The following is a 42497-nucleotide window of genomic DNA, read 5'->3' as shown; positions in this document are numbered from 1 at the left end:
GACCACGGTTCCCCCTACGGTTCCACGGGGTCCTCACTGGCGGGCGACACCCCCGTCCCCGACACCGGCGGCCAGGTCGCCACGGCGACCCGCACCCTGCCCCGACGCGATGTCCGGGCGCCCCGTCAGCGCCTGTCAGTCCACCACCCCGCCTTCGCGGCCCTGCCGACCGCTCTGGCGGTGACCTTCCTCAACCCGGCGGCCTACGTCGACGGCATCGTCGTCTTCGGGACGATGGCCAACCAGTACGACGACACCGGACGGTGGGTCTTCACCACCGGTGCGCTGGTCGCCTCCACACTGTTCTTCCTGGCCGTCGGCTACGGCGCCCGCCTGCTCAGCCGTCCCCTCTCCAGCCCACGGGTGTGGCGCTGGATCAACCTGGGGATCGGCCTGCTGATGATCGGCATGGCCGCACGCCTCGCCCTGGGCTGACCGGACCGGAACGGGTCAGAACGGGTTTCCGCCACCGACGGCCAGCCACAGCCCGGCGGCACCGACCAACCCGACGACCGAGAACACCCAGGCCGAGGCCAGCGGGCGGGTGGCCCACCCGCGCGAGACGTCCGCGGAGTAGCGGCCCGGGCCCGTGAACGTCAGCACCAGGCCGGCCAGGCCCGTCAGACCCCAGAACTGCACCTGGGGGCTGAGGGTGTAGGGCCAGTAGCCTGAATCCCAGATCGACATGTTGTGCAGCGCGAGGAAACCCGCCACCGCGACCGTCAGTGCGCTCCCCACCGGGGTGAGCAGCCCGAAGACCAGCAGTCCACCGGCCACGATCTGCGCGACCGGCACGGCGACCGCGAGGATGTCGGCGAAGTTGTAGGCCGACAGCATCTGCTCGAAGGCGCTGATTCCCGGGTCCCCACCGAAGGCGAACAACGTCTGCAGACCACGGACCACGAGCATCGCACCGATCACGACGCGCAGGATGAACAGGCCGAAGTCCAGGGTCCCCCTCCGCGGGTCCTCCACCACAGCACCACCTGCGGCATCGGCGGCAGGGCCCTCCGGGGAGACCGGCGACACCGGGGAGTACGCCGCGCTGTCGTCCTGCAGCGTACGCGGCTCCGCTCCTTCACCGGCTACACCTGCCGCGAAGACGGAGGTCTCCGGCGAGTCCGCGGTCTCACCGGACGCCGCCGGCGACACCTGCGCGTAGTCCGCGTCATCCGCGCCGCGGACGGTGCGACCCGCCCCAGCGGCGGCCGCCGACCCGCCGAAGGCGAGGGTCTGGTTCTGGTCCTCGTCACCGGTCGCGCCGTAGGCGGGGTCGGCGGCAGCGGCACCGAAGACCTCCGTGCGGGCGTCGTCGGACGGCTCCGGGGACTTCACCGGCTCCGCCGCGCGGGGCTCGATGCGCTGCGGGCGCGCCCGGCCGGACATCGCGTAGATGTCCCGCTTCGGTTTCGCGGCCCCCGCCTCGTCGGCCTCGGCGTCGGCGGAGCCGGCAGCGTCAGCCGTCTCCGTGTCGTCCGACGGAGCAGCGGAGCCGGTCTGCCCCGCGGAACCGCGGTCCGGCGGGACGACAGAAGTGTTCCCGGACGACGCCTCCCCCGCGACCTCCCCGGGTTCGTCCCGCCGCCCGTCCTGCTGCGGCACGGACAGAGGCCGGGTCACATCCGGGACATCGATACCGTCCACCGAGTCGATGGCGTCGAACAGGTCGTCGTCACCGTGGTCCACCCGGCCGGCCGCCGCCGTCGAACCGACGTCGCCCGACGTGACCGACTCGTCAACCTTGTCGTCCTTGCCGGCCTTGTCCGCCTTGTCCGCCTTGTCCGCCTTCCGGTCAAACAATCCCATGGTCTCCCACCTTCTGCGCCGCCGGCGTGGTGACCTCTGGCGCCAGATCTCGTGCTGGTCTGTGTGCTCGTTTCCGCATGGATACGTGGGTCAAGCCTAGGCTAGAACCCGGGCGCGACCGCGTAGGAACACGGTATGTCGCACCCCACCTGAACCAGGGACCACGACAGGCACGGCAGCCGTGACAGTCATGGCAGAGACAACAGACACAGACTCCAGACAGAGACACCAGGAGGTCACCATGGGCTACGTCGCCAGCGGCGCCGAAGGCTTCAACAGGGACATGAACTACATCGACGACCGTGTGGTCGCCGACCCGTCCGGATTCGACCCGAGGACGACCGCGTCAGGCCAGGGGTCCCCCTGGCCCGTCGAGGCCGGACGCTACCGTCTGGTCGCAGCGCGCGCCTGCCCCTGGGCGCACCGCGCGGTGATCGTCCGTCGGCTCACGGGGCTCGACGGCGCGGACGACCCGGGCCGGCCCGCGCCGCTGTCCCTGGGACTCGCCGGCCCCACCCACGACTGGAAGTCGTGGACCTTCGACCTGGATCCCGACTCCGTCGACCCGGTGCTGGGCGTCGGTCGACTACGGGACTGCTACCTGCACCGCTACGCCGACTACCCCAAGGGGATCACGGTCCCCGCCCTGGTCGACGTCGAGTCCAGGGCGGTCGTCACCAACGACTTCCGGACGATGGTCCGCGACTTCGTCACCGAGTGGACGCCGTTGCACCGCGACGGAGCGCCGGACCTCTACCCCGTCGGACTCCGGGAAGAGATCGACAGTATCGCCGACCGGGTGTTCCGCACCGTGAACAACGGCGTCTACAAGTGCGGTTTCGCCGGTTCACAGTCAGCCTATGAGAAGGCCTTCAGCGAACTCTTCGACACCCTCGACATGCTCGAGGAACGTCTCGGCGGACAGCGCTATCTGGTGGGAGAGCACATCACGCTGGCCGACATCTACCTCTTCGTCACCCTCGTGCGTTTCGACATGGTCTACCACGGGCACTTCAAGTGCAACCGGTACACGATCTCCAGCAGGCCGAACCTCTGGGGCTACCTGCGGGATCTCTTCCAGACCCCCGGTTTCGGGGACACCACCAACTTCGGTCAGATCAAGGACCACTACTACATCGTCCACACAGACGTGAACCCCACCGGGGTCGTGGCTGTGGGGCCTGACCCGGCGGGGTTCCTCTCCGTCCACGGCAGGGAGCGGCTCGGCGGCTCACCTTTCGGAGACGGCACCGCCCCCGCCGCTCCGCGACCGGAGGACGTCCGGCCCGGCGACGGGGCGTAGGCTTCGCGGGGCCTCCCGGCCCCGCGGGGTCTACAGTGCGGCGGTGATGGCCTCGACGGACTGCTTGGCGTCGCCGAGCAGCATGTCGGTGTTCTCGTTGAAGAACAGCGGGTTCTGCACGCCGGCGTACCCCGAGCCCATCGAACGCTTGAAGACGACGACCTTGTCTGCCTCCCACACCTTGAGCACCGGCATGCCGGCGATCGGCGAACCGGGTTCCTCGGCGATCGGGTTGACGGTGTCGTTGGCACCGATGACCAGCACCACGTCCACGTCACCGAAGTCGTCGTTGACCTCGTCGAGTTCCAGGACGATGTCGTAGGGCACCTTGGCCTCGGCCAGGAGCACGTTCATGTGGCCGGGCAGACGGCCCGCCACCGGGTGGATGCCGAAGGTGACGTCCACGCCCTGGCCGCGCAGCTTCTCCACCAGGGAGGCGACCGGGTACTGCGCCTGCGCCACGGCCATGCCGTAGCCCGGGGTGATCATGACGGACTTGGCACCCTTGAGCAGCTCGGCGGTCTCCTCCGCGGAGACCTCGGTGTGCTCGCCGTAGTCCTGGTCCCCGGCCGCGGCGGACTCGGAGCCGAAACCGCCGAGGATCACGGAGATGAAGGAACGGTTCATCGCCTTGCACATGACGTAGGACAGGTAGGCACCGGACGAACCGACCAGCGAACCGGTGATGATCAGCAGCGGGTTCGCCAGCATGAAACCGGCGGCGGCCGCGGCCCAGCCCGAGTAGGAGTTGAGCATCGAGACGACCACGGGCATGTCGCCACCGCCGATGGCGGCGACGAGGTGCACGCCCAGCGCCAGCGACAGCACCAGCATCACGCCCAGGATCGTCCAGGACAGCGCCGGGTTGTCGACGCCGGCGGCGATGAACACGCCCATACCGACCAGGGAGACGACGATGACCAGGATGTTGAGCAGGTTGCGGGCGGGCAGCACCAGCGGAGAGCCGCTGATCTTCCCCGAGAGCTTCAGGTAGGCCACGATGGACCCGGTGAGGGTCACCGCACCGATGAAGATGCCGAGGTAGATCTCACCGAGGTTGAAGCCTGCGACGGCCTCGTCCGAGCCGGACTTCTCGATGAAGGAGTTGACGCCGATGAGCACGGCGGCCAGACCCACGAAGCTGTGGAGCATGGCGATGAGCTCGGGCATGCCGGTCATCTCCACCTTGCGGGCCCGCGGGATGCCGATGGCGGCACCGACGAGCATCGCGACGGCGACGAGCAGCAGGGTGACGAAACCGCTCCGGTAGGCCTCGGGGTCGTTCTCCGAGGCGACGACGGCCTTGACGACGGTGGCGATCAGGGCGATCGTCATACCCGCCATGCCGAACCGGTTGCCGCGGGACGCCGTCTGCTGCTTGGCCAGTCCGGCAAGTGCCAGGATGAACAGCAGGGCGGCCACGATGTAGGCCAGGTTGGTGACCTTCTCCGTCCACTCCAGGACGGTGGGGTCCAGCACGCCGTCATTGACGGACGAGCCGGCTGCGAGAATCAGCTGGTTCATGTCAGTTGCCTCCCTCGAACATGGTGAGCATGCGCCTGGTGACGAAGAAGCCACCGAAGATGTTGATCGAGGCGACGACAATGGCGAAGAACGCCAGGACGGCCACGGCGATGTTGGACGAGCCGACCTGGAGTATCGCACCGACCAGGATGATGCCCGAGATGGCGTTGGTCTCACTCATCAGCGGGGTGTGCAGCTTGTGGGTCACCGCGGTGATCACGTAGAAACCGACCACGACGGCCAGCATCAGGACCATGTACTCGTCGGCGACCGCCATCGGGCTGGCGAGCACCAGGGCGATGCCCAGCACCCCGGCGAGCAGCTTCCACGGCAGGGAGGACTTCGCGGGAGCCTCCTCCTCGACAGCCGCCTCCTCGGCCTTCGGTGCCGGCGCGGGCGCCGCGGAGACCTTCACCGGCGGCGGCGGCCACAGGACGTCGGCGGACGAACCGCCCTCGACGGCCTTGGTCACGGTGATGCCACGCACGATCTCGTCCTCGAGATCGAGCACCGCCTGACCGTCCTTGCCCGGGGTGAGCAGCTTGAGCAGGTTGACCACGTTCTGGCCGTAGAGCTGCGAGGACTGTGCCGGCAGGCGGCCGGCGAGGTCGGTGTAGCCGATGATCTTCACACCGTTGTCGGTGGTGGTCACCTCACCGGGCACAGTGAGCTCGCAGTTGCCGCCGTTGGCGGCGGCCATGTCCACGATGACAGAGCCGGGCTTCATCTTCGCCACGTCCGCCGCCGTGAGCAGCACCGGCGAGGTACGGCCCGGGATGTTGGCCGTGGTGATGACGATGTCGGCGGCGGCGGACTGCTCGGCGTAGAGCTTCGCAGCGGCGGCCGCCTGGTCCTGGGTCATCTCCTTGGCGTACCCGTCATCGGACTTCTCCGAGGCGGTGGGGATGGCCACGAACTCCGCACCCATCGACTCGACCTGCTCAGCGGTCTCGGGGCGCAAGTCGGTGGCCTTGACCACCGCGCCCATCGAGTTCGCCGTGCCGATGGCCGCCAGGCCGGCGACACCGGTGCCGATCACGTAGACGGTCGCCGGCGGGACCTTGCCGGCCGCGGTGACCTGTCCGGTGAACAGACGTCCGAAGGTGTTCGCCGCCTCGATGACCGCACGGTAACCGGCGATGTTCGCCTGGGAGCTGAGCACGTCCATGGACTGTGCACGGCTGATCCGGGGAACGGTGTCCATCGCGATCGCGGTGACGTTCTTGTCCGCCAGTTCGGCGACGAGCTCATCGTTGCGGGCAGGTGCGAGTCGGGAGACCAGCATCGCACCGGACTTCAGTGCGGCCCGCTGGTCGGCGGACGGGGTGTCGAGAGTGGTGACGATGTCGGAGGACCATACGTCCTCACCGACGATCGTGGCGCCCGCAGCCTCGAACTGACTGTCGGGGAAGTTCGCCTGGTCACCTGCGCCGGCCTGGACGGCCACGTCGTAGCCGAGCTTGATCAGCTTGCCGACGGTGTCAGGCGTCGCAGAGACCAAGGTTTGCGGTTCCCGGGGGATACCTATGAGCAACGGAGGGCTCCTCTGGTGCGTGGTCGATCACTCCGGAACCACGGGGAGTCCTCCCGTAAGGTGGCGGGCGGCTCCATGCGTGTCCGGACGTCAACCCTGTCATTGGGTACACGTATGTTTACGTCCGGTTTATTATGCACATGTAGGTGACTCGCCAACAGGAGTTCCGGAATATTGTCCGGATCTTCCGCGCGGCTCCCCCGATTCACCCCCGAAATGGCGGAATCCCCACCCCCGACTCCGCTCTCGCGCCCTGATTTTCCGTTTCTCACCCCGAAGAAACATCAGTCGGGCTAACATTCGCTGCCCCGTGACGAAAAACGGCCCGTCCCTCGACCCGACTGCGGGTCGAGGGACGGACCGTGGACGGACCGGGCCGAACCGGGGCAGGTCAGCCCAGCTTGGTGGCGATGAGCTTGTTCACCTGTGCCGGATCGGCCTTTCCGCGGGTGGCCTTCATGACCTCACCGACGATGGCTCCGGTGACCTTCTTGTTCCCGGCCCGGTACTTCTCCACGATGTCCGGGTTCGCCGCGAGAGCGTCGTCCACGGCCTTCTCGATGGCGCCGTCGTCCCGGACGACCTCGAGGCCGCGCGCCGCGACGACCTCGTCTACGTCGCCTTCGCCGGCGAGGACACCGTCGACCGCCTTACGGGCGAGCTTGTTGGTCAGCTTACCCTCCTTCACCAGCGCGGAGACCCGAGCGACCTGGCCCGGAGTGATCTGCAGCCCGTCGAGGTCGACGCCCTCCTCCTTCGCCTTCTGCGACAGGTAGGCGACCCACCAGCTGCGCGCCTCGGCCGGGGTGGCCCCGGCCTCGACGGTGGCGATGATCAGGTCGAGTGCTCCGGCGTTGACGAGGTCACGCATCTCCTCGTCCTTGAGCCCCCACTCCTCCTGGATACGGGCCCGGCGGATCCAGGGCATCTCAGGCAGCGTCCCGCGGATCTCCTCGACCCACTCCGCCGGCGCCAGCACCGGGGGCAGGTCGGGGTCGTTGAAGTAGCGGTAGTCCGCCATGGTCTCCTTGACCCGGCCACGAGAGGTGGTCCCGTCGGCCTCCTGGTAGTGGCGGGTCTCCTGGATGATCTCCACGTCATTGACGATGCAGGCGGCCTGGCGCTGCATCTCGAAGCGCACGGCCTGCTCCACCGACTTCAGCGAGTTGATGTTCTTGGTCTCCGTGCGGGTGCCGAATTCCGTGGCCCCGACCTGCCGCAGCGACAGGTTCGAGTCGACGCGCATGGACCCCTGGTCCATGCGGGCGTCGGAGACCCCGAGCGCCTTGACCAGGTCGCGCAACGCGGTGACGTAGGCACGGGCGATCTCCGGGGCCCGCTCCCCCGCCCCTTCGATCGGCTTGGTGACGATCTCGATCAGGGGAATGCCGGCACGGTTGCAGTCCACCAGGGACGCCGTGGCGCCGTGGATACGACCGGTGGCGCCACCGAGGTGGGTGAGTTTGCCGGTGTCCTCCTCCATGTGGGCTCGCTCGATCTCGATCCGCCACGGGGTGCCGTCGTCGAGGACGATGTCCAGGTAGCCGTCATGTGCGATCGGCTCGTCGTACTGGGAGATCTGGTAGTTCTTCGGCTGGTCCGGGTAGAAGTAGTTCTTCCGGGCGAAGCGGGAGTACGGGGCGATCTCGCAGTTCAGCGCGAGACCGATCTTGATGGCCCATTCCACGCCCTGCCGGTTGACCACCGGCAGAGCCCCGGGGAGCCCGAGGCTGCAGGGGTCGACGTTGGTGTTCGGCGCGTCACCGAACTCCGCGGAGGAGGCGGAGAACATCTTCGTCCGCGTCGCCAGTTCAACGTGGACCTCCATCCCCATCACGGGGTCGAAGCGCTCGAGCACCTCGTCGTAGTCCATCACATCATCGGAGAAATCGTTCACCACGGCAGTCATGGTGAATCAGTCTAGTGGATGGTCTGCGCCGCGTCGCTGGGGCGGTCGGCTCTGCGGGCGGCTCTGCTGTCCGAGGCACGGCACAGGGCGGCGAAGACCGCCCCGGAGAGGTTGTGCCACACCGAGAAGATCGCCCCCGGCAGGGCCGACATCGGTTCCATGTGCTGGGCGGCGAGACCTGCCGCCAGCCCGGAGTTCTGCATCCCGACCTCGATGGCCATGGTGCGGCACACCCTCACCGGCTGACCGGTCACCAGGCCGGCACCGTAGCCGAGCGCCAGTCCGAGAGTGTTGTGGAGCATCACGGCGACCAGGACGAGCAGGCCCGCCTCGAGCAGGTTGTCACGGTTCCCGGAGACGACAATCGCCACGACGGCGGCGATCGCGATAACGGAGACCCAGGGAAGCGCCGGCAGAACCCGTTCGATCAGCGTCGGCAGGAAGAACCTGAACACCAGCCCCGCCACCACCGGGACCAGCACGACCTGGACGATCGACAGCGCCATGGAACCGCCGTCGAGCGGCATGTACTGCCCTGCCAGCCACAGGGTAAGAAGGGGGGTCAGCAGCGGCGCAAGCAGGGTGGACACCGAGGTCATCGCCACCGACAGGGCCAGATCCCCACGGGCCAGGTAGGAGACGACGTTGGACGCGGTGCCGCCCGGCGCGCACCCGACGAGAACCACGCCGGCCGCGATCGCCGAGGGCAGTCCCAGCACCCACACCACGAGAAGGGCGGCCAACGGCATGATCACGAACTGTGCGACGACACCGATGACCACCGGCAGCGGCCGCCTGACGACGAGCACGAAGTCACGGGGCCTGAGTGTGAGACCCATGCCGAACATGATCAGGCCCAGCAGCCAGTTGGTCCAGCCCGAGGTGGCGGCCGACAGGTCCCCGCCGCCGAGGAATCCGACGGTACCGCCGAGGATCACCAGCAGAGGGAAGCCGAGTGAGGCGATGTAGGCGCTACGGTCCTGCGCCGAGCTGACGGGAGCGTCGGGGACAGGGCGCTCAGGGTGGTCGGGCGTTTCGGGACGGTGGGGCTGCGGGGACGAGGAGGACATGGGGCTTTCCGGGGAGTCGGTCTGGGAAGACGGTCTGCTGCCGCACCTGGGGAGCGGGTCACGTCCAGGCACGGTGGTGAATTCTGACGGTGAGGATCACAGTACAACCGCCGTGACGTCCGGTTGCGCCGAGGGTGAGGATCCGACGCCGCCCTTGTGACGCGTGACACACCCACCTATACTTAACGGACCCACTAATTAAGGAGTTGGTTATATGGAGGATGTCACGGCCGACACCGACACCGAACCACTCACCCTGGTGTTCGCCGCACTCGCGGACCCCACCCGCCGCCAGATACTCGAACGGCTCACCGCCGGACCGAGCAGTGTGGGCGACCTCGCCGCACCTTTCCCCGTGAGCGCCCCCGCGATCTCCCGGCACCTGAGGGTTCTCGAACGTGCCCGGCTGATCACCCGGACCGCGAACGCCCAGTGGAGGACCATCTCGCTCCGCCAGCAGGCTCTCGACGAGGCTGCCCGGTGGATCGAGGAACAGCGAGAGTACTGGGACCGCAGGTTCGACGCGCTGGACGCGCACCTCGACACCATGAAGGAACGGCGCGACGCCGATCCCCCACCACCGCACCACACCAAGGAGCAGGAACAATGAACGACCACGCATCACCCACCACACCGGAATTCACGATCACCCGCACGTTCCGGGCGCCACGCGAACTCGTCTGGCGGGCGTGGACCGAGAAGAAGGAACTCGCCGCGTGGTTCGCACCCTTCGGGGTCTCGACGAACTCGGTGTCGGTCGACCTCCGTGTCGGCGGACGGTACGCCTACACGATGGTCAACGACAGCACCGGTGAGGAGTACCCCACCGGTGGCGAGTACCTGGAGATCACGCCCACGGAACGACTCGTGTTCACCTGGGGCGACCCGGACGCACCGGTGGACTCCGCGCCGGTGGTCAGTCTCACGTTCACCGATGCCGGACCAGACGGGCAGGACACGGAACTGGTCTTCCACCTCCGCGGCATCGCCGGACACCCCGGCGACGACCACGTCCACGACGGGTGGGACCAGGCACTGACCAACCTCGGCAGCCACCTGGAGGGGGCGCCCCTCCGGTGACCCGGTGACAGCCTCCGGGACCTCAGCCGATCAGCGCACCGACAGAGTCGATGCGCTGCTGCGGCACGACCTTGAGGTGACCGACGGCGTCGTCGAAGGACACCAGTTCGATCCGCTCCCCGTGCAGGGCCACGACCTGACCCGTCTCCCCCCGCAGCGCCGCCTTGGTGGCGTGCACGGCGTACCGGGTCGCCAGCACCCGGTCGAAGGCGGTGGGTGTGCCGCCACGTTGGATGTGTCCGAGCACGGTGGACCGTACGTCGGTGTCCAGCCTGTTCTCGATCTCGCGGGCGATCTTCGCCCCGATGTCGTCGAACTTCTGGTGTCCGAACTGGTCGATGTCACGCTCACCGATGTCGAACGTCCCCTCCTTGGGCACCGCACCCTCGGCGACGACGATGATACCGTACTTCTCCCCCAGCTCGAACCGCCGGGACATGCGCTTGCACACCTCGTCGATGTCGAAGGGGACCTCGGGGATCAGGATGTCGTGGGCCCCGCCGGCCATGCCGGCGTGCAGGGCGATCCACCCCACGTGGCGCCCCATCACCTGGACGATCATCACGCGGTTGTGCGACTCGGCGGTGGTGTGCAGCCGGTCGATGGCGTCGGTGGCCACCGCCACCGCCGTGTCGAAACCGAAGGTGTAGTCGGTGGCGTTGACGTCGTTGTCGATGGTCTTGGGCACCCCGATGACCGGCACACCGTTCTGGTGCAGCCACTGCGCCCCCTTGAGCGTGCCTTCCCCGCCGATGGCGATGAGCACGTCGATGCCGGCGTCCGCCAGGTTCTCCTTGACCAGGTCGACCGACTGCTTGAAGGTGGACGTCTTCAGCCGTCCGGTCCCCAGGATCGTGCCGCCGCGGATAAGGATACGGTCGATGTCCTCGTCGTCGTACAGCTGGACCCTGCGGTCCTCCACCAGCCCCTGCCAACCGTCCTCGTAGCCGACGACGGTCGCTCCACGGCCTGCCGCCGTACGGACGACACCCCGGATGACGGCGTTGAGTCCGGGGCAGTCCCCTCCACTGGTCAAGGTTGCGATACGCATGGCCACGATCCTAGTCAGCTACCTCCCCGGCTGCGACCGGTGCAGGTTGTTGGTGGACATCAGTGACGCGGTGACACCCACGACCATCATCGCGGCCGGGACGAGGACCGCCACCCCGAACGCGGTTCCGGGGTCGTCCACGGTCAGCCTCCACTGCATCATCGCTCCGACGGCCGCGACACCGAGGACGGAGCCGAGCTGCCGGGTCTGGTTGTAGACTCCGGACCCGGCACCCATCTGGTCCATCCGCAGATCACGCATCGTCGACGCCGAGTTCGGCGCCCACACCAGGGCGTTACCCACACCCAGGCCGACCAGTGGGGCGATCGTCCAGTAGTGGTGCACCCCGGAGGCCATGACCGCCGTCATCCCGGCGATGGACAGTGCCATCACCGCGAAGCCGGAGGCGCCGAGTCCGCGGGAACTGTACCTGTCCGTCATCCGGCCCACGACGGGTGAGAGCACCAGTGACGTCGCGGCCTGCGGCACGAGCATGATCCCGGCCTCCAGCGGAGTCAGTCCATGGACCTGCTGGTAGTACAGGGTGAAGGGAAGCGGCACACTGGCCACGGTGAAGCCCATGGCCACGATACCGACGTTGCCCAGGGAGAAGTTGCGCACCCGGAACAGGCTCAACGGCATCAACGGGTCACGGCCACGGCCCTCGGCGACCACCTGCTGCCGGACGAACATGGCGAAGAGCACGAGGGAGATCCCGATCATCGCCCAGATCCACCACGCCCAGTCCATGGTCTCCCCCTCCTGGAGCCCGAACACGAGCAGGAAGACCGCCGCCACGGACAGGACGATGGACCACGGGTCGATGCGCCGGGCCGCCGGCGGGAACCGCGGGACCCACCTGAGCACCGCGACGACGGAGACCACACCGATCGGCACGTTGATGAAGAAGACCCACTCCCAGCCGACGGTGCCGGTGATCAGTCCACCGAGCAACGGGCCGCACAATGTCGACAGCCCGGCGGTGGCTCCCCACACCCCCAGCGCAGAACCCCGCCTGTCCCTGGGAAAGATGCGGTTGATCACCGCCATGGTCTGCGGGGTCAGCAGGGCCGCCCCCAACCCCTGGACACCACGGGCGACGATCAGCTCCTCCACACTGCCGGCCAGTCCGCACCACAGCGACGACGCGGTGAACACCGCCATTCCGACGACGTAGACGTTGCGTGGGCCGAAACGGTCCCCGAGTCGACCTGTCACCAACAACGGTACCGCGAAGGTGAGCAGGTAGACCGAGGTGACCCAGATGACCTGGTTGTAGTCGGCGTGGAGCTGGCGCTGGAACACCGGCGTCGCCACCGCCACGATCGTCTGGTCGAGCAGGATCATGAAGAAGCCGGTGCACAGTGCGAAGAGTGCGGGCCAGGCGTCCTTCGCCGGCAGCGGCATCGTGGGGTACCGCCGGTCCGGACTCGCCGGGATGTTCGATTCGGTCACGTCGGACCAGTCTGCCACGAAGCCCGGCGGAATGTCAGTCCTGCGACTGCCCCTCGATCCGCTCGCTCAGGTCCGGAAGCGCCTCCCGGAACGGCGGGATCAACGGCAGCTCCGCCACCTCGTCGAGCGGGCACCAGGCGAGGTCCGCACTCTCCGCGGACGGGAAGAGCTCCAGCGGATCATCGCACGTGCCCAGCACCGTGGTGTAGGTCCACTCCCCGACGGTGTCGTCGGGGGTTTCCCAGCACAGCTGCCCGCCCATCGTCACCGTCAACGGGTAGCCGGTCTCCGGGTGGGTGACCCGGTGCGCCCTCACCGCCTCAAGCAGGGAGGAACCCCGTTCCACCGCCTCGGTCACCGGGGCGGCCAGGTCCATGTCCTCAGGTGCGAGAGGAACGCGGACCAGGACGTGGGAGAGTTCGGCGCGCGCGGTCACCAGGTGATCGGCGACCCGGACGTCGGCCGGGTCGACCCCGGTCTCCTCCTGAGTCTCCCGCAGTGCGGCGTCCACCGCCGACTCCCCCGGCTCCACGGCCCCACCCGGGATACCCCACGTACCGCCGAAGTTCGTCCAGCTCGCCCGGTGCTGGACGAGCAGGAGCGTCGTGCCGCGTTCCCGTGTGGTGAGGAAGAGGCCCGCCGCGCCGAGCGTGCCCCACCGTCGGGCGCCGTCGAGGCCGACCGCCCACCCGTCACCGTGCAGTGCCTGTTGGGTCATGCCGACCAGGGTACGCCTGTTTCCCGGAGGCCCTCCGGAGCTAACGCCGGCCCGCCTCGAAGGCGGCGCCGACACGGTAGAGCCGGTCGTCTCCGTGGGCCGGGCCCATGATCTGCAGGCCGACCGGAAGCCCGGTGTCGGTGGACAGCGGTCCCGGCACGGACATGCCGCACACCCCGGCGAGGTTCAGCGGCAGGGTGCACAGGTCGAAGAGGTACATCGCCAGCGGGTCGTCCGCCTTCTCCCCCAGCTCGAAGGCCGTGGTGGGTGTCACCGGGGAGACGAGGACGTCGACCTCGGCGAAGGCCTTGGCGAAGTCCTGCGCGATGAGGTTACGCACCCGCTGCGCCTGCAGGTAGTAGGCGTCGTAGTAGCCCACCGAGAGCGCGTAGGTGCCCAGGATGATGCGGCGCTTGACCTCCGGGCCGAAGCCGGCGGCCCGGGTGGCGGACATGACCTGGTCGGCCGAGTGGTGTCCGTCGTCGAGCTGACGCCTGCCGTACCGCATACCGTCGAAGCGGGCCAGGTTCGAACTGACCTCGCAGGGCAGGATGAGGTAGTAGGCGTTCAACGCGTACTCGAAGCTGGGGCAGTCGACCTCCACGATCGTGGCCCCCTGTGCCTCGAGCTGCTCCAGCGAGGCGCGGTAGCTATCCCGGACGCCGGCCTGCAGGCCCTGGACGGTCTCCAGCTGCTTGACCACACCGACGGTCACCCCGGAGAGGTCACCGTCGGCACCCCGGCGTGCGGCCTCGACGACGGGGGCGACGGGACGTGCGGAGGACGTGGAGTCCTGCGGGTCATGCCCGGCGATGACCTCGTGCAGCAGGGCCGTGTCGAGCACGGTACGCCCTGTCGGACCGCCCTGGTCCAGCGAGGAGGCGCAGGCGACGAGTCCGTAGCGGGAGACGGTGCCGTAGGTGGGCTTCACACCGACGGTGTTGGTCAGCGCGGCGGGCTGACGGATCGATCCACCGGTGTCGGTACCGATCGCCAGCGGCGCCATGCCGGCCGCGAGTGCCGCGGAGGAGCCGCCGCCGGAGCCGCCGGCGGTCCGCGAGAGGTCCCAGGGGTTGTGCGTGGGACCGTAGGCGGAGTTCTCCGTGGACGAGCCCATCGCGAACTCGTCCATGTTCGTCTTGCCCAGGATCGGGATTCCGGCCTCGCGGATGCGGCGGGTCACCGTGGCGTCGTAAGGGCTCATGTAGCCCTCGAGCATCTTCGACGCACAGGTCGTCGGCGCGTCGGTGGTGACGAAGACGTCCTTGAGTGCCAGCGGCACGCCGGCGAGGGCGGAGGCGACGGTGCCCGCGGCGATGTCCTTGTCGGCCTGCTCGGCGGCGGCGATGGCCTCCTTCTCCCCCACGTGGAGGAACGCGTGCACGTCCCCGTCGACGGCGGCGATCCGGTCGAGGTGCGCCCGGGTGGCGTCGACGGAGCTGACGTCGCCCGAGTGGATCTTCTCCGCGAGTTCCGCGGCGGTCCAGGTCGTCAGGTTCGAGTCATCCCGGGTACCGACGGTGTAGGTGGTGCTGTTCACTTCACTCATTTCGCTGTCGTCTCGCCCTCTACTCGCCCAGGATCCGGGGAACCTGGAAACGCTGCTGTGCCTGCTTCGGCGCCTGGTCGAGCGCCTGCTCGGCGGTGAGGGACTCCTGGGGGACGTCCTCACGCATCACCGACACGGCGCCGTCGACGTTCTGGGTCGGGTGACTCAGCGGCTCGACACCGGCGGTGTCGACCTCGCGGACGGCGGCGACCGTCTCCACGATGCCGTCGATCTGCGCTGCGTAGTGGGTGAGCTCGTCCTCGGTCAGGTCGAGGCGGGAGAGCCTGGCGAGGTGCGCGACCTCGTCACGGGAGATCTCGGACACAGGTGGGTCCCCTTTTCGTGTTCGCTGGGTTTACCCCGACCACTCTAGTAGGACGCTGGGTCGGACGTACGCTCACCCCGGTTCGCTACAATCGGGGCGTCCACCGTCCCATCTACGCTGAGGTACACCTTGTCCTATCTGATGCGCGTCCGTCTCCCCGATGTCCCCGGAACCCTCGGGCTCATCGCGGCAACCATGGGGACCATCGACGCAGACATCCGCAGCGTGGACGTCGTCGAACACGACCCTGACGGCACCGTCGTCGACGATGTCGTCGTCGACCTTCCCCCGGGCCGTCTGGCCGACGCCCTGATCAGCGCGGCACAGGAGGTCGACGGCGTCTACGTCGACTCAATCCGTCCCTTCTCCGGGACGGTCGACCGGCGTGGCCAGATCAGCCTGCTCGCCGAGCTCGCCCGGCACCGGCACCGCGCCGTCGACAGTCTCCAGAAGCTGATCGACGCGCTCCCGAAGTCCATGTCGGTGCAGTGGGCGGTGATCCTGGAGTCCGGCGAGAACACCCGCCGAGTCGCCGCGTCCGCCTCCGCGCCCGAGGACGACGGCCGGGTACTGACCGAGACCCCCGTCTCCGAACCACGTGCGCTGACCGACCGTGACGCCTGGGTGCCGTCGAGTTGGACGGTGATGGACTCCGCACTGGCGGCCACCCCCCTGCCGGGCACGGACTACATCCTGATCCTCGGCCGCCCCGGCGGGCCGGACTTCCTGCTCTCCGAGATCGAGCACCTCGGGGAAGTCGGGCAGATCCTCGGCGCCCTGCTGAGCTGACTCACCGCCCTACTCCCCAGCCGGGGCGAGGAACAGCTGGTAGGAGGGGTTGTCCGTGACTTCGGTGAAGGGGTACCCGAGTTCACTGAGGTGTGCCTCGAAGTCCTCGGAGCGGGCGTCCTCGAAGGCCGCGAGGATGCGGCCGTAGTCCATGCCCTGGCTGCGGTAGTGGAACGCCGTGATGTTCCAGGTCGTCCCGAGCACGTCGAGGAAGTGCACCAGGGCGCCGGGGTGCTCCGGGAACTCGAAGGAGAACATCCGCTCGTCCACGAAGGCCGGCGGTACGCCGCCGATCATGTACCGGATGTGCTCCTTGGCGATCTCGTCGTCGGAGAGGTCGACCACCTCGTAACCGGCACCGGCCAGAGCGTCCGCGATCGCCGCGCGTTCTGTCGCCCCCTCCTTGAGCTGGACACCGACGAAGATCCGGGCACGCCGGTCGTCCCCCCGCTCACCGACCCGGTAGTTGAACTCGGTGACCATGCGACCGTTGAGGACCTCGCAGAACTTCAGGAAGGCCCCCTGTTCCTCCGGGATGGTGACGGCGAAGATCGCCTCCCCGCCCTCGCCGAGTTCGGCCCGTTCTGAGATGTACCGCAGGGTGTGGAAGTTCACGTTCGCCCCGGAGAGGATGTTCACCAGCGTCTCGTCCTGGATGTCGTGGGCGGCGGCGTACTTCTTCAACCCCGCCAGCGACACGGCGCCGGCGGGTTCGGCGATCGCACGGGTGTCGTCGAACAGGTCCTTCACCGCTGCGCTGATCTCGTCGGAGCTGACGGTCACCACCTCGTCGAGGTACTCCCGGCACAGGCGGAAGGTCTCGGCACCGATCCTGCGCACGGCCACTCCCTCAGCGAAAAGGCTGACATGGGTCAGTTCCACCGGCTCCCCGGCCCAGAGTGCCGCGGTGAGACACGCGGACTCCTCCGGTTCGACACCGATGACCTGGATCTGCGGGTTCAGTTCCTTCAGCAGGACGGCGACGCCGGCGGCGAGGCCGCCGCCGCCGACGGGCACGAAGACACGGTCGACCGGTCCCGCCTGGAAGATCTCCAGGCCTATGGTGCCCTGCCCGGCGATGACGGCCTCGTTGTCGAAGGGCGGCACGTAGACCAGCCCCTCACTCTCCGCGAGTTCCTTCGCCTTGCCCTGCGCGGCGTCGAAGTTCTCGCCGTGGAGGACGACCTCACCGCCGAACCCGCGCACGGCATCCACCTTGATCGACGGTGTGGTCACCGGCATCACGATCACCGAGCGGATCCCCAGTTCCCTACCGGACAGTGCCACGCCCTGGGCGTGGTTTCCCGCAGAGGCGGTGATCACACCGGCGCAACCGGTGAGCTGGGACATCCTGTTGAAGGCGCCGCGCAGCTTGAAACTGTGCACCGGCTGGAGGTCCTCACGCTTGACCAGCACCCGGTTGCCCGTCTTCTCCGACAGGGCGGTCATGGTGTCCAGGGGTGTGTGCCTGGCCGCCCGGTAGACCGGTGCGGCAACGATGTCGCGGAGGTATTCTGCCGAGGTCTTCGTCGCGGAGTTAGCCATGGTGGTCAATCGTACTGAACGGCCGGCCCCGCCGGCCCACTAGGACTGCAACGGCCAGGAGGTGTTCACCGTCGCGGCACGATCGGACTGCCCCTTGTCCTCGAAGTACTTCTTCAGCCCCGACTGCGACTCGTAGTGCCAGGTAGCCTGACTGAGCATCAGTTCATCGGCGGTGACCTCGGTGAGCTCGGGGTAGGCCCGGGCGAGTTTCCACGCGACCCGCGCCGCAGCGAGGGCGTCCGCGGTGGCCTCGTGTGCGTTGTCCAGCGTCACCCCCCAGTGGGCGCACACCGGCTCCAGCTGCCGCTTGCCCTTGCGGTACGGATCCTTGGCCTTGTCGATGACCAGGGGGTCGACGACCGGACCGTCCACGGTGAACGTGGGTTCCAGACTCCGCAGCACGGTGAGGTCGTACGCCGCGTTGTAGACGATCAACGTGGCACCGTCGCGCCACCCGGCCCGGATGCGTTCGATGGTCTCCGCCAGGACCTCGTCATGGGGACGCCCGTGCTCCCGGGCGTACTCCGTGGTGATGCCGTGGACCTTCGACGCCCCCTCGGGGATCGGGATGCCCGGGTCGGCGAGCATCTCCAGGTCGTCACGCTGGCGGCCCTTGATGGAGATCAGTGCACTGGTCACGATGCGGGCGGTGAACGGGTCCGTACCGGTGGTCTCCAGGTCGAAACTGAGGAGATGAGTCGGGTCGAAGTGCGCGGCGGTCGTCATGGGAGCCACTCTATAACGCCCACCGGACATGAATGCCGCGGGCTGTCCGGGACCCCCACCGGCACACAGTCGCCCGGGCACGCCCGTCGGTGCGACGGGGTGCCCGGGCGACGAGTCTCCGGGGAGGAGCGGCCTCGACAGGGCCAGCCGGAACGTGACCGGACTAGACGAGGAAGTCGTCGTGCTCCGGAGTGTCGACGGCGATGGCCTCGTCGTCACCGAAGAGGAAGTAGTTGGCGCCGGCGGTCAACTCGTTGATCTCTTCACGGCTGAGCAGGTTGAACATGTGATCGTCCTTTCTGAAATGCAGCCATCTGATCTGTTCGCTGGTCTGCGAGGGGTTCTCTCTGACGTCTCCAACGCTAGATTTCGTCCGGTGAACCGATCTACCCCCTCCACGCCTCGCCCACCCCGATAAACGCATCACATTCTCAAGGTCACCGCAGTTCACAAGGGTTTCCGGACACAATCTAGTTATGTCCGCCGCAGACAGCGGCACCCCCGCACCCGGTGGTGCACATCACAACACGCCCGGCCACTGTGAGCAGTCACTCACATACCGACAGAACCATCACACAGTGCCCCGTCCTGCACCCTTCACGACGTCCGGCTCACTACACTGGCGACGGTGACTGAGATTTCGCCCGAGACTTCCCCTGAGACTTCGCCCGAGACTTCCCCCGAGCCCTCCTCAGAGACGCCGCCAGGGACGCCGGCGGAGCGTTGGACCCGTCTGGCCGCTGAGGTCCGTCGGCACCGGGAGCTCTACTACTACGGGACACCGGAGATCTCCGACGCCGACTTCGACGCTCTCATGCGTGAGCTCCAGGACCTCGAGGCCGCCCACCCCGACGCCGTCCAGGGACCCAGTCCCACCCAGGAGGTCGCGCCGTCACCGGAGAACTCGCCGTTCCGCAATGTCGACCACCGCGAACAGATGCTCAGCCTCGACAACGTCTTCAGCCTCGAGGACATGCGCGAGTGGCTCACCCGGACCCCCGCCCCCACATACCTCACGGAGCTGAAGATCGACGGAGCGTCCATCAACCTCCTCTACGTAGACGGCCGGCTCTCCCTCGCCCTCACCCGCGGCGACGGGATCACCGGGGAGGACGTCACCCACAACGCCCGGACACTCGACGACATCCCCGAGTCGCTCACCGGCACCCCGGAGTTTCCCGTCCCCTCCCTGGTGGAGATCAGGGGCGAGATCTTCATCACCGTCGAGGACTTCGCGACGATGAACGCCGACCGGCAGGCCGAGGGCAAGAAGATGTTCGCCAACCCCCGCAACGCCGCCGCCGGGGCGATGCGGCAGAAGAACCCCGAGGAGACCGCAAAGCGGCCGCTCCGCCTGATCTGCCACGGAATCGGCGCCAGGGAGGGCTTCGATCCCGCCAGCCAGCACGACGGCTACCGGGCGATCGAGGCGTGGGGGCTGCCCGTCAGCCCGTACACCCGGCAGGTCCACTCCCCCGAGGAGGTCATCGACGCCGTCACCTACTGGGGTGAACACCGCCACGACGCCGCACACGAGATGGACGGACTGGTGGTGAAGGTCGACGACGTCACCGAACAACGCAACCTGGGCGCCACCAGCCGGGCCCCTCGCTGGGCCATCGCCTACAAGTACCCCCCGGAAGAGGCGGTGACCACGGTGGAGTCCATCCGGGTGGGAATCGGACGCACCGGACGGGCCACCCCCTACGCGGTGATGACACCGACCTACGTCGCCGGGTCCACGGTGACCATGGCGACCCTGCACAACGCCACCGAGGCCCACCGCAAGGGAGTCCGTCTCGGTGACCGTGCGATGATCCGCAAGGCCGGCGAGGTCATCCCCGAGGTGCTCGGCCCCGTGGAGAGCGCCCGCACCGGGGAGGAGCGCGAGTACGTCTACCCGTCGCTCTGCCCGGAGTGCGGCACCCCGCTGTCCCCCACCCGCGAGGGCGACGCCGACTGGCGTTGCCCCAACACCAGGTACTGCCCCGGCCAACTGCAGAACCGGCTGAACTACCTCGCCGGGCGCGGCGCATTCGACATCGACGCCCTCGGCGAGCGCGCCGCCCACGACCTCATCGCCTCCGGGGTGCTCCCCGACGAGGGCCACCTCTTCTCGCTCACCCCCGAGACCCTGGCCACCACCAGCGCCTACACCACCAAGGCGGGGAACCTGAACAAGCAGGGTGAGGTCCTGCTCGCCAACCTCGAGGAGGCCAAGAGGGTCGACCTGTGGCGGGTGATCACGGCATTGTCGATCCGGCATGTCGGGCCAACGGCGGCCAAGGCACTGGCCGCCCGCCTGCAGTCCGTCCCGGTGATCAGCGAGGCCTCGGTGGAGGAGATGGCCGCGATCGACGGCGTCGGGGAGACCATCGCGCAGTCGGTCAAGGACTGGTTCGCGGTGGACTGGCACCGGGAGATCGTCGACGCCTGGGCCGCCGCCGGCGTGCGGATGGAGCAGATCGTGGAGGCGTCCGACCTGCCGGAGCAGACCCTGGCGGGGTTGACCGTGGTTGTCACCGGTTCCCTGGAGACCTTCGACCGCACCGAGGCCAAGGAGGCCGTGGAGTCCCGCGGAGGGAAGGCCTCCGGCTCGGTCTCCCGGAAGACCGACTTCCTGGTGGCCGGGGAGAAGGCCGGCTCGAAGCTGGCGAAGGCTGAGGAACTGGGGGTCCCGGTCCTCGACGAGGCCGGTTTCACGACGCTGCTCGCCGAGGGGCCGGACGCGGTGTCCTGACGCCGCTCCGCCGTCTCCCCGTCCCCCACCATCGCCCCGTGGTCCACGGTAGGCTCGCTGTCACTGCTTTCCCCGTCCCCCACCACCGTCAGGAGTTTTATGTCCGTCGTGAAGATCAACGCCATCGACGTTCCCGAGGGCGCAGGCCCCGAGCTGGAGGCCCGCTTCGCCGCCAGGGCTCACAGCGTCGACGGGTCCCCCGGTTTCGAGGGCTTCCAGCTGCTGCGTCCCACCGCGGGTGAGAACCGCTACTTCGTCGTCACGACGTGGGCCACCGAAGAGGACTTCCGGGCCTGGGCGGACGGCCCGGCGAAGGAGGCCCACCGTGGCCCGGACGGTGGCGGGGCCCGGAAGCCGGTGGCCACCGGGGCCTCACTCCTCGAGTTCGAGGTCGTGGACCTTCAGGCGGTCGCAGAGGGCGCCTCCTCCGAGTAGCCGGCGGGGCCGGGCCGGCGAACGGCCCCGCTCAGTTGCGGTGCAGCAGTGCTGCGGCCCCGCGCACGGTCCGCGCCAGCTCGGCGGCCGCCGTCGGTGTCAGGACACCGTCACCGACGGCGACCAGGTCGATCTGCGGTTCAGGGACGGCGGTGTCGAAGGTCCACTGTCTCCATGTCCGGATGACCCGGTGCGCGATCTCGTCGCTGGTGCGGCTGTCGTCGACCCGCCAGGCCACCTGGTTGCCGGCGTCGATCATCCCCGCCACCTCGTCGGTCAACTCGTCGACCACGAAGGCGTTGGCGCCGGTGTGTGCGATGTCGGTCCACGCGACACCGCTGTCGAGGACCACCGACCGCTGCGCCCCACCACGGACCTGTTCGATGAAGCGCCGTTCGACGTTCACCGCGACCTCACGGTCCACCTGCATCGTCTCGAACTCGGTGGCGCCCTCCAGCCGGGTGACGACCTCTTCGAGCCGACGCTCGTGAACATGCACCACAGAGGCACCGACGGCGTCGCAGAACTCCCTGACCCCCTCGCCGAGGGACAGCGCCACATCCCGGAACGCCGGGCGGTCGAAGCACAGAGGGTGACCGCGGTACTCCACCGACGCACCGAAGGTCCACGGGCCCGCCACGTGGACCATCAGCCGCCCGGTACCCGGCATCACCTCGGCGACGATGTCGGTGAGTTCGTGGAGCCGGCCGAGGAAGTGCCGGGCGTCCAACGTCCTGCCGGGCGCGATCTCCCAACCCCGCGCATGCGAGCGCAGGTAGGGGCCTCCGACGAGGACGCCCGTCGCGGCCGTCACCGGCAGCAGGTCCGCCTGCGGCAGGCTCAGCGGGGGGACGGCACCGACGTCCTCGTCCACGTCGCGTGTTCGCCGCGACGCCGCCGCCAGGGCCGACCGGAGGTCCCTGTGGTCGGTGTGGACGTCCTCCCACCACGCGAAGCGACTGTCCCCGCCCGCGGCACCGGTCTCCCCGTTCACGCCGTCTGCGCCTCGGCCTCGGCGGACCAGGGGGCGGTGGCGCAGATCGTCCCCGAACCGAGGAGGATGTCGCCGTCGTCGTCCGGGAGGTAGACCACGGCCGCCTGACCGCGGGCGACGCCGCGCAGCGGTTCGTGGAGGTCAAGGGCGACGGAATCATCTCCCAACGTCGCCGTCGCCGGGACGACGCCCCCGTGGGCACGGACCTGGACCTCGCAGTCGAAGGTGGTGCCGTGCTTCGCCGGGTCGAGCCGCTTGAGCCGGTCGGCCGTGATGTGGCCGACGCGCAGGTCGTCGCGGCCACCCACGGTGACCGTACCGGTGGAGGCGTCGATGTCGGTGACGTAGCGGGGCTGACCGTCCGGCGCCGGTCCGGCGACCCCGAGCCCTTTGCGCTGCCCGATGGTGAACCCGTAGACGCCGTCGTGTTCGGCGAGGGTCTCCCCCTCCACCGACTTCACCATCCCGGGACGCAGTCCGATCTGCCTGCCCAGGAAGGCCTGTGTGTTGCCGTCGGGGATGAAGCAGATGTCGTGGCTGTCCGGCTTCGACGCCACCCCCATGCCGAGATCCTTGGCCTCGGCCCGGATGTCTGGCTTCACGGTGTCCCCGACCGGGAACATGCAGTGCGCGAGCTGCTCGTCGTCGAGAACGCCGAGCACGTAGGACTGGTCCTTGTTGGCGTCGACGCCGCGCCGCATCACCCCGTCGTGCAGCCGGGCGTAGTGGCCGGTGACCACCGCGTCGAACCCCAGCGCGACGGAGCGGTCGAGCAGTGCCTCGAACTTGATCTTCTCGTTGCACCGCAGGCAGGGGTTCGGTGTCTCGCCGATCTCGTAGGACTCCACGAAGTTGTCGATGACGTCGGCCTTGAACCGGTCGGAGAAGTCCCAGACGTAGAACGGGATGCCGAGGGAGTCGCAGACCCGCCGTGCGTCGGCGGAATCCTCCAGTGAACAGCATCCCCGGGAACCGGCGCGCACGGCCTCCGGTGACTGGCTCAACGCCAGGTGGACACCGACGACCTCGTGCCCCGCCTCGAGCGCCCGTGCCGCCGCCACGGAAGAGTCCACCCCTCCGCTCATCGCCGCGACAACCCGCATGGTGTTCTCCCTTCTCTCGTCTGTTGCCCTGCAGTCAGCCCTTCACCCTACACCGGGCGTGGTGGAACCCGGACGCCGGAACCGGGACGTCGGAACCGGGACGCCACGGCGCCAGCCGGTCACGCCATCCCCGCGGCCCGCGCCTGCTCGACCACCCCGGGCAACAGTGCGCACAGCCGGTCGACGTCCTGCGCGGTGGTGGCGGTACCGAAGGTCAGGCGGAGTGCGCCGCGGGCCACGTCGACCGGCACCCCCATCCCCGTGAGCACGTGGCTCGCGCGGTTCACGCCCGCCGAACACGCCGACCCGGTCGAGGCGTCCACTCCGGCGACGTCCAGCAGCATGATCAGGCTGTCGCCCTCGGCCCCGGGGAAGGAGACGTGGACGTGCCCGGCCAGTGCCCCGCCTGCCGGGTCGGTGTAGATCTGGGACCGGGGTATCGACCTGACGACCGACAACACCTGGTCCCGGAGGGAGTCCAGCCGACACTGTTCCCGTTCCATCTCGCCGACGGCGGCTTCCAGGGCCGCGGCCGTCCCCGCCGCCCCCTGGGGGTTGGCCGTGCCGGAACGGACCCCGCGCTCCTGACCACCACCGCGCAGAGGGCTGACCAGTACGGCGTCGCGTCGGGCCAGCAGGATCCCCATGGACTTCGGCCCGCCGAACTTGTGTGCGCTCGCCGCCAGGGTCGCACTGCCCAGCGACCGGAAGTCCACAGGCACGTGGCCGACGGCCTGGACGGCGTCGACGTGGAACGGGACTCCGGCCGCGGCGGCCTGCCCGGCGAGCTCACGGACCGGCTGGAGGTTGCCGGTCTCGTTGTTGGCCCACATGCACGTCGCCACAGCGTCCCGGGTGGCGTCGAACCCGCCGGCTCCACCGGGCTGACCGACCTTCACCCGGCCGGCGTCGTCCACCGGCAGGGCGACGTGCTCGAACTGCGGGGAGCCGCCGCCGGCGATGTCGCCGCAGAGCCAGTCGACGGTCTCCACGACGGCGGGATGCTCGGTCACCGCAGAACGGATCCGTCTCGCTGCCGGCCCGCGGGTCTTCTTCGCCCCGTAGGCCAGTCCCTGGACGGCGAGATTGTCTGATTCCGTGCCTGAGGCGGTGAAGATCACCTCGGCACGGTCCGCTCCGAGCAGTTCCGCGACCTGCTCACGGGCGTCCTCGAGCACCCGCTTGGCGTCGCGGCCGGAGGCGTACTGGCCTGCCGGGTTGAGCAGCCGGCCGGTCTCCTCCATCGCGCGGGCCGCCTCAGGTCGCAGCGGTGCCGTCGCAGCATGGTCGGCGTAGATCCTGGTCGTCGCGGGTGCCAACGGTGGTCACTTCTCCTCGGGGTAGGCGAGCAGGCGGCGGTCGAGTTCGCGCATCTTCTCCCCGATCGCCTCAGGGTCCACTCCCCGCCTCGACTTCGAGGCGGCGAGACTGCGCTGGGCGGCGAACATCGCCTCACGTCTGACCTCCAGGGCCTTACGTCCCAGGGCCCGGCTTCGTTCACGGCGCCGGCGGATGATCTCCGCCTCGGTCGGCTCTGCCAGGGAGCCGTCGGCACCGTCAGCACCGCCGGCGCCGCCGGGTGTCACGTCCGCCGCGTCATCCGCACTGTCGTCGGAGCTGTCGTCCAGGGCGGAGGCCGATCGCACCAGCCCCAGGCGTTCCTCGATCCGGGCCGCCTGTTCAGGTGACAGTCCCTCGCTCATCTGCGCCCGCACGACGTCGAGGGCCGCCCGGTACGCCTCGTCCAGCGCCTCCTCGGTCTGCTTGTCCTCGAGGTCCTGCAGCCCGTGGTTCCTGCGCAGGTAGGACGTCAGTGCGGGCAGGGTGAGTCCCGGGATCACCATCGTGCACAGCAGGACGACGAAGGCGACGATGGTGAACTCGTCGCGCAGCGGGAAGTCCACCGGGTTCAACGACAGCACCAGCGCGAAGGTCACCAGCCCCCGCATGCCCGACCAGCTGAGCAGGATCACGTCGGTGAACCTGATCGGTGCACGGTACCTCCCCCGTCGGGTCCTGTTGACCCGCAGCAGCCAGCACATCCAGAGGAACCGGACGAGGACCAGCACCACGGAGATGACCAGTCCCCACCAGACGGGGTTGAGGTGGTCGGTGTCGTCGTCGATGATCGCGTCGCGGACATTCATACCCATCAGGCCGAAGGCCAGGCCGGTGACCAGCAGCTCGGTGACTTCCCAGAACGCCGACCCGGTCAACCGCGAGTCCGCCGCGGTGGCGTCGGTGCGGGAGGTCAGCTCCACCGCCGCCACCACCACGGCGATCACGCCGGAGACGTGGATCTCCTCGGCGGCGAGGTACACCATGAACGGCAGCACCCAGGTGAAGGCGTTACCGGCCACCGGGGAGTCCAGCCACCCCAGGACCAGCGCGGAGCCACGACCGATCAGCCAGCCAAGGACCACCGCCCCCAGGGCGCTGTACACGAAGGTGCCGCCGGCCTCGAACCAGTGGATGTCGTCGTTGAACTGGGCGGCTGTGATCGCCGCGCTGAAGATCACCAACGAGGCTGCGTCGTTGAAGAGCCCCTCGGACTGCAGGGAGCCGATGATCCTGCGGGGGATGCCGGCCGGTTCCGCCACCGCCTCCACCGCCACCGGGTCCGGCGGCGCCACCGCCGCGGCGAGGGCCAGGGCCGCCACCAGGCCCACTCCCGGGATGATCAGCATGGTCACCCCGGTCACCACGGCGACGGTGGTGAACACCAGTCCCACGGACAGGCTGAGGATGGTGCGCCACTGGTCCCGGAACATGCCCCAGGACGTCCTGCGGGCCAGTGCCCACAGCAGGGGCGGCAGGAAGAGCGGGAGGATCAGCTCCGGTTCGATCCACACCGTCGGGGTACCGGGGATGAACATCACCGCCGTGGTGACCAGCAGGAGAAGGACCGGCCAGGGCAGGCCGATGCGGTCCCCCACGCCGACGGTCAGCACCGTCGCGAGCATCAGGAACATGATGACGAAGAGGGTGGTCACGGCGGTGTTGTCCTTCGGGAGGTGGGCACGGTGTGTCTCTGGGAGGGTGCCGCCGAGGTGTCCGGGGACACGATGAGGACCCGCACTCGGTGAGTGCGGGTCCTCATCGTGCCGTGTGCACGGTTCACCTCACCGGGTCACCGACGATTCTACGCGGCGGCACCGGCGCAGACACCGCCAGGTGCCCGCGGGGACCGTGCTGCAGGCCCTGCTCCTAGCCGCGGGCCTTGAGTGCCTCGGTGGCCTGCGGGGCGACCTTGAAGAGGTCACCGACGACACCGAAGTCGGCGATCTCGAAGATTCCGGCCTCGTCGTCCTTGTTGACCGCGACGATGGTCTTCGAGGTCTGCATGCCGGCCTTGTGCTGGATGGCACCGGAGATGCCCAGGGCGATGTACAGGTTCGGCGAGACGGTCTTGCCGGTCTGCCCCACCTGGAACTTGCCCGGGTAGTAGTCGGCGTCCACTGCGGCACGGGAGGCACCGACGGCGGCACCGAGGACGTCCGCCAGGGGCTCGACGACATCGCGGAAGCCCTCGGGGCCGGCGACACCACGGCCACCGGAGACCACGATCTTGGCCTCGGTGAGCTCGGGACGGTCAGCCTTCTCCGCCGGGGAGAAGGAGGTGACGGTCACCGCGGTCGGGCCGGCGGCGGGCAGCTCGACGGGCTGGACGGTACCGGAGGCGGCCTGCGGCTCCGGATCGACGGCACCGGCGCGCAGGGTGAACACCGGCGAAGCGCCACCGGCGGTGGACTCGACGGTGAAGTCGCCGCCGAAGATGGAACCGGTGGAGGTGCGGTCGCCGCGGATCTCGATCTGGTCGTAGAGCACGCCGGACGCCACACGGGCGCCGACGCGGCCGGCGATCTCGTTGCCGGCGGCACCGGCGGCGATGACCACCGGGACCTGGAGCTGGGCGGCGAGACCGGAGACGGCGTCGACCGAGGGGGTGACGACGTACTTCTCGGCGTCTTCCGACTCGGCGGCGTAGATGGTCTCGGCGCCACCGGCGGCCAGACCGGGCTGCAGCTTCTCGGCGGTGCCGGGGGCACCGACGACCACGGCACCGACGGTGCCGAAGGCGCGGGCTGCGGTGATGAGCTCGAGGGTGGAGTTCTTCAGTTCACCCTGCGTGTGCTCGACAAGTACCAGGACGTTGGTCATGGTTGTGAATGTCCTTTCGACAGATTCGTTCTGGGGAATCGGGGTGAACTAGACGAGCTTCTTCGACACGAGGTACTCGACCAGCTTGTTGCCGCCGTCGCCCTCGTCGGTGATGATCTCGCCAGCGGTCTTCTCCGGCTTCGGCGCCGCGTTGGTCACCGAGGTGGACGCCGCAGCCAGACCGACGTTCTCCGGGGCGACGCCGATGTCGGCGAGGCTGACTTCCCGGATCTTCTTCTTCTTGGCGGCCATGATGCCCTTGAAGACGGCGAAGCGCGGGGTGTTGGCCTTCTCCGTGACGGAGACGATGGCCGGCTTCGGTGCCTCGACCGTGTAGACGCCGTCCTCGGTGACGCGCTCGCCGGAGACCTTGTCACCGGTGACCTCCAGGGTACGCAGGTGCGTCAGCGCAGGGATCTGGCGGTACTCGCTGAGCAGACCGGGGACCGCACCGGCGACACCGTCGGTCGACGCGTTACCGGCGATGATCAGCTCGATGTCGTCGACGAGGTTGAGTGCGTTGGACAGGGTCCAGGCGGTACCGAGCGCGTCGGAACCGGCGAGGGCGTCGTCCGTGACGAGGATGGCCTCGTCGGCACCGAGGGACAGTGCCTTGCGCAGTGCGTCCTTGGCACTGGCCGGACCGACGGAAAGCACGACGACGTTGCGGTCGCCACCAGCTTCCTTGAGCTGGAGTGCAGCTTCTACGGCATTCTCGTTGATCTCGTCGAGGACCGCGTCGGCGCTCTCACGATCGAGGGTGAAGTCGTCATCGGTCAGCTTGCGCTCGGAATAGGTGTCCGGCACCTGCTTGACCAGAACCACGATGTTCGACATTCATAGGCCTTCCTGCTTGGGGTGCTTTTCTTCGCTCAGAAGTCTACCTGCGATTCACCGTGATGTACCCCACATGGGGATCTTCGCCCGGGCCACGTCACCACGGAAACGTCATTACCTGCGATGATGCCGGCCGGTGTGCGGAAAATCATTTATTTATCACTACCCCCGCAGGTGTAGTTCCCCGGCGATGACCGCCACCGCCGTGTCACCGATCCTGGTCACGACGACGGTCAGCTCACGGCCGCCCCGCCCCTTCGTCAGCTTCATCCTGCGGCGCAGCACGTCGGGGTCGACGTCCACACCACGGACCAGGACCTCCAGCCGTCCGCACCCCAGCGCCGTCAGGGCCGGCCTCAGCTTCTTCAGCGGCACCCGGTCGAGCACCTCGAAGATGCGCTGCCCGGGCGCCGACCGTCCTGCCACGACCGCGTCCAGGGAGTCACCGCTGAGGTAGGCGATGTGCGGGTCGAGACGCCACCACCCCAACGCCGCGGCGTACTGACGCACCAGACCGGCACGGACCACCGCACCGTCCGGGTCGAGGATGTACCGGCCCAGCTCCCCGACCTCCTCGGACTCCGGGTCGTCGGAGGTCAGCACGTAACGTGCACCGTCACGGAGCACCACCGCCCGCCGGTCGTGCCGGGCCAGGTCCGGGGAGTACAGGCAGGCCTCCTTCACGCCGCCGTCGACACTGACCACGTCCACCTGACCGGCCCAGTCACTGTAGTCGATCCCCGGGGCGCACTTCACCGCCAAGGCAGACCCCGCATGCGCCGCCACCAGGTCCGGCAACGGCGGCAGCAGGTCCCGGGGGTCACGGATACGACCACGGGAGGTCCGCCGGGCCGGATCGGCGACCACCACGTCCACCCTCCCCGCGGCGAAGGCGGGGACCACCGCGTCCGCACGCACCAGGCCGACCCGCCGGGACGGGACCCCGGAGACCACCATGTTGTGCCGGGCCATCGCCAGTCTCGCCGGGTCCAGGTCACCACCCAGGACGGTGCCGAACCGGCGGGAGAGATGGAGGAGCTCCGTGCCCACCGAGCAGGTCACGTCGGCGACGACGGGACCGTCCCCCGCCGTCCCCGCGCCCAGGACGTCCGCGAGGAAGGCCGCCCGCTCAGCGGCCACCACGGCCGGTGTCGCCTGCTGGGCGGACTCGCCGCACACCAGCCAGTCAGCCGGCACCTTGCCGCCACGGACCGCGGCACGACGCGCCGTCACCAGCTCACCGAGTGCCCGGGCCCGCTCCCCGTACCGCTCCCGCAGCACCGCGGTGTCCCGCAACCTGCTCGACGCCGTCAGCTCCAGCTGCTCCGCCTCCGCCACGGCACCGGGGTTCTCCGTGAGCCAGTGGACCTCCTCGACCGTGTACGTCACGCGAACGGGGACGGAGGCAGGTCCTCCGGATCGACGGCGAACTTCATCCCCGGGGCGAAGACCCGCTCCGGATAGCCGTACATCCGGGTCTCCAGGAGGTAGTACTCGGCCATGTAGGGCTCGTCGACCGGCTCACTGCGCACCGGGTCGACCCGGAGAGTCTCGGCGAAGTCGAGGACCTCACCGACACTGCGGAAGGTGTCCAGCATCTTGAGCTGCGCCCACGTCGGCGGCATCAGGTTGATCTTCCTGTTACGCCAGCCGTCCAGCAACGTCGCCGGCCGGAACCAGCCGGTCGACGACGCCTCACGGGTGTCGCCGTAGGCCTCCTGCCCCTCCGGCATCGCCGCGACGAAGAACGCGGTGTCGTACCGGATCGGCTGCGACTCGGGGGTGACCCAGTTCGCCCACGGGCGCAGCAGGTCACCGCGCAGCACCAGGTCGTGCATGCTCAGGAAGTCGGAGAACGCCAGCCGGTGCTGCTCGAGCTCCCGGCGGAACGGCAGGTACGGGGTCGTGTCCCGGACCGGGCCACTGCCGTTTCCCGACGACGAACCGGCGTACCCCGCCAACAGCGTCCCGGTCTCCTCGAAGGTCTCGCGCACGGCCGCGCACACCAGGGCGCGGGCCAGGTCAGGGGTGGTCCCCAGCCGTTCGGCCCACCACTGCGTCGACGGACCCTGCCAGCCGATCTCCGGGGAGTCGTGGCCGTCCCCGTCCACGTCACCCGGGAGATCCCTGGCGTCCACTCCCCCGCCCGGGAACACCGTCATCTCGGCACAGAAACGCATCGTGCTCGCACGCTCCTGGACATACACCTCAGGGCCGCTGAGGGTGTCACGCAGCAGCATCAGAGTCGAGGCATGACGGGCAGGCACCGCCACACCGCCGTTCCCCTCCACAGCAGCGGCCCCGTCGCGTTCGTCGCCGTCCCTGCTGTTCACACTGCCGTCCACCATGCCCTCCACCATAGCCGTCCCCGTCTCCTCGCGCCGTCGCCCCGGTCTCCCCCGTCTACCGCGCCCGGTGACTGCCGCCGTTCCTCGTCCGCCGTGCGAAGTAGCGTCCGCCGTCGACGGTCAGGGAGATCGGCTGGTGGTACGCCCTGGTCAGGTTCTCCGAGGTCATCACGTCCTCCAGCAGCCCCTGCGCCACCACCTTCCCCTCGTCCAGGATCATCCCGTGGGTAAACCCCGGCGGGATCTCCTCGACGTGGTGGGTCACCATCACCGTCGCCGGCGCATCCGGATCCGCGGCGAGCTCGCCGAGCATCATGACCAGGTCCTCCCGGCCACCCAGGTCCAGACCCGCCCCCGGTTCATCGAGCAACAGCAGCTCCGGGTCGGTCATCAACGCCCGGGCGATGAGCACCCGCTTACGCTCCCCCTCACTCAACGTCGCCCACCGCTGGTCACCGAGGTGGACCGCGCCCATCTGCTCCAGGATCTCCATGGCGCGGAGTTCGTCGCCGCGGTCGTACTGCTCACGCCAGCGGCCCATCACGTCGTAGCCGGCGGAGATCACCAGGTCGATGACCCGCTCCTCCCCCGGTACCTGGTGCGCGACCGCCGCCGACGACATTCCCACCGCGGTACGCAGCTCCCGGACGTCGGTCCTGCCCAGGGTCTCCCCCACGATCCTCGCCGTACCGGACGACGGGTACTGGCGTGCACCGGCGATCGTCAGCAGCGACGTCTTCCCCGCGCCGTTCGGCCCGATGAGGATCCACCGCTCATCCACCTCGACCTGCCAGGTCACCGGGTGCAGGACATGCCGTCCGTCCCGGACCATGGTCACGTCACGGAGATCCAGGACGAGGTCCTCGTCCAGGGCGTCGGCGGTGGCGGGTGTCGAGATGATGGTGTCGTTCACCCTTCCCATCGTGCCCTATCCGCGTCCGCGACGGCGGAACAGGGGTCCCCGGCCACTCAGAACAGGGCGGAGGCCATACGGGTCCGGGCCGCGATGACGGCCGGATCCGCCGCGTCGTACATGGAGAAGATCTCCAGGAGCCTCTCCCGGGCGGCGTCCCGGTCGTCCCCGGCACTCGTCCGCATCCGCTCGATGAGGGTGTCGAACGCCTCCTCACGGGCCCCCGCCAGCAGCAGGTCGTCGATCTCGTCGGACTCGCCCGTCGCCGAACGTTCGAGCAGCACGGCCGTCACCCGGGCCGCACGGGCCTCGGCGACGGTCTCCGCGTCCGCCGCGCTGTCGGCGATGATCCGGTCGTAGACGGCCACCGCACCGGGGTAGTCCTCGGCGTCCAGCAACGCCGCCGCCTCGTCGAACCGGGGGTCGCCGCTCCCGGCACCGTCCGCACCTTCACCCTCGGCGGCCCCGTCCCCGTCAGCCCCGTCAGCCCCGTCCTCCCCGGGCAGCCCCGGAAGCCGTCCGTCCACGGCACGGACCACGGCGTCCACGAACTGCGCGATCTGCTCCGGGGGCTGGACGCCCTCGAAGTTCGTCAGCGGCCGACCCCCCGCCAGCGCCAGAACCGTCGGGACGGCCTGGACCTGCAGCGCCTGGGCGATCTCGGGAGTGGCGTCCACGTCCACCTCACGGAAAACCCACTGCACCGGCTGCCCGGAGGAGTCCTGCGCCTCGGCGAGCCGCGAGAACTCCGCGGCCATGTCCGCGCACCCCTCGGCACGCTGACTTCCGAGCAGGAGGATGACCGGTACCTGGGTGGAACGGACGACAAGATCCTGTTCGAAGCTCTCCGGGGTGACCGTCGCGCTACGTGCGACCCGCACCCCGCTCTCGGCCTCCGCCCTGGAGCGTTCCGCCGCCCGCTGGCGTTGGTCCGCAGCCTCCTTCACCGCGCCGAGATCCACGGCACCTGCCGCGAAACGGTTCGGCGCAGCGGGGCCGCCCTGCTGATGATGTCCCGGATGATTCGGTGTCGTCATGGCGCCCAATCTTAGCGCCGACCGGTCCGTCGCCGCTCCCAGCACCCGGAGTGCCAGTGCCGCCGGTCGTCGCCACCGCGGTGGGAGTCCGGCCAGGCGACGACATGTGCCACACCGGGCGGGATGTTCTGGTTGCACCCCGGGCACACGTAGTACTTCACCGCGGCCTGTGCGCCGATTCTCCTGACCAGGTAGCTCTCCGCCCACCCGGACGTCCCGCCCGCCCAGGACGGGGCGTCCTCTCGGCGCGTACCCAGGTAGGACGCCCCGTCCCGACGCATACCCGTGTCCTGCCGCGGCTGTCTCCGGTTACGTCTCGGCATGGCGCGCGGCCGTCCCCTCAGAACAGGCGGAGCTCATCGGACTCCGCACCACGCATCGCCTGGTAGTCCAGCGTCACGCAGCGGAAGCCCCGGTCTTCCGCGAGCGTCCTGGCCTGAGGCTTGATCTCCTGGGCGGCGAACACTCCCTGGACCGGGGCGAGCAGTTCATCACGGTTCAGGAGGTCGACGTACCTGGACAACTGCTCCACCCCGTCGATGCCGCCGCGGCGTTTGATCTCCACCGCCACGGTCCTTCCCTCGGCGTCACGCGAGAGAATGTCGATCGGCCCGATGGCCGTGGGGTACTCCCGGCGGACCAGCGTGTACCCGTCCCCGAGGATGTCGATCTGCTCGGCCAGCAGTTCCTGGAGGTGAGACTCCACACCGTCCTTCACCAGGCCGGGATCCTCCCCCAGGTCGTGGGACGTGTCGGAGTACACCTCCCAGAGACGGATGGTGAGACGCTCCTTCTTCGGGTTCTCCACCGTCCACAGCGACGTGACACCCTGGTCCGCCATGTCCTGCGGGACGTCGTCGGAACCGACGACGGAGAGGGTGCAGGGCGGTGTCATCCAGTTGAGCGGTTTGTAGGCACGGTCATCGGCGTGGATGCTCACCGAGCCGTCGGCCTTGACCATGATCAGGCGGTCAGCTTCGGGCAGGTGGGCCGCCAGGCGCCCCTCGTAGTCGACAGAACAGCGGCAAATGACCAAACGCATGGGGAACAGGCTACCGCATCCCGAACCGCCGGCCGTGCGCCCACCCCGCAGGCCCACCGGGCCACCGCACTACCGGATACCGCGCTTGCGCAGTGCACGCATGTCCGAACGCACCATACGTTCAGACGGAGCAGACTCCAGCCAGGAGACCAGGGCGGTGTCCCCGGCGTCGTCGAGCGCGACCTCCCACGTCCTGGACCCGTCCAGCAGCGTCATCACGTGCAGTTCCGACTCCAGGAACGCCGACTCCCGCCGGGTGATCGGACGCCGGTCGGTGATCTCGGTGCGGTGGCGGCTCAGCTGGAGGTCCGACTCCGGGCGGATCGACCGCAGCTTGTAGACCCTGGCGATACCGCTCCCGTACACAAGAACCCCGTGGCGCCAGTGCCTGCCGTCCGGGCTGGGAAGGCTTCTGACCACCACGGGGATCCCCCTGCTGCGAAGGGTGAGGAATCGCGCTCCGGCGATTAACGCTCCACAGGCGAGCACGATCACCACGACGGTGACCAGAATGTTCAACAGCACCAGGTACGCCCCTTCTCGGTCGTCGACCACCGACGGCAGTCACCCGCCGGTGGCGTCGCGCCTCCGAACTTTCAGACGATGTTACCGCCGTCCCGGAGCTGCACCAAAAGGGCGTCGGGGCCGTCACCATGACGAACACCGGGCCGGCCCCCTCGTGACGAGGAGACCGGCCCGGCGACTGGTGCAGCGGCTGTCAGCTCTCCTGCAGACGCTTCACGGCGCGAAGTTCGGACTCTGCCAGCTCCCGCTCCTCCTCCGTCGAGGCGTCGCGCACGCGCGCCTCGGCGTCGGCGGCGTCGACCTCGTGGGCCCACAGCGCGGAATCGGCCAGGATGGTGATCTTCTCCGTGGACACGGACAGGAAGCCTCCCTGTACCGCGGCGACGAGAGTCTCGCCCTCGGTGGTCCGGATGACCACGACACCGTTCTCGACCAACTGGCCGAGCAGCGGCTCGTGGCCGGGCAGCACGCCGATCTCGCCCTCGGTGGTCTGTGCGGTGACGGAGGTGGCCTTGCCCGACCACAGCATCCGCTCCACGGCCACCAGTTCAGCGGCAATCTCAGCCATGTGCGTGACCCCTTACTTCTCGGTGAGCTTCTTGTAGGCGGCCTCGACGTCGTCGAGTCCACCCAGACCGTCGAAGCACTGCTCCGGGTAGGCGTCGAACTCGCCGTCGCAGATGCGCTCGAAGGCGTCGATCGTGTCCTCGAGAGGCACGAAGGAACCGGGGATGTCCGTGAACTTCTGCGCGACGAAGAAGTTCTGGCCCAGGAACCGCTCGATACGACGTGCACGCTGGACGGTGATCTTATCCTCTTCGGACAGCTCGTCCATACCCAGGATGGCGATGATGTCCTGCAGTTCCTTGTTCTTCTGCAGAATACCGATCACACGCTGGGCGACCGCGTAGTGGCGGTCGCCGACGATACCGGGCTCCAGGATGCGCGAGGTCGAGGTCAGCGGGTCCACCGCAGGGTAGATACCCTTCGAGGCGATGGCACGGTTGAGCTCGGTCGTCGCGTCCAGGTGGGCGAAGGTCGTCGCCGGAGCCGGGTCGGTGTAGTCGTCGGCGGGCACGTAGACGGCCTGCAGAGACGTGATTGAACGGCCCTTGGTCGAGGTGATCCGCTCCTGGAGCACACCCATCTCGTCCGCCAGGGTCGGCTGGTAACCCACGGCGGAGGGCATACGGCCCAGCAGCGTGGAGACCTCGGAACCGGCCTGGGTGAAACGGAAGATGTTGTCGATGAACAGCAGCACGTCCTGGTTCTGAACATCGCGGAAGTACTCCGCCATGGTCAGGCCGGACAGCGCCACGCGCATACGGACTCCCGGGGGCTCGTCCATCTGGCCGAAGACGCGGGCGGTGTCCTGGAGCCCACCCATCTCCTCCATCTCCAGACGGAGGTCGGTGCCCTCACGGGTGCGCTCGCCGACGCCGGCGAACACGGAGGTACCGGAGAACTCACGGGCGATACGGGTGATCATCTCCTGGATGAGCACGGTCTTGCCCACACCGGCGCCGCCGAAGAGGCCGATCTTGCCGCCCTTGACGTACGGGGTCAGCAGGTCGATGACCTTGATGCCGGTCTCCAGGAGCTCGGTCTTGCCCTCGAGCTGGTCGAAGTTCGGGGCGTCGCGGTGGATTCCCCACTGCTCGCCGTCGCGGCCGAGGCCCGGCTCGTCGAGGCAGTCACCGAGGGCGTTGAACACGTGGCCCTTGACGACGTCGCCGACCGGCACGGAGATCGGACGGCCGGTGTCGGTGACCTCGGCGCCACGGACGAGTCCGTCGGTCGGGGCCATGGAGACACCACGGACGATGTTGTCACCGAGGTGCTGGGCGACCTCCAGGACGATGGTCTTGGCCACCGCTTCCAGAGTCACCTCCACCTCAAGTGCGTTGTACAGTGCCGGCAGCGCGCCGCGCGGGAACTCCACGTCGACGACCGGTCCGATGACTCGGACCACGCGACCGGCAGCAGTCGATGCGGCGCTGTCGCGCTGCACCTCAGTAGCTGTAGTCATAGTTAGTCACTTTCTCCGCTGTCGGCGAGCGCGTTGACGCCACCGACGATCTCTGAGATTTCCTGGGTGATCTTTGCCTGACGCAGCTGGTTGGCGACGCGGGAGAGGTCGTTGACCAGCGCGGTGGCGTTGTCCGTCGCAGCGGACATTGCGGTACGGCGGGCAGCGGACTCGCTGGCGGCGGCCTCCAGCATCAGGGCGAAGATGCTCCGCGAGACGTACTGCGGCAGCAGTGCCTTCAGGAGAGCATCCGGGTCCGGCTCGAACTCGACCTCGGCCGACACCTGGTCGGTGCCGTCGGACAGCATGTCCTCGCCGACGTGCAGGGGCTCGTCGTCGACCTGGGTGGCGATCGGCAGCATGCGGATGGCACGCGGCGTCTGCGTCAGCATCGACTCGAACTTCGTGTACACGACGTGCAGTTCGCCGAAACCGGGCACCTCGGTGTTCTCCGGGGTGTTCAGGCCCTCGCGCCACTGCGCGGTGCCCTCGTCACCGGCGGTGAAGCCGTCGATGAGGTGGCGGCGGAGCTGGTGCGTCGCGGTGTAGTCGGGGTCCTGGGAGAACCCTGTCCACGATCCGGCGACCTCTTCCCCACGGAAGCTGTAGAAGGTGACTCCCTTGGAGCCGGCGACGTACAGGACGACGTCCTTGCCCTCGCCCTCGAGCCGCTTGCGCAGCTCGGCGGTCTTCTTCAGCACGTTGTGGTTGTAGCCACCGCACATGCCACGGTCACTCGTGATGACGAGGATAGCCGCACGCTTGGCTTCCGCCTCGACGTCCAGCATCGGGTGGTCCAGTGAGGACGCCGATGCGAGACGCTGGATGACCCGAGTGATCTCGTCGGCGTAGGGCTGGGACGCGTCCACGCGAGCCTGCGCCTTGGTGATCTTGGAGGTCGCGATGAGCTCCTGGGCCTTCGTGATCTTCTTCGTCGAGTTGACGGACTTGATCCGCCCCCTCAGTTCGCGAAGTGTTGCCATCGCTGCTACCTCCCTTCTTCTGTGTACTCGGTCTGTGCAGTCATCGTCTCAGTTACCCGCGCCTACTTCTTGCGGGAGACGGTGATCTGGGACTGATCGAGATCTTCGTCGGCCAGTGCCTTGGCCTCCGGCTCGTTGATGACCGGGGTGCCGTCGGTGGTCTGGAAGCTGCGCTTGAACTCACCGGTGGCCGAGACCAGGGTCTTCTTCGAGTCGTCGGACAGCGGGGAGCCGCCCTTGATCTGCTCGTAGACGTCGGCGTTGTTGGCGTGCAGGTACTCCCACAGCTCAGCCTCGAAGCGACGGACGTCCTCCACGGGAACCGTGTCGAACTCGCCCTCGCCGGCCAGGAAGATGGAGACCATCTGGTCCTCCACCGCCTGCGGCTCGGTCTCGCGCTGCTTGAGCAGCTCGACGAGACGCTCACCACGCTCCAGCTGTGCCTTGGAGAACTCGTCCAGGTCGGACGCGAAGGCCGCGAAGGCCTCCAGGTCACGGTAGGCGGCGAGGTCCAGACGCAGGTTACCGGCGACCTTCTTCATGCCCTTGGTCTGGGCGTCGCCACCCACACGGGACACGGAGACACCGACGTTGATGGCCGGACGGACGCCCTGGTTGAACAGGTCGGACTCCAGGAAGACCTGGCCGTCGGTGATGGAGATGACGTTGGTCGGGATGAAGGCACCCACGTCGTTGGCCTTGGTCTCGATGATCGGCAGTGCGGTCATCGAACCCGCGCCCATCTCGTCGGACAGCTTCGCCGCACGCTCCAGCAGACGGGAGTGCAGGTAGAAGACGTCGCCCGGGTAGGCTTCGCGTCCCGGGGGACGACGCAGCAGCAGGGAGATGGCACGGTAGGCCTCGGCCTGCTTGGTCAGGTCGTCGAAGATGATGAGGACGTGCTTGCCCTCGTACATCCACTGCTGACCCAGGGCCGCGCCGGCGAACGGTGCGAGCCACTTGAAACCGGCGGAGTCGGATGCCGGGGCCGCCACGATCGTGGTGTAGTCCAGGGCACCCTGCTCCTCCAGGGTCTGGCGCAGCGCGGCGATGGTGGAGCCCTTCTGGCCGATCGCGACGTAGATGCAACGCACCTGCTTCGTCGGATCCCCGGACTCCCAGTTCTCGCGCTGGTTCAGGATGGTGTCGATGCAGACGGAGGTCTTGCCCGTCTTGCGGTCGCCGATGATCAGCTGACGCTGACCACGGCCGATCGGGGTCATGGCGTCAATGGCCTTGATGCCGGTCTGCATCGGCTCGTGCACCGGCTGACGCTGCAGCACCGACGGTGCCTGCAGCTCCAGGGCGCGGGTCTCGGTGGACTCGATGTCCCCGCGGCCGTCGATGGGCTGACCCAGGGGGTTGATGACCCGGCCGAGGAAGTTCTCGCCGACCGGGACGGACAGGACATCGCCGGTCCGCTTGACTTCGTCGCCTTCCTTCAGCGACTCGTAGTTACCCAGGACCACGACGCCGATCGAATCGGTCTCGAGGTTCTGTGCGACTCCGATGACGCCGCCGGGGAACTCAAGCAGCTCGTTGGTCATCACGGAGGGCATGCCAGAAACCTGGGCAATGCCGTCCGCTGCCATCGTAACCACGCCGACCTCCTCACGGGAGGCCTCCGCGGAAGTGCTTGAGGTGTAGTTCGCAATCGCGCTACGGATCTCATCGGAGGAGATCGTAAGCTCCGCCATGTTCTTCCTGCTCTCGGTATCGTCTTCCAGCATTACGTGAATTATCTTGTCGATCGAGGTTCTATCCGGGACGACTAGACGAGGGCCCGACGCAGACGCTCCAGCTTTCCGGCTGTGCTCCCGTCGATCACTTCGTCGCCGACCCGGATGACCGCTCCACCGAGGAGGCTGGTGTCAACCTCGGAATGGACGGACATCGCGGAACCGTAGATCTTCTCCAACTTCTGGCCCAGTGCCTGCTCCTGTGCCTCCGACAGCGTCGCCGCAGAACGGACGCGGGCAACCCGACGTCCGTCCAGGCCGGCAGCGAAGTCGCACAGTGCGTCAAGGTCCTCGACCGGACGGCTGACGGGACGGCCGACCACCTGGAGCGCAAGCGCCTCGGTGATCGCGCTGACGTGTCCGTAGAGGACCTTGGCCAGCAGTTCCCGACGCTTCTCTCCGGACGCGAGGCGGTCCGCCAGGAGCATCTCCAGCTCCGGCTCCCTTTCGAGGAGACGGGCGAGATCGAAGAGCTCGGTGGCGACCTTCTCGCGCTGACCCTGCTCATGGGCTGCACGCAGCAGGGCACGGCGGCCCAGCTCGACCAGCCCGTGGCGCAGGTCCCGGGTGTTGGACCAGGTGCCCTTGACGACCTGCGAGACAGTCTCGCGGGTCGTGTCGGAGACCTTGTCCGCCAGCAGCCCGTCGGCCAGTGCGGCGCGACGGTCGGCCGGAACAGTCTGGTCCACCAGAGCCGTGCGCAGGGACCGGTCACTGTCCAGGAGGTCTGCGACCTCGAACAGCTCGGAACCGGTGGTTGCGCCGGCCGCGGCGGTGTCGGTGGCACCGGACAGTGCACCGTCCAGCGACTCAGTCAGCTGGTCCAGGGTTGTTCTGCTCGCTGCGTGCACGGGCCTCACTTCCCCGATCCGACGCTGTCGAGATCAGCGAGGAAGGAGTCGATCGTGCCGGAACGCTTGACGTCGTCCGACAGCTGGTCGCCCAGCAGTCGTTCGGCGAGGTTGATGGAGTTCTCCCCCATCTCCTTGCGCAGGTCGGAGACGACGGCCTCGCGCTGCGCGAGCAGCTGCTTGTTACCGGCCTCGATGATGCGGTTGGACTCGTCGGTCGCCTGGGTCTTCATGTCAGCGATGATCTTCTGACCCTGCGAGCGGGCGTCGTCGCGAATCTGGGAGGCTTCGGTACGGGCCTCGGCGAGCTGCGCGTTGTACTTCTCCAGCGCGGCCTTCGCCTCGTCCTGTGCCTGCTCGGCACGTGCGATGCCACCCTCGATCTGGTCGGTGCGGTCAGCCATGACCTGCTTGACCTTGGGAAGCACGAACTTCCAGAAGATCACGAAGATGATGATGAAGCTAACGAGGGACCAGACGATGTCATACGACTTGGGGAGCAGCGGATTGATCTCCTGCTCCAACGGCAGCTCTTCGGCCGCCAGAATGAGGTAGTTCGTCATAGTCTCCAGCTTTCGCTCTTGAGTGTGAAGGTCTTGTCACAGTGCCCCGGTGACGGGGCGCCGCACACTAGAACAGGAAGCCGGCGACCAGGCCGATGAGGGCGAGAGCCTCGGTGAAGGCGATACCCAGGAACATCGTGGTGCGCAGCTGGCCGGCCATCTCGGGCTGGCGAGCCATGGCCTCTGCGGTCTTGCCGACCAGGATACCGATACCGACACCGGGGCCGATGGCGGCGAGGCCGTAGCCGATGGTGCCGAGACCCTCGAAGTTGGTGGTGGTGTCCTGGGCGAGGAGCAGCAGGTCGTTCATTAGGATTCCATTCCCTTTCGTGGTGCCCCACCCTGTTCCGCGGTTGCGGGCCTGGTGGACGGGGCGAGAATTTTATGTGTGGATGTCGGGGGTCAGTGCTCGTCCGCGTGCAGCGACTGTTCGATGTAGACCGCCGTCAGCAGGCTGAAGATGTAGGCCTGCAGGAAGATGATCAGCATCTCGAACAGAGTGAAGGCAAGCGCGGCGACGAGCGTTCCTCCAGCCAACAGCGTCCAGCCGTTGAGCTGCCAGAAGAAGAAGTTCGTGGCGCCGAACAGCAGCACGAGAACAATGTGGCCGGCCAGCATGTTCGCCATGAGACGGATGGTCAGGGTGACCGGCCTCAGGACGAAGGTCGAGAAGAACTCGATCGGGACGACCAGCAGGTGCAGCGCCGGGGGCAGGTTCGGGATGACCACGGAGGACTTCACGAACTTGCCGAAGCCGTAACGCTTGGCACCCGCGTAGATCATGGCGACGTAGGCCACCGCCGCCAGGACGATCGGCATGCCGACCCTCGCATTGGCGGAGACGTTCAACGCCGGAATGATCGCAGGCAGGTTACCGATGAGGACCACGAAGAAGATGGTGGCGATGATCGGCAGGAACCGCCGGCCCTCCTTCTTCCCCAGGATCTCTTCGGCGATGTGCACGCGGACGAAGTCGACCGCGTACTCTGCAACGTTCTGCGCACCCCTCGGGATCAGCTTCGGATTACGGAAGGCATACAGAAAAAAAGCCGCCAGGATGACGATCATCAGAAGACGGATGACCATCAGGCGGTCTACTGCGAAGATGCCGTTCGCGAAATCACTGAACCAGAGCTGGCTGGGATCCACTTCCCCCGGGAAGAATTCATGCTCCATAGAAGGCGCGTGGAATTCGCCCTTCATGGCCAAGGTTGTAACGCTCAGCGTTCTCTCCCGTGGTTTGGGCCGCGTGATTGTGGTCAGGCGGTGCGATGGAGGATGTCAGGAGTTCCCGGAACCGTGGACTCCGTCGCACATCCGCACGGTACCGGGGGTGATATACCAGGCTTGCTCGCGGGCACGCGTGTCTACACGGGCCCGCCTACCTGATTACCCGCAGGAGAGCATACCAGCCGTCCGTGCAGGTACGCGAACCAACTCCCCCCGGCCCCCCGAAGCGGACGCGCGGCACCGCCCGGGTGCGCGGACTCACCCCCGGGTCACACGTTCGTCACGTTGGTCCGGATGATGCCTACGGTCTCCGCCCCCAACGCCACCACCAGTGCCGCGATCACCGTGACCCCCATCGCCGTGTGGTCGAAGAAGTCCATCTCACGCAGCACCAGGAGGACACCGAGGACGACCACGATCTTGATCAGCCACGACCCCAGGGTGACCACCATGGTGGTCTGGGGCGAGGTGTTCGAGGTCAGCAGCACCACCGCGACCGTGGCCAGCACGAAGCCGCCCCCGAGGGCGGCGCCGGGGAGCACCCCCCCCCCGCCCGCGGGGCCGCGGCCGGGGCCCCCCCGGG

At 68.2% G+C, this 42497-nt stretch carries 41 protein-coding genes and 1 pseudogene; 7 read left to right on the top strand and 35 right to left on the bottom strand.

Going from position 1 to position 42497, the window contains the following annotated elements:
• Window positions 1-435: LysE family transporter (locus Q0A34_RS05525; RefSeq protein ID WP_291479008.1), on the top strand; the 435-nt coding region annotated here is incomplete at its 5' end.
• Between the two features lie 15 nt (window positions 436-450).
• Here the strand turns inward: Q0A34_RS05525 and Q0A34_RS05520 are convergent.
• Window positions 451-1806, bottom strand: coding sequence for a DoxX family protein (locus Q0A34_RS05520; protein ID WP_291479007.1), 1356 nt, complete (start codon window positions 1804-1806; stop codon window positions 451-453).
• A 241-nt stretch (window positions 1807-2047) separates the two neighbouring features.
• On the opposite strand from Q0A34_RS05520, the gene Q0A34_RS05515 reads away from it, so the two are divergent.
• Window positions 2048-3109 (top strand): glutathione S-transferase C-terminal domain-containing protein, encoded by a 1062-nt coding sequence (locus tag Q0A34_RS05515; RefSeq protein WP_291479006.1) that lies wholly within the window; start codon window positions 2048-2050, stop codon window positions 3107-3109.
• A gap of 30 nt (window positions 3110-3139) precedes the next feature.
• On the opposite strand, the gene pntB is transcribed toward Q0A34_RS05515, so the two are convergent.
• The 4 genes from pntB to Q0A34_RS05495 all read right to left on the bottom strand — a co-directional run bounded on the left by pntB (window position 3140) and on the right by Q0A34_RS05495 (window position 9146).
• Window positions 3140-4633, bottom strand: coding sequence for a Re/Si-specific NAD(P)(+) transhydrogenase subunit beta (pntB, locus tag Q0A34_RS05510; protein ID WP_291479005.1), 1494 nt, complete (start codon window positions 4631-4633; stop codon window positions 3140-3142).
• A 1-nt stretch (window position 4634) separates the two neighbouring features.
• Window positions 4635-6167 (bottom strand): Re/Si-specific NAD(P)(+) transhydrogenase subunit alpha, encoded by a 1533-nt coding sequence (locus Q0A34_RS05505; RefSeq protein ID WP_291479004.1) that lies wholly within the window; start codon window positions 6165-6167, stop codon window positions 4635-4637.
• 391 nt (window positions 6168-6558) lie between these two features.
• Entirely contained in the window at window positions 6559-8076 is a 1518-nt protein-coding gene (gene gatB / locus Q0A34_RS05500; RefSeq protein ID WP_291479003.1) for an Asp-tRNA(Asn)/Glu-tRNA(Gln) amidotransferase subunit GatB, read from the bottom strand.
• 11 nt (window positions 8077-8087) lie between these two features.
• Window positions 8088-9146, bottom strand: coding sequence for a bile acid:sodium symporter family protein (locus tag Q0A34_RS05495; protein ID WP_291479002.1), 1059 nt, complete (start codon window positions 9144-9146; stop codon window positions 8088-8090).
• 214 nt (window positions 9147-9360) lie between these two features.
• Between Q0A34_RS05495 and Q0A34_RS05490 the strand changes: the two genes are divergently transcribed.
• Together Q0A34_RS05490 and Q0A34_RS05485 are read left to right on the top strand one after the other, a co-directional pair.
• A complete protein-coding gene (locus Q0A34_RS05490; protein ID WP_291479001.1) occupies window positions 9361-9756 on the top strand; it encodes a metalloregulator ArsR/SmtB family transcription factor in 396 nt (131 codons plus the stop codon).
• On the top strand, window positions 9753-10226 hold the full coding sequence (locus Q0A34_RS05485) for an SRPBCC domain-containing protein (protein WP_291479000.1): 474 nt from the start codon (window positions 9753-9755) through the stop codon (window positions 10224-10226). The genes Q0A34_RS05490 and Q0A34_RS05485 overlap by 4 nt, the downstream gene beginning before the upstream one ends.
• 22 nt (window positions 10227-10248) lie before the next feature.
• On the opposite strand, the gene Q0A34_RS05480 is transcribed toward Q0A34_RS05485, so the two are convergent.
• The 5 genes from Q0A34_RS05480 to gatC all read right to left on the bottom strand — a co-directional run bounded on the left by Q0A34_RS05480 (window position 10249) and on the right by gatC (window position 15324).
• Window positions 10249-11277: an ATP-dependent 6-phosphofructokinase gene (locus tag Q0A34_RS05480; protein WP_291478999.1), complete on the bottom strand. Its 1029-nt coding sequence runs from the start codon at window positions 11275-11277 to the stop codon at window positions 10249-10251.
• Window positions 11278-11295: 18 nt separating this feature from the next.
• Entirely contained in the window at window positions 11296-12684 is a 1389-nt protein-coding gene (locus Q0A34_RS05475) for a DHA2 family efflux MFS transporter permease subunit (RefSeq protein WP_291479012.1), read from the bottom strand.
• 82 nt (window positions 12685-12766) lie between these two features.
• A complete protein-coding gene (locus tag Q0A34_RS05470; protein ID WP_291478998.1) occupies window positions 12767-13450 on the bottom strand; it encodes an NUDIX hydrolase in 684 nt (227 codons plus the stop codon).
• A gap of 40 nt (window positions 13451-13490) precedes the next feature.
• Window positions 13491-14999: an Asp-tRNA(Asn)/Glu-tRNA(Gln) amidotransferase subunit GatA gene (gene gatA / locus Q0A34_RS05465; protein ID WP_291478997.1), complete on the bottom strand. Its 1509-nt coding sequence runs from the start codon at window positions 14997-14999 to the stop codon at window positions 13491-13493.
• A 19-nt stretch (window positions 15000-15018) separates the two neighbouring features.
• Window positions 15019-15324: an Asp-tRNA(Asn)/Glu-tRNA(Gln) amidotransferase subunit GatC gene (gene gatC / locus Q0A34_RS05460; RefSeq protein WP_075813130.1), complete on the bottom strand. Its 306-nt coding sequence runs from the start codon at window positions 15322-15324 to the stop codon at window positions 15019-15021.
• Window positions 15325-15453: 129 nt separating this feature from the next.
• Between gatC and Q0A34_RS05455 the strand changes: the two genes are divergently transcribed.
• Window positions 15454-16113 (top strand): amino acid-binding ACT domain protein, encoded by a 660-nt coding sequence (locus Q0A34_RS05455; protein ID WP_291478996.1) that lies wholly within the window; start codon window positions 15454-15456, stop codon window positions 16111-16113.
• Window positions 16114-16122: 9 nt separating this feature from the next.
• Here the strand turns inward: Q0A34_RS05455 and ilvA are convergent, their stop codons facing one another.
• The 3 genes from ilvA to Q0A34_RS05440 all read right to left on the bottom strand — a co-directional run bounded on the left by ilvA (window position 16123) and on the right by Q0A34_RS05440 (window position 18670).
• Window positions 16123-17658 carry a threonine ammonia-lyase, biosynthetic gene (ilvA, locus tag Q0A34_RS05450; protein WP_291478995.1) on the bottom strand — a complete coding sequence of 512 codons (1536 nt, stop codon included), beginning with the start codon at window positions 17656-17658 and terminating at the stop codon, window positions 16123-16125.
• A 39-nt stretch (window positions 17659-17697) separates the two neighbouring features.
• Window positions 17698-18384 (bottom strand): 3'-5' exonuclease, encoded by a 687-nt coding sequence (locus Q0A34_RS05445; RefSeq protein WP_291478994.1) that lies wholly within the window; start codon window positions 18382-18384, stop codon window positions 17698-17700.
• Between the two features lie 163 nt (window positions 18385-18547).
• Window positions 18548-18670, bottom strand: coding sequence for a hypothetical protein (locus Q0A34_RS05440; protein ID WP_291478993.1), 123 nt, complete (start codon window positions 18668-18670; stop codon window positions 18548-18550).
• A 351-nt stretch (window positions 18671-19021) separates the two neighbouring features.
• Between Q0A34_RS05440 and ligA the strand changes: the two genes are divergently transcribed.
• Both ligA and Q0A34_RS05430 read left to right on the top strand, forming a co-directional pair.
• Window positions 19022-21124 carry an NAD-dependent DNA ligase LigA gene (gene ligA, locus Q0A34_RS05435; protein ID WP_291479011.1) on the top strand — a complete coding sequence of 701 codons (2103 nt, stop codon included), beginning with the start codon at window positions 19022-19024 and terminating at the stop codon, window positions 21122-21124.
• A 99-nt stretch (window positions 21125-21223) separates the two neighbouring features.
• Complete coding sequence (locus Q0A34_RS05430) at window positions 21224-21559, top strand: antibiotic biosynthesis monooxygenase (protein WP_291478992.1); 336 nt, start codon at window positions 21224-21226, stop codon at window positions 21557-21559.
• A gap of 31 nt (window positions 21560-21590) precedes the next feature.
• Here the strand turns inward: Q0A34_RS05430 and Q0A34_RS05425 are convergent, their stop codons facing one another.
• The 22 genes and pseudogenes from Q0A34_RS05425 to Q0A34_RS05320 form a co-directional block, all read right to left on the bottom strand.
• Window positions 21591-22553 (bottom strand): hypothetical protein, encoded by a 963-nt coding sequence (locus Q0A34_RS05425; protein WP_291478991.1) that lies wholly within the window; start codon window positions 22551-22553, stop codon window positions 21591-21593.
• Window positions 22550-23656 (bottom strand): tRNA 2-thiouridine(34) synthase MnmA, encoded by a 1107-nt coding sequence (mnmA, locus tag Q0A34_RS05420; protein WP_291478990.1) that lies wholly within the window; start codon window positions 23654-23656, stop codon window positions 22550-22552. Before mnmA ends, Q0A34_RS05425 begins: the two co-directional genes overlap by 4 nt.
• Window positions 23657-23775: 119 nt before the next feature.
• The gene (locus Q0A34_RS05415; RefSeq protein WP_291478989.1) at window positions 23776-24975 is read right to left on the bottom strand and encodes a cysteine desulfurase family protein; all 1200 of its coding nucleotides are present in this window, start codon (window positions 24973-24975) and stop codon (window positions 23776-23778) included.
• Between the two features lie 6 nt (window positions 24976-24981).
• Window positions 24982-26649, bottom strand: coding sequence for a cation:proton antiporter (locus tag Q0A34_RS05410; protein ID WP_291478988.1), 1668 nt, complete (start codon window positions 26647-26649; stop codon window positions 24982-24984).
• Between the two features lie 214 nt (window positions 26650-26863).
• On the bottom strand, window positions 26864-27817 hold the full coding sequence (locus Q0A34_RS05405) for an electron transfer flavoprotein subunit alpha/FixB family protein (RefSeq protein WP_291478987.1): 954 nt from the start codon (window positions 27815-27817) through the stop codon (window positions 26864-26866).
• Window positions 27818-27865: 48 nt separating this feature from the next.
• Window positions 27866-28654 carry an electron transfer flavoprotein subunit beta/FixA family protein gene (locus Q0A34_RS05400; RefSeq protein WP_291478986.1) on the bottom strand — a complete coding sequence of 263 codons (789 nt, stop codon included), beginning with the start codon at window positions 28652-28654 and terminating at the stop codon, window positions 27866-27868.
• Window positions 28655-28816: 162 nt separating this feature from the next.
• Window positions 28817-30043: a class I SAM-dependent methyltransferase gene (locus tag Q0A34_RS05395; RefSeq protein WP_291478985.1), complete on the bottom strand. Its 1227-nt coding sequence runs from the start codon at window positions 30041-30043 to the stop codon at window positions 28817-28819.
• Entirely contained in the window at window positions 30040-30894 is an 855-nt protein-coding gene (locus Q0A34_RS05390; protein ID WP_291479010.1) for an NUDIX hydrolase, read from the bottom strand. The genes Q0A34_RS05395 and Q0A34_RS05390 overlap by 4 nt, the downstream gene beginning before the upstream one ends.
• Before the next feature lie 163 nt (window positions 30895-31057).
• Window positions 31058-31924, bottom strand: a complete 867-nt coding sequence (locus Q0A34_RS05385; protein ID WP_291478984.1) for an ABC transporter ATP-binding protein — start codon at window positions 31922-31924, stop codon at window positions 31058-31060.
• A 47-nt stretch (window positions 31925-31971) separates the two neighbouring features.
• Window positions 31972-32952 (bottom strand): tetratricopeptide repeat protein, encoded by a 981-nt coding sequence (locus Q0A34_RS05380; RefSeq protein ID WP_291478983.1) that lies wholly within the window; start codon window positions 32950-32952, stop codon window positions 31972-31974.
• 11 nt (window positions 32953-32963) lie between these two features.
• Window positions 32964-33275: a hypothetical protein gene (locus Q0A34_RS05375; RefSeq protein WP_291478982.1), complete on the bottom strand. Its 312-nt coding sequence runs from the start codon at window positions 33273-33275 to the stop codon at window positions 32964-32966.
• A gap of 17 nt (window positions 33276-33292) precedes the next feature.
• Entirely contained in the window at window positions 33293-33994 is a 702-nt protein-coding gene (nucS, locus tag Q0A34_RS05370) for an endonuclease NucS (protein WP_291478981.1), read from the bottom strand.
• 69 nt (window positions 33995-34063) lie between these two features.
• On the bottom strand, window positions 34064-34519 hold the full coding sequence (locus Q0A34_RS05365) for a DUF2550 domain-containing protein (RefSeq protein WP_291478980.1): 456 nt from the start codon (window positions 34517-34519) through the stop codon (window positions 34064-34066).
• A 193-nt stretch (window positions 34520-34712) separates the two neighbouring features.
• The gene (locus Q0A34_RS05360) at window positions 34713-35087 is read right to left on the bottom strand and encodes a F0F1 ATP synthase subunit epsilon (RefSeq protein ID WP_291478979.1); all 375 of its coding nucleotides are present in this window, start codon (window positions 35085-35087) and stop codon (window positions 34713-34715) included.
• Window positions 35088-35099: 12 nt separating this feature from the next.
• On the bottom strand, window positions 35100-36548 hold the full coding sequence (gene atpD / locus Q0A34_RS05355) for a F0F1 ATP synthase subunit beta (RefSeq protein WP_291478978.1): 1449 nt from the start codon (window positions 36546-36548) through the stop codon (window positions 35100-35102).
• A gap of 2 nt (window positions 36549-36550) precedes the next feature.
• Window positions 36551-37531, bottom strand: a complete 981-nt coding sequence (locus tag Q0A34_RS05350; RefSeq protein ID WP_291478977.1) for a F0F1 ATP synthase subunit gamma — start codon at window positions 37529-37531, stop codon at window positions 36551-36553.
• 62 nt (window positions 37532-37593) lie between these two features.
• Complete coding sequence (gene atpA / locus Q0A34_RS05345) at window positions 37594-39228, bottom strand: F0F1 ATP synthase subunit alpha (protein WP_291479009.1); 1635 nt, start codon at window positions 39226-39228, stop codon at window positions 37594-37596.
• A gap of 74 nt (window positions 39229-39302) precedes the next feature.
• A complete protein-coding gene (locus tag Q0A34_RS05340) occupies window positions 39303-40121 on the bottom strand; it encodes a F0F1 ATP synthase subunit delta (RefSeq protein ID WP_291478976.1) in 819 nt (272 codons plus the stop codon).
• 5 nt (window positions 40122-40126) lie between these two features.
• Complete coding sequence (locus Q0A34_RS05335; protein WP_291478975.1) at window positions 40127-40684, bottom strand: F0F1 ATP synthase subunit B; 558 nt, start codon at window positions 40682-40684, stop codon at window positions 40127-40129.
• Between the two features lie 67 nt (window positions 40685-40751).
• Window positions 40752-40994, bottom strand: coding sequence for an ATP synthase F0 subunit C (locus tag Q0A34_RS05330; protein WP_291478974.1), 243 nt, complete (start codon window positions 40992-40994; stop codon window positions 40752-40754).
• Window positions 40995-41086: 92 nt separating this feature from the next.
• Window positions 41087-41887 carry a F0F1 ATP synthase subunit A gene (gene atpB, locus Q0A34_RS05325; RefSeq protein ID WP_291478973.1) on the bottom strand — a complete coding sequence of 267 codons (801 nt, stop codon included), beginning with the start codon at window positions 41885-41887 and terminating at the stop codon, window positions 41087-41089.
• Window positions 41888-42183: 296 nt separating this feature from the next.
• A pseudogene (locus tag Q0A34_RS05320) lies at window positions 42184-42497 on the bottom strand (hypothetical protein); the annotation flags it as partial.

This window comes from Corynebacterium sp. (assembly GCF_022712195.1).
GTDB lineage: Bacteria > Actinomycetota > Actinomycetes > Mycobacteriales > Mycobacteriaceae > Corynebacterium.
Note: the sequence above shows the minus strand (reverse complement) of the source record. Positions and strands in the feature narration are given on the sequence as shown.

Excerpts from the sequence above, each read along its gene's own strand:
- atpA (WP_291479009.1), bottom strand. The coding sequence starts at position 39,228 with ATGGCGGAGCTTACGATCTCCTCCGATGAGATCCGTAGCGCGATTGCG.
- gatB (WP_291479003.1), bottom strand. The coding sequence starts at position 8,076 with ATGACTGCCGTGGTGAACGATTTCTCCGATGATGTGATGGACTACGAC.
- ilvA (WP_291478995.1), bottom strand. The coding sequence starts at position 17,658 with ATGGCTAACTCCGCGACGAAGACCTCGGCAGAATACCTCCGCGACATC.
- Q0A34_RS05385 (WP_291478984.1), bottom strand. The coding sequence starts at position 31,924 with ATGGGAAGGGTGAACGACACCATCATCTCGACACCCGCCACCGCCGAC.
- Q0A34_RS05470 (WP_291478998.1), bottom strand. The coding sequence starts at position 13,450 with ATGACCCAACAGGCACTGCACGGTGACGGGTGGGCGGTCGGCCTCGAC.
- atpD (WP_291478978.1), bottom strand. The coding sequence starts at position 36,548 with ATGACTACAGCTACTGAGGTGCAGCGCGACAGCGCCGCATCGACTGCT.
- Q0A34_RS05445 (WP_291478994.1), bottom strand. The coding sequence starts at position 18,384 with ATGACGACCGCCGCGCACTTCGACCCGACTCATCTCCTCAGTTTCGAC.
- Q0A34_RS05490 (WP_291479001.1), top strand. The coding sequence starts at position 9,361 with ATGGAGGATGTCACGGCCGACACCGACACCGAACCACTCACCCTGGTG.
- Q0A34_RS05360 (WP_291478979.1), bottom strand. The coding sequence starts at position 35,087 with ATGGCTGAGATTGCCGCTGAACTGGTGGCCGTGGAGCGGATGCTGTGG.
- Q0A34_RS05400 (WP_291478986.1), bottom strand. The coding sequence starts at position 28,654 with ATGTCGAACATCGTGGTTCTGGTCAAGCAGGTGCCGGACACCTATTCC.
- Q0A34_RS05405 (WP_291478987.1), bottom strand. The coding sequence starts at position 27,817 with ATGACCAACGTCCTGGTACTTGTCGAGCACACGCAGGGTGAACTGAAG.
- Q0A34_RS05485 (WP_291479000.1), top strand. The coding sequence starts at position 9,753 with ATGAACGACCACGCATCACCCACCACACCGGAATTCACGATCACCCGC.
- Q0A34_RS05475 (WP_291479012.1), bottom strand. The coding sequence starts at position 12,684 with ATGCCGCTGCCGGCGAAGGACGCCTGGCCCGCACTCTTCGCACTGTGC.
- Q0A34_RS05520 (WP_291479007.1), bottom strand. The coding sequence starts at position 1,806 with ATGGGATTGTTTGACCGGAAGGCGGACAAGGCGGACAAGGCGGACAAG.
- Q0A34_RS05335 (WP_291478975.1), bottom strand. The coding sequence starts at position 40,684 with ATGACGAACTACCTCATTCTGGCGGCCGAAGAGCTGCCGTTGGAGCAG.
- pntB (WP_291479005.1), bottom strand. The coding sequence starts at position 4,633 with ATGAACCAGCTGATTCTCGCAGCCGGCTCGTCCGTCAATGACGGCGTG.
- Q0A34_RS05430 (WP_291478992.1), top strand. The coding sequence starts at position 21,224 with ATGTCCGTCGTGAAGATCAACGCCATCGACGTTCCCGAGGGCGCAGGC.
- atpB (WP_291478973.1), bottom strand. The coding sequence starts at position 41,887 with ATGAAGGGCGAATTCCACGCGCCTTCTATGGAGCATGAATTCTTCCCG.
- gatA (WP_291478997.1), bottom strand. The coding sequence starts at position 14,999 with ATGAGTGAAGTGAACAGCACCACCTACACCGTCGGTACCCGGGATGAC.
- Q0A34_RS05480 (WP_291478999.1), bottom strand. The coding sequence starts at position 11,277 with ATGCGTATCGCAACCTTGACCAGTGGAGGGGACTGCCCCGGACTCAAC.
- Q0A34_RS05350 (WP_291478977.1), bottom strand. The coding sequence starts at position 37,531 with ATGGCAACACTTCGCGAACTGAGGGGGCGGATCAAGTCCGTCAACTCG.
- Q0A34_RS05390 (WP_291479010.1), bottom strand. The coding sequence starts at position 30,894 with ATGCTGCTGCGTGACACCCTCAGCGGCCCTGAGGTGTATGTCCAGGAG.
- Q0A34_RS05330 (WP_291478974.1), bottom strand. The coding sequence starts at position 40,994 with ATGAACGACCTGCTGCTCCTCGCCCAGGACACCACCACCAACTTCGAG.
- nucS (WP_291478981.1), bottom strand. The coding sequence starts at position 33,994 with ATGCGTTTGGTCATTTGCCGCTGTTCTGTCGACTACGAGGGGCGCCTG.
- Q0A34_RS05440 (WP_291478993.1), bottom strand. The coding sequence starts at position 18,670 with ATGTTCAACCTGCTCAGCCGTGAAGAGATCAACGAGTTGACCGCCGGC.
- Q0A34_RS05380 (WP_291478983.1), bottom strand. The coding sequence starts at position 32,952 with ATGACGACACCGAATCATCCGGGACATCATCAGCAGGGCGGCCCCGCT.
- Q0A34_RS05375 (WP_291478982.1), bottom strand. The coding sequence starts at position 33,275 with ATGCCGAGACGTAACCGGAGACAGCCGCGGCAGGACACGGGTATGCGT.
- Q0A34_RS05495 (WP_291479002.1), bottom strand. The coding sequence starts at position 9,146 with ATGTCCTCCTCGTCCCCGCAGCCCCACCGTCCCGAAACGCCCGACCAC.
- Q0A34_RS05515 (WP_291479006.1), top strand. The coding sequence starts at position 2,048 with ATGGGCTACGTCGCCAGCGGCGCCGAAGGCTTCAACAGGGACATGAAC.
- mnmA (WP_291478990.1), bottom strand. The coding sequence starts at position 23,656 with ATGCGGGTTGTCGCGGCGATGAGCGGAGGGGTGGACTCTTCCGTGGCG.